This window comes from Dechloromonas aromatica RCB, assembly GCF_000012425.1.
Genome location: NC_007298.1, coordinates 2,384,455 through 2,442,125, shown reverse-complemented (window position 1 = coordinate 2,442,125; position 57,671 = coordinate 2,384,455). Strand labels below are relative to the sequence as shown.

At 61.9% G+C, this 57,671-nt stretch carries 49 protein-coding genes and 1 riboswitch (1 of these 50 running past the window's edge); of the genes, 32 read left to right on the top strand and 17 right to left on the bottom strand.

Translation table 11 applies throughout. The annotated features are described in order from the left end of the window. Positions 1-58 precede the first annotated feature (58 nt). From DARO_RS11625 to ltrA, 6 genes are all read left to right on the top strand, one after another. Positions 59-409, top strand: a complete 351-nt coding sequence (locus DARO_RS11625; RefSeq protein ID WP_011287993.1) for a hypothetical protein — start codon at positions 59-61, stop codon at positions 407-409. A 67-nt stretch (positions 410-476) separates the two neighbouring features. Then, positions 477-1,787, top strand: coding sequence for a TolC family protein (locus DARO_RS11620; protein WP_011287992.1), 1,311 nt, complete (start codon positions 477-479; stop codon positions 1,785-1,787). Next, positions 1,784-2,980 (top strand): efflux RND transporter periplasmic adaptor subunit, encoded by a 1,197-nt coding sequence (locus tag DARO_RS11615; RefSeq protein ID WP_011287991.1) that lies wholly within the window; start codon positions 1,784-1,786, stop codon positions 2,978-2,980. Before DARO_RS11620 ends, DARO_RS11615 begins: the two co-directional genes overlap by 4 nt. A 9-nt stretch (positions 2,981-2,989) precedes the next feature. Continuing rightward, positions 2,990-6,088, top strand: a complete 3,099-nt coding sequence (locus DARO_RS11610; RefSeq protein WP_011287990.1) for a CusA/CzcA family heavy metal efflux RND transporter — start codon at positions 2,990-2,992, stop codon at positions 6,086-6,088. Continuing rightward, entirely contained in the window at positions 6,085-6,420 is a 336-nt protein-coding gene (locus DARO_RS22310; RefSeq protein WP_011287989.1) for a P-II family nitrogen regulator, read from the top strand. Before DARO_RS11610 ends, DARO_RS22310 begins: the two co-directional genes overlap by 4 nt. Positions 6,421-7,166: 746 nt before the next feature. Next, positions 7,167-8,498, top strand: a complete 1,332-nt coding sequence (ltrA, locus tag DARO_RS11600; protein WP_497462968.1) for a group II intron reverse transcriptase/maturase — start codon at positions 7,167-7,169, stop codon at positions 8,496-8,498. Positions 8,499-8,831: 333 nt separating this feature from the next. On the opposite strand, the gene DARO_RS11595 is transcribed toward ltrA, so the two are convergent. The 3 genes from DARO_RS11595 to DARO_RS22845 all read right to left on the bottom strand — a co-directional run bounded on the left by DARO_RS11595 (position 8,832) and on the right by DARO_RS22845 (position 11,549). Beyond that, entirely contained in the window at positions 8,832-9,884 is a 1,053-nt protein-coding gene (locus DARO_RS11595) for a DMT family transporter (RefSeq protein WP_011287988.1), read from the bottom strand. 20 nt (positions 9,885-9,904) lie between these two features. After that, positions 9,905-10,480 carry a TMEM165/GDT1 family protein gene (locus DARO_RS11590; protein ID WP_041224958.1) on the bottom strand — a complete coding sequence of 192 codons (576 nt, stop codon included), beginning with the start codon at positions 10,478-10,480 and terminating at the stop codon, positions 9,905-9,907. Positions 10,481-10,483: 3 nt separating this feature from the next. Further along, positions 10,484-10,656, bottom strand: a riboswitch (yybP-ykoY riboswitch). A gap of 722 nt (positions 10,657-11,378) precedes the next feature. Further along, complete coding sequence (locus tag DARO_RS22845) at positions 11,379-11,549, bottom strand: hypothetical protein (RefSeq protein WP_157037200.1); 171 nt, start codon at positions 11,547-11,549, stop codon at positions 11,379-11,381. 177 nt (positions 11,550-11,726) lie between these two features. On the opposite strand from DARO_RS22845, the gene DARO_RS21750 reads away from it, so the two are divergent. The 4 genes from DARO_RS21750 to DARO_RS11565 all read left to right on the top strand — a co-directional run bounded on the left by DARO_RS21750 (position 11,727) and on the right by DARO_RS11565 (position 15,451). Next, on the top strand, positions 11,727-12,086 hold the full coding sequence (locus tag DARO_RS21750) for a helix-turn-helix domain-containing protein (protein WP_011287986.1): 360 nt from the start codon (positions 11,727-11,729) through the stop codon (positions 12,084-12,086). 659 nt (positions 12,087-12,745) lie between these two features. Next, the gene (locus tag DARO_RS11575; protein WP_011287985.1) at positions 12,746-13,021 is read left to right on the top strand and encodes an AlpA family phage regulatory protein; all 276 of its coding nucleotides are present in this window, start codon (positions 12,746-12,748) and stop codon (positions 13,019-13,021) included. 257 nt (positions 13,022-13,278) lie between these two features. Next, positions 13,279-14,223, top strand: a complete 945-nt coding sequence (locus DARO_RS11570; protein WP_011287984.1) for a site-specific integrase — start codon at positions 13,279-13,281, stop codon at positions 14,221-14,223. Between the two features lie 7 nt (positions 14,224-14,230). Next, on the top strand, positions 14,231-15,451 hold the full coding sequence (locus DARO_RS11565) for a DUF1173 domain-containing protein (protein ID WP_011287983.1): 1,221 nt from the start codon (positions 14,231-14,233) through the stop codon (positions 15,449-15,451). A 204-nt stretch (positions 15,452-15,655) separates the two neighbouring features. Here the strand turns inward: DARO_RS11565 and DARO_RS11560 are convergent, their stop codons facing one another. Beyond that, positions 15,656-17,632 (bottom strand): helicase HerA-like domain-containing protein, encoded by a 1,977-nt coding sequence (locus DARO_RS11560; protein WP_011287982.1) that lies wholly within the window; start codon positions 17,630-17,632, stop codon positions 15,656-15,658. After that, on the bottom strand, positions 17,629-17,967 hold the full coding sequence (locus DARO_RS23100; protein ID WP_198134027.1) for an N-6 DNA methylase family protein: 339 nt from the start codon (positions 17,965-17,967) through the stop codon (positions 17,629-17,631). The genes DARO_RS11560 and DARO_RS23100 overlap by 4 nt, the downstream gene beginning before the upstream one ends. Before the next feature lie 398 nt (positions 17,968-18,365). Between DARO_RS23100 and DARO_RS11545 the strand changes: the two genes are divergently transcribed. From DARO_RS11545 to DARO_RS11505, 8 genes are all read left to right on the top strand, one after another. Next, positions 18,366-18,809, top strand: coding sequence for an ATP-binding domain-containing protein (locus DARO_RS11545; RefSeq protein ID WP_041224353.1), 444 nt, complete (start codon positions 18,366-18,368; stop codon positions 18,807-18,809). Positions 18,810-19,001: 192 nt separating this feature from the next. Next, on the top strand, positions 19,002-20,330 hold the full coding sequence (locus DARO_RS11540) for a recombination directionality factor (RefSeq protein ID WP_011287980.1): 1,329 nt from the start codon (positions 19,002-19,004) through the stop codon (positions 20,328-20,330). Further along, positions 20,327-21,637, top strand: a complete 1,311-nt coding sequence (locus DARO_RS11535) for a metallophosphoesterase (RefSeq protein ID WP_011287979.1) — start codon at positions 20,327-20,329, stop codon at positions 21,635-21,637. The genes DARO_RS11540 and DARO_RS11535 overlap by 4 nt, the downstream gene beginning before the upstream one ends. A gap of 86 nt (positions 21,638-21,723) precedes the next feature. Next, positions 21,724-24,186, top strand: coding sequence for a DNA repair ATPase (locus DARO_RS11530; RefSeq protein ID WP_011287978.1), 2,463 nt, complete (start codon positions 21,724-21,726; stop codon positions 24,184-24,186). 43 nt (positions 24,187-24,229) lie between these two features. Continuing rightward, complete coding sequence (locus DARO_RS11525; protein ID WP_041224352.1) at positions 24,230-24,466, top strand: hypothetical protein; 237 nt, start codon at positions 24,230-24,232, stop codon at positions 24,464-24,466. Positions 24,467-24,755: 289 nt separating this feature from the next. Next, positions 24,756-26,420: a glyoxalase superfamily protein gene (locus tag DARO_RS11520; protein ID WP_011287977.1), complete on the top strand. Its 1,665-nt coding sequence runs from the start codon at positions 24,756-24,758 to the stop codon at positions 26,418-26,420. Further along, positions 26,417-27,400 (top strand): DUF2726 domain-containing protein, encoded by a 984-nt coding sequence (locus DARO_RS21745; RefSeq protein WP_011287976.1) that lies wholly within the window; start codon positions 26,417-26,419, stop codon positions 27,398-27,400. The genes DARO_RS11520 and DARO_RS21745 overlap by 4 nt, the downstream gene beginning before the upstream one ends. A gap of 11 nt (positions 27,401-27,411) precedes the next feature. Next, the gene (locus DARO_RS11505) at positions 27,412-28,755 is read left to right on the top strand and encodes a DUF6035 family protein (protein ID WP_011287975.1); all 1,344 of its coding nucleotides are present in this window, start codon (positions 27,412-27,414) and stop codon (positions 28,753-28,755) included. Positions 28,756-28,831: 76 nt separating this feature from the next. Here DARO_RS11505 and DARO_RS11500 read toward each other — a convergent pair whose 3' ends face one another. The 3 genes from DARO_RS11500 to radC all read right to left on the bottom strand — a co-directional run bounded on the left by DARO_RS11500 (position 28,832) and on the right by radC (position 30,330). Further along, positions 28,832-29,170 carry a hypothetical protein gene (locus DARO_RS11500; protein ID WP_011287974.1) on the bottom strand — a complete coding sequence of 113 codons (339 nt, stop codon included), beginning with the start codon at positions 29,168-29,170 and terminating at the stop codon, positions 28,832-28,834. Continuing rightward, positions 29,167-29,475, bottom strand: a complete 309-nt coding sequence (locus DARO_RS11495) for a DUF5983 family protein (protein ID WP_011287973.1) — start codon at positions 29,473-29,475, stop codon at positions 29,167-29,169. The genes DARO_RS11500 and DARO_RS11495 overlap by 4 nt, the downstream gene beginning before the upstream one ends. 273 nt (positions 29,476-29,748) lie before the next feature. Continuing rightward, the gene (gene radC, locus DARO_RS11490; protein ID WP_011287972.1) at positions 29,749-30,330 is read right to left on the bottom strand and encodes a RadC family protein; all 582 of its coding nucleotides are present in this window, start codon (positions 30,328-30,330) and stop codon (positions 29,749-29,751) included. 463 nt (positions 30,331-30,793) lie between these two features. Here radC and DARO_RS11485 point away from each other — a divergent pair, with 463 nt between their 5' ends. Then, positions 30,794-31,009 carry a hypothetical protein gene (locus tag DARO_RS11485; RefSeq protein WP_011287971.1) on the top strand — a complete coding sequence of 72 codons (216 nt, stop codon included), beginning with the start codon at positions 30,794-30,796 and terminating at the stop codon, positions 31,007-31,009. 81 nt (positions 31,010-31,090) lie between these two features. On the opposite strand, the gene DARO_RS11480 is transcribed toward DARO_RS11485, so the two are convergent. The 3 genes from DARO_RS11480 to DARO_RS11470 form a co-directional block, all read right to left on the bottom strand. Further along, positions 31,091-31,762, bottom strand: a complete 672-nt coding sequence (locus tag DARO_RS11480) for a hypothetical protein (protein ID WP_011287970.1) — start codon at positions 31,760-31,762, stop codon at positions 31,091-31,093. A gap of 111 nt (positions 31,763-31,873) precedes the next feature. Continuing rightward, the gene (locus DARO_RS11475; RefSeq protein WP_011287969.1) at positions 31,874-32,116 is read right to left on the bottom strand and encodes a hypothetical protein; all 243 of its coding nucleotides are present in this window, start codon (positions 32,114-32,116) and stop codon (positions 31,874-31,876) included. A 283-nt stretch (positions 32,117-32,399) separates the two neighbouring features. Further along, positions 32,400-32,915: a hypothetical protein gene (locus tag DARO_RS11470; protein WP_011287968.1), complete on the bottom strand. Its 516-nt coding sequence runs from the start codon at positions 32,913-32,915 to the stop codon at positions 32,400-32,402. Positions 32,916-33,043: 128 nt separating this feature from the next. On the opposite strand from DARO_RS11470, the gene DARO_RS11465 reads away from it, so the two are divergent. After that, on the top strand, positions 33,044-33,274 hold the full coding sequence (locus DARO_RS11465) for a hypothetical protein (RefSeq protein ID WP_011287967.1): 231 nt from the start codon (positions 33,044-33,046) through the stop codon (positions 33,272-33,274). Here DARO_RS11465 and DARO_RS23345 read toward each other — a convergent pair. Both DARO_RS23345 and DARO_RS11450 read right to left on the bottom strand, forming a co-directional pair. After that, positions 33,245-33,469, bottom strand: a complete 225-nt coding sequence (locus tag DARO_RS23345; protein ID WP_041224349.1) for a hypothetical protein — start codon at positions 33,467-33,469, stop codon at positions 33,245-33,247. The genes DARO_RS11465 and DARO_RS23345 overlap by 30 nt on opposite strands. A gap of 650 nt (positions 33,470-34,119) precedes the next feature. Beyond that, on the bottom strand, positions 34,120-34,935 hold the full coding sequence (locus DARO_RS11450) for an SOS response-associated peptidase (RefSeq protein WP_497462967.1): 816 nt from the start codon (positions 34,933-34,935) through the stop codon (positions 34,120-34,122). On the opposite strand from DARO_RS11450, the gene DARO_RS11445 reads away from it, so the two are divergent. Further along, on the top strand, positions 34,934-36,103 hold the full coding sequence (locus DARO_RS11445) for an IS4-like element ISDar2 family transposase (protein ID WP_011287964.1): 1,170 nt from the start codon (positions 34,934-34,936) through the stop codon (positions 36,101-36,103). The two genes, DARO_RS11450 and DARO_RS11445, sit on opposite strands and share 2 nt — an antisense overlap. A 234-nt stretch (positions 36,104-36,337) precedes the next feature. Here DARO_RS11445 and DARO_RS22290 read toward each other — a convergent pair whose 3' ends face one another. The 3 genes from DARO_RS22290 to DARO_RS11430 form a co-directional block, all read right to left on the bottom strand. Then, positions 36,338-37,228: a hypothetical protein gene (locus tag DARO_RS22290; protein WP_083761524.1), complete on the bottom strand. Its 891-nt coding sequence runs from the start codon at positions 37,226-37,228 to the stop codon at positions 36,338-36,340. Between the two features lie 15 nt (positions 37,229-37,243). Continuing rightward, the gene (locus tag DARO_RS11435) at positions 37,244-42,253 is read right to left on the bottom strand and encodes a helicase-like domain-containing protein (RefSeq protein WP_011287962.1); all 5,010 of its coding nucleotides are present in this window, start codon (positions 42,251-42,253) and stop codon (positions 37,244-37,246) included. Positions 42,254-42,803: 550 nt separating this feature from the next. After that, entirely contained in the window at positions 42,804-43,442 is a 639-nt protein-coding gene (locus tag DARO_RS11430; RefSeq protein WP_049758645.1) for a GGDEF domain-containing protein, read from the bottom strand. A gap of 329 nt (positions 43,443-43,771) precedes the next feature. Between DARO_RS11430 and DARO_RS11425 the strand changes: the two genes are divergently transcribed. Further along, the gene (locus tag DARO_RS11425) at positions 43,772-45,775 is read left to right on the top strand and encodes a ParB/RepB/Spo0J family partition protein (protein ID WP_011287960.1); all 2,004 of its coding nucleotides are present in this window, start codon (positions 43,772-43,774) and stop codon (positions 45,773-45,775) included. Between the two features lie 68 nt (positions 45,776-45,843). Here the strand turns inward: DARO_RS11425 and DARO_RS11420 are convergent, their stop codons facing one another. Then, complete coding sequence (locus DARO_RS11420) at positions 45,844-47,055, bottom strand: phage integrase N-terminal domain-containing protein (protein WP_011287959.1); 1,212 nt, start codon at positions 47,053-47,055, stop codon at positions 45,844-45,846. Positions 47,056-48,257: 1,202 nt separating this feature from the next. Between DARO_RS11420 and DARO_RS11415 the strand changes: the two genes are divergently transcribed. The 10 genes from DARO_RS11415 to qatD all read left to right on the top strand — a co-directional run. Beyond that, positions 48,258-49,301, top strand: a complete 1,044-nt coding sequence (locus tag DARO_RS11415; protein ID WP_011287958.1) for a PRTRC system protein D — start codon at positions 48,258-48,260, stop codon at positions 49,299-49,301. Next, positions 49,298-49,576 (top strand): hypothetical protein, encoded by a 279-nt coding sequence (locus DARO_RS11410; protein ID WP_011287957.1) that lies wholly within the window; start codon positions 49,298-49,300, stop codon positions 49,574-49,576. Before DARO_RS11415 ends, DARO_RS11410 begins: the two co-directional genes overlap by 4 nt. Further along, positions 49,530-50,057 (top strand): CFI-box-CTERM domain-containing protein, encoded by a 528-nt coding sequence (locus DARO_RS11405; protein WP_198134025.1) that lies wholly within the window; start codon positions 49,530-49,532, stop codon positions 50,055-50,057. The genes DARO_RS11410 and DARO_RS11405 overlap by 47 nt, the downstream gene beginning before the upstream one ends. Next, on the top strand, positions 49,955-50,599 hold the full coding sequence (locus tag DARO_RS11400; RefSeq protein WP_157037197.1) for a PD-(D/E)XK nuclease family protein: 645 nt from the start codon (positions 49,955-49,957) through the stop codon (positions 50,597-50,599). Before DARO_RS11405 ends, DARO_RS11400 begins: the two co-directional genes overlap by 103 nt. A 219-nt stretch (positions 50,600-50,818) precedes the next feature. Next, positions 50,819-51,898: a hypothetical protein gene (locus tag DARO_RS11395; RefSeq protein ID WP_041224346.1), complete on the top strand. Its 1,080-nt coding sequence runs from the start codon at positions 50,819-50,821 to the stop codon at positions 51,896-51,898. Beyond that, positions 51,898-52,794, top strand: coding sequence for a hypothetical protein (locus DARO_RS11390; RefSeq protein WP_011287953.1), 897 nt, complete (start codon positions 51,898-51,900; stop codon positions 52,792-52,794). Before DARO_RS11395 ends, DARO_RS11390 begins: the two co-directional genes overlap by 1 nt. A 126-nt stretch (positions 52,795-52,920) precedes the next feature. Further along, entirely contained in the window at positions 52,921-54,873 is a 1,953-nt protein-coding gene (gene qatA / locus DARO_RS11385) for a Qat anti-phage system ATPase QatA (protein WP_011287952.1), read from the top strand. Then, positions 54,873-55,760: a Qat anti-phage system associated protein QatB gene (gene qatB, locus DARO_RS11380; protein ID WP_011287951.1), complete on the top strand. Its 888-nt coding sequence runs from the start codon at positions 54,873-54,875 to the stop codon at positions 55,758-55,760. The genes qatA and qatB overlap by 1 nt, the downstream gene beginning before the upstream one ends. Beyond that, entirely contained in the window at positions 55,757-57,130 is a 1,374-nt protein-coding gene (qatC, locus tag DARO_RS11375) for a Qat anti-phage system QueC-like protein QatC (protein ID WP_011287950.1), read from the top strand. Before qatB ends, qatC begins: the two co-directional genes overlap by 4 nt. A 7-nt stretch (positions 57,131-57,137) precedes the next feature. Beyond that, positions 57,138-57,671, top strand: partial view of a Qat anti-phage system TatD family nuclease QatD gene (gene qatD, locus DARO_RS11370; protein WP_011287949.1) — the 5' portion only. Its footprint extends 270 nt past the window's final position; only the first 534 of its 804 coding nucleotides appear in the window; its start codon is at positions 57,138-57,140; its stop codon lies off the right edge, out of view.

Genomic DNA, 57,671 nt, shown 5'->3' with positions numbered 1-57,671 from the left:
AATGGTCAGACAGGAAAAAATTGACGCAATAAGCTCCATCTCAGGATAATCTCCAGCCATGTTCCGCCGATTCTGTTTCCGTTCGCGTTCGCTCCTGGCGATGCTGCTGGCCTTCTGTCTGGTCAGTGCGTCGCTATGGGGGTATGGCGCGGAGGCAATGGCGGATGCCTTGTCCGACGAAATCAGCTTTTCTGTCGCCGCTGGCGATGCCGGCGATCACGCTGCGACCGAGAAGCTCTGCAATCATGGTTGTCATGCCCAGACTCATTTAACGGGCCTCGATTCCAGCATACCCACGATCAATTTTCCCGCTACCGAAACCGTTTTCAGTAGCGAGGGATCAATCGACGTTGCCTCCCAACCCTGCGGCAGTCTTTTTCGTCCACCCCGAAACACCTTTCAAGCCTAAACCGACATCGTTCGTCAGCGGATGCCTCATGGCAGTCCGTTTCTTCATCGCTTGAAAGGTTTCTCCCATGTTGTTCGACACCCCTGCCGGGGAGCGCGGCTTGCTGCGTCGTCTCGGCATGCTGGCGGGGCTATTCCTCGCTGGCAGCAGTGCTTTCGCAGCCGGCCCGCTAACCCTGGACGAAGCCTGGCGCTTGGCGGAAACCGCCAACCCGACCCTGCGCGCCGCCCGTGCCAACCTCGATGCTGCTGAAGGCCAGTTGCGGGATGCTTCCGGGCTCCTTTACAACAACCCGCAGCTTTCGACTGACCAGACCCGTCGTCGCGTGCCCCAGGCTGGTTTGCCGGACAACCGATTTCATGAGCAGACGCTAGGTGTTTCGCAGACCTTCGAGATCGCGGGACAGGCCGGTTACCGGCGCGAGGCCGCCGGCCGAGACCTGGCCGCCGTCACCGCGAATATCGATGAAGTCCGCCGTTTGGTGCGCGCCGAAGTCGAGCAGCGCTTCTATCGGGTGCTGGTCCTGCAACGCCGTATCGAGACCGAACGGGAGGCTCTGGCCGCCGTCACTGATGCCGCTGCGGCGGTTAGAAAGCGTGTAGCAGCCGGTGAAGACAGCCGGCTCGATGGCAATCTGGCGATGGTCGAAGCCGAGCGCGGCCACAACCAACTCGCCGTCCTGGACGAACAACTCCTCCAGGCACGTGCGGAACTCAGTGCTGCGCTGCAACTGCCCATCACTGCCTTGCCGGAGACGACCGGCGAATTGCGGGCAGCACCAACCGTCGCCACCTTGGAAACGTTGCAGGCTTCGGCCCGTGAACGGCCATTGCTGCGTTCGTTGGAACACCGGGAACAAGCGGCCCGCAACCGGCTGGGCCTTGAACGCTCCGCCGCCTACCCAGATGTCACCGTTGGCCTGAGTGCCGGCCGGGAAGCCCCTTACGATGCCCGTGAGCAATTTATCCGTCTGACCATCTCGGTGCCGTTGCCCCTGTTTCGCCGAAATGGCGCAGGAATCGGCAAGGCGACAACGGAACTGACCCAGGCTGAGATCGAACGGCAAAGCAGCGAGCGCGATGTGATGGCCCAGGTGAATGCCCTCTGGCAACGCATGGAGAGTCTGCAAAGTCGCGTCAAACGCCTTACCGAGTCGGTCCTGCCGGCTCTCGACGAGAACCGCCGCCTGTCATCCACCGCCTACCGGGCTGGCGAGATTGGCCTGCTGCAACTGCTGCTGGTCAATCGCCAGTTGCTGGATGCCCGACGCGACTACCTCGATGCCCTCGGCGACTTTATCCAGACCCGCATTGCCCTAGAGCAAACGGCCGGCTGGCCCGTCGCTCAAGCCAACCCATCCCCCGAGAAAAACAAATGACCCGCATCCTCCCGACAACCCTCTTGGCCCTCTCGCTGGTGCTGGTCGCCTGCGGTCGTAACGCGCCTGAGAGCAGCACCGTGACGGAAAAGCCCGCCGCTGCCCCAGAAAAAACTGCTACCGGCGAAAAAGCAGCACCGACCGAAGCGCCGGAAGCCGGCCAGTTACATCTGACGGAGGCGGAAATCAAGGCCGCCGGCATTCGCACCGAAGACGCCACTGAAGCGGAGGTTCACGAGCGGATCGCCGTAACGGCAACCATCCAGGCCAATCAGGATCGGCTGGCCCATGTTGCCCCACGGGTGCCAGGCCGCATCGTCAGCATTGCCGCCAAATTGGGGGATCGGGTTAAGGCGGGGCAGGCCCTGGCCAGCCTGGACAGCATCGAACTGGGTGAAGCCCACTCCACCTACCTCCAGGCCGACAGCCAGTACCGACTGGCCCAAGCCGATTTCGAGCGGGCCGAAAAGCTTTACGCCGACCAGATCGTGCCGCAAAAGGACTACCTGCGCAGCCGTGCAGAGCACGAGAAAGCCCGCGCCAACTTGCGGGCGTCAACCGACAAGCTGCGTCTGATGGGCGTGACGCCGGCCCGCTCGGAAACCGCCATGTCGGTGTTCCCGGTCAATGCGCCATTTGCCGGAACAGTGATCGAAAAGACAGCGGTGTTAGGCGAACTCGCCCAGCCGGACAAGGCACTGTTCACCGTGGCCGACCTATCCGTGGTCTGGATCGAGGCCAGCCTGTTCGAGAAAGACCTCGGAAAGGTAAAAACCGGTGCCACGGTTGGCGTGACAGTCGCTGCTTATCCGGACGAAGTGTTCAAAGGGCGTCTGACCTACATCAGCAGCGTCATGGACAAGGAAAGCCGCACGATCAAGGCACGGGTGGAAGTCGCTAATGCCGACGGTCGCCTGAAGCCCGACATGTTCGCCAACGCAGCCATCGACACGACGACGGCGGGCAAGGCGCTGACGGTGCCCTCGGGGGCCGTGCTTTTGCTGGAAGGCAAGAAAGCGGTCTTTGTTCGCGAGAAGGAAGGCTTCGAGAAGCGAGAAGTCGAACTCGGGGACAACCTCGGTGGCCGTTTCGTGATCAAGAGCGGCATCGAAGCCGGCGAAGCCGTGGTGGTCGACGGTGCCTATGCGCTCAAGGCGCGGCTCCTGAAATCCAAAATCGGCGATCACGACTAAGGAACGGCCATGCTCAACAAGATCGTCGATATCTCCCTGCGCTACAAGCTGCTGGTTCTGGTGGCTCTGGCGCTGATCGTACTGCTCGGGGCACGAGGCTGGCAGCGCCTGCCGCTGGATGCCTTCCCGGACGTGACGCCGGTACAGGTCAATATCTATACCGAGTCGCCTGGTCTAGCGGCCGAGGATGTGGAAAAACTGGTCACTTTCCCGGTCGAATCGGTTCTCGCCGGCCTACCCAAGGTCGAGGAAATCCGCTCCACCTCTTTGTTTGGCCTGTCCTTTGTCAGCGTCTATTTCAAGGACGACATGGACATCTACTTCGCCCGCCGCCTGGTGGGCGAGAAGCTGGTTGAATCCAAAACCCGCATTCCCGATGGGTATGGCGAACCTGTCCTCGGGCCGAATGCCGCAGGGCTTGGGCAGGTGTTCTGGTACACCCTGGAAACAATGGACGACAAGCTCACCGGGATGGATCTGCGAACTGCCCAGGACTGGGGCGTGCGCATGATCCTGCGGACGGCCCCCGGCGTAGATGATGTGACCTCCTGGGGCGGCGACGAAAAGCAGTTTCAGGTGCTGATCGATCCGCGCCGCCTGATTAAGTACGGTCTCGGCTACAAGGAGGTGATGACCGCCATCGCCGCCAACAACCGACAGGTCGGCGGGCAGTACATCAATCTTCAGCGCGAGCAATACCTGGTACGTGGCCTGGGACTGGTCGCCAATGCGGAAGACATCGGCGGCATCCTCGTTACCCAGCGCGACGGCACACCGATTTATGTGCGGGACGTGGCCGACATTCGTCCCGCCCCGGCGCTGCGTACCGGCGCAGTGACCAAGGATGGCAAGGAAGTCGTACTCGGCATGGCCCTGGCCCGTACCGGCGAGAACGCCCAGCAGGTAGTCGAAGCGGTCCGCGCCAAGGTCGCTACTGCGCTCAAGACCTTGCCTGACAACGTGAAGCTGGAAGTCGCCTACGACCGCACCGAATTGATTGGCAAGGCGATCTCGATGGCCAGCAGCGCCATGCTGGAAGGTGCTGCACTGGTGGTGCTGGTGTTGTTCCTGTTTCTCGGCGAAGTGCGCTCGGCGCTGATTGTCGTCGTCGCCATTCCGGCCGCCTGGCTGGTCGCTTTCCTGTTGATGGATCAGACCGGGGCCAGCGCCAACCTGATGTCCCTGGGTGGGTTGATCATTGCGCTGGGCATGACCATCGACGGGCCAGTGGTGCTCGTGGAAAACGCCTTCCGGCTACTGTCCCACCATGCCGGCAAACCGGTCAACCGGACGGCCGTGGTGCTGGAGGCGGCTCGCGAGGTGATGAATCCGGTCGCCTTTGGCGTCATCATCATCATTGTGGTCTTCCTGCCGCTCTTTGCGCTGACCGGTATCGAAGGCAAGCTGTTCAAACCGCTGGCAATCAACATGACCTTCGCCATGGTGGGTTCGTTGATCCTGACCGTTACCCTGATGCCGGTGCTCTGTGCCTTGGCGCTGCGCCCAAAGAAGGAAGAAGACCCACGACTGGTGCGCTGGCTCAAGCCGCGTTTTGAACCACTGCTGCTGTGGACGCTGGCGCATAAGAAGCGGGTGATGATGACCACTGGCGCGTTGTTCATCGCGTCGCTGGCGCTCTTCCCCTTCCTTGGCAAGGAGTTCATGCCCACTCTGGAAGAGCAAGGCATCATGTTCCGGGTAACCAGCATTCCCTCCACCTCGCTGGAAGAGTCCATTGCCGTTTCCGAGCGCATTGAGGAGGCGTTAAAGACGTTTCCCCAGGTCAAGCACTCGCTGGCCATGATCGGGCGCGCTGAAAAAGGCGAGACGGCGGACGTGAACTACATGGAAATCCTGGTCGATCTCCAGCCGCACGATACCTGGCCGGAGCGGATGACCTACCGCGAACTTTCGGCCAAGATGCAAGAGCGCCTGGAAAAGGAAATCCCCACGGCGGTACTGGCAGCAACCCAGCCCATCCAGATGCGGGTCGAAGAGCTTATTTCCGGAGTGCGAGCCACGCTGGCTTTGAAGCTGTACGGTGAAGACCTGGCAACGCTCGACCGCCTGGCAGCCGAAGCCAAGGAGATTGTCGAAAAAGTGTCCGGTGCCACCGACGTGGCGCTGGAAGCCAATCTCGGCAAGCCTCAGATGGTCATCAAGGTGAACCGCCCTGAAGCGGCACGTTACGGCATTAACGCCGACGACGTACTCGACGTGGTGCAGGCCGGCATCGGCGGCAAGGCGGTCAGCACTTTGATTGACGGCGTACGCCGTTACGATATCCAGGTCTGGTTGCCGCCGGAGTTCCGCAACAGCATCGAGGCGGTGAGCGCCATCCCAATACGCACTGCCGGTGGTGCCCTGGTGCCCTTGTCACGGGTCGCTACGGTGGAATTGACTGAAGGCTATTCCTTCGTGCGCCGCGAACAATTGCAGCGTTATGCGGTACTGCAACTGGATGTGAAGGGACGTGACGTGGATGGTTTCGTGCGCGAGGCCGAGGCACGGCTCAAGACGCAATTGAAGCTGCCCGCCGGCTACTGGCAGGAATGGGGTGGGGCTTTCGAGAACCAGCAACGAGCCATGGCCAAGCTGGCGCTCATCGTGCCATTGACCATTGGCCTCATCTTCATCCTGCTCTACACCGCGTTCAACTCAGTGCGCTATGCTACGTTGATCATCGCCAACGTGCCTTTTGCCGCCATCGGCGGCATCCTCTCTCTCTTCGTTAGCGGCCAGTATCTGTCGGTGCCGGCGGCGGTCGGGTTCATCGCGGTCTTTGGTGTCGCCATGCTGAACGGCATCGTGCTGATCTCTTTCCTCAATGGTTTGCGCGAGCAGGGACTGAACATCCGGGAAACCGTGGTGCAGGGCGCGGTACTGCGCTTGCGGCCGGTGCTGATGACGGCGCTGGTCGAAATTCTGGGGCTACTCCCGTTCCTGCTGGCGACAGGTGTCGGCTCGGAGGTACTACGCCCGCTGGCAACAGTCGTGGTAGGGGGACTCATCTCTTCCACCGCACTGACGCTGTTTATCTTGCCGCTGGTCTATGAGTGGATGGAGCAACGCAGACAATCACAAAATCTGGAAGGAGCAAGCCAATGAAAGAGATCAAGGCATTCATTCATCCGCACCGGACGGCAGCGGTCATCCAGGCACTAAGGGAGTCTGGGGCATGCGATACAAATGCTGGAGCATCGTGCTTCCATATCGCCATTTCCCAAGTGCAATGCGTGCATGCGACCAGCGATGGCTCCCAGCACTATTCCGTCGAACTGGCGGAGCCGGTCGTACTTCAAACTAAGCTCGAACTGGTTTGTGAAGATGATACGGCAGATCTCCTGGTGGATCTTATCGTTCGCCATGGGCACGCGGGGCAAGTCTGTTCGGGATGGGTACATGTTCATGTGCTTGAGCGACGAATACCGATTGGCTGATTTTTTTGCGTGCACAAACTGAAAGGCGGTATGCAGAACCCCGGAACCGTGCCCATAAACTTCGCTACTCTTGAAAATGGATATTGGGCCTTAACATCGTCCACTATCGGGTAGCAGTGCGAACGTTCCTGGTCATCAGAGCGGGCGACCGCTTTGGCCGCCGACTTATCAGTGAGTATCCTACTGGAACGGCTGCTGTCCTCAGTTACCTGTCGCTGAGAACTAAGAGGGGCAACAGACCGTTTTGGGCGTGCGCCGTGCAAAGGCGGCGCTTTTCCAGTGGGTGAAAGCCCCACCCGGCGAAATGCTCCAGCCGGAAGCAACCGGAGCAGTCATGGAGGTAACGAAATGGCTGAAGCCTTCGGATAGCGGGCCACAAATTCTGGTGGCAGCGCGAGTGTGCAGGCCGTAACGCGAGTGAACGCTGAATAAGCCTCGAAAAGGACGATGCACAGGCCGACCCAGCAGCCCTTCTGGGGAAGGCTGATACGACTGAAGGGATGAGCAAGGATGTACCGTCAGTCGCTGTGCCGGGGTATTGGCGACAGCATGTACACAAGGAAAGCGCACGCAACACGGGAAGCCCTATGGCGTGGTCAGGGATGGCCAACCGAACACCCGTGAGGGATGGTTCGGGCGTCATAGGGTGGCGGAGAGGTCCGTAGTACCGGGGAAGCCGGGTAATGCCGGTGGAGGGAAGGGGCCTTGGTTCATGACAGACGCACTACGTAGTGAGGACGTGGAGATTGGGCAACCTATCAACTCCGTTGCATGTTCAGAAACTGCAGATGGCGTTACACGCGAAAGCGAAGTCGGAATCTGGATATCGTTTCTACGCGCTGTACGACAAGATTTATCGCACGGATATTTTGGCGCATGCCTATGCCCAGTGCCGCTCCAATAAGGGCGCGCCGGGTGTGGATCGTCAGGATTTCGAGGATGTCGAGGCGTATGGTGTGCGGCGATGGCTGGAGGAACTGGCGCTTGCGCTCAAAGAGGAGAGCTACCGACCGGATCCAATTCGGAGAGTGTTTATCCCGAAAGCCAATGGCAAGTTAAGGCCTCTGGGCATTTCAACGCTGCATGATCGAGTGTGTATGACAGCAGCCATGCTGGTACTCGAACCTATCTTTGAAGCTGATCTTCCTGATGAACAGTATGCCTACCGGCCGGGCCGCAATGCCCAGCAGGCGGCAGAAGAAGTGAAGAACCGGCTCTACCTTGGACAAACGGACGTTGTCGATGCCGACCTGTCGGACTACTTCGGCAGCATTCCACATTCTGAACTGATGAAGTCGCTGGCGCGACGCATCGTGGATCGGCGTGTGCTACATCTTATCAAGATGTGGCTGGAGTGCGCGGTTGAGGAAACCGATCAGCGAGGACGGAAGAAACGGACGACCGAGGCCAAAGATCAGGGGCGAGGTATCCCGCAAGGCTCACCGATCTCGCCGCTGCTATCGAATTTGTATATGCGGCGGTTTGTGCTGGCGTGGAAGAAACTGGGGTTGGAGCGAAGCCTTGGCAGTCGCATCGTCACCTATGCCGACGACCTCGTGATCCTGTGCAAGTGTGGCAAGGCGGAAGAAGCCTTGCAATGGATGCGCACGATCATGGGGAAACTGAAGCTCACGGTGAACGAGGAAAAGACACGAATCTGTCAGGTACCGGCAGGGACGTTCGACTTTCTGGGTTACTCGTTTGGACGGCGATATGTGCCGCGCACAGGGAAGCCGCAGATCGCTCTGTGGCCGTCGAAGAAAAGCATTCGACGCATGGTGGAGAAAATCCATGACATGACTGAGCGGCAAACGGGTTGGCAAGAGACCACGGAGCTGGTGGGCAAGTTGAATCGGACGCTACGCGGCTGGGCGAACTACTTCAGTGTAGGGAACGTCAGTCGCGCCTATCGTGCGCTCGACAGTTACACGGCAACGCGGTTGCGTCGGTGGTTGCGCTACAAGTACAAGCTCAGACATTGCAAGGGCGGGAGCTATCCACTCTCGCACCTCTACGGGTACTTTGGTCTCGTACGTCTGGGCGCACGTGGGCGCAGCGAGGCGTGGGTGAAGGCGTGATGTCGTGTCCGAGAGCCGGATGCGGGAAATCTGCATGTCCGGTTCGATGAGGGGGATGTGAAAACGGGGTTACGGCAGAGTTACTTGGGCACCGCCAGACGAAAGGGGCGGACAACAGACATACCAAGCCTAATGCTACCGCGTCACATCTCTACTCTACACCGAAGGGACCGTCCTCTATTCGGATTCATCGCCTGAAAGCAGCCGCTGAGGTTCCGCTACCTGAAAGCGGCCGGTCGTCACTGAGTGCTGCGCAGCCCATTGCTGTCAGTCAGCAGCGCGCAAAACCATGACTGCTTTCTGCACCAAAGCAGCCCTATCCAATCTACAAAATTAGTGAGGATGACTTACGTGGTGCACATCAGGAAAGTGCGCATGGGTATGGGAAATGGGCTGGTGCCGATGGATGTGTGAATGCTTCCCCCCTGGCGCCACCGGGTAATCATGGCCGTGCTGATGATGCTCATCATGGAGGTGTTCATGGCTGTGCTCCATGGCTTCATGGGTATGCTCATGCTCATGTTGCTCAGTCAGGTGCAGCCAAATTCCAATGGCCATTAACGAACCGGCCACGATAAGTCTGGTCGTCAAGGGTTCGCCCATGGCCAGCGCGATAAACGCGCCACAGAAGGGGGCGACAGAAAAATAGGCACCGGCACGGGCGGTCCCCAGATGGCGCAGCCCAACGACGAACAAGACCAGGCTGATGCCGTACGCCAGCAGACCAACCAACAAGGCGGCAGCCAGCATCGGTAAACTCGGTAACTGATCACCCAGCGCGAACGCAATTGCCAGGTTCACAGTTCCTGCGACCAATCCCTTGACGGCAGCAATCCAGGTTGCATCAGCCAGCGAGACTTTCCGGGTCAGGTTGTTATCGACGGCCCATGCCAGACATGCCCCCAGCACTGCAAGCGCCGGCAATGCGCCGGCAAATTGCATCTCTCCTGGCCAACTGAGGACTACTGCGCCAGCAGCAATGGCAAACATGCCCAAGGCGATGCGATAGTCGAAATTCTCCTTGAAGACGAGCCAGGCGAGCAGCGCGGTCAACACACCTTCGGCGTTCAAGAGTAATGCAGTTCCCGAAGCCGGCATTCCCGAGAGGCCATACATCAACAGGACCGGGCCAACCACCCCACCGGCCAGGATGGCTCCGGCAAACCATCCCGTTTCAGCGCCAGGCAGCCTGACAGGTTCTGCCCTGCTGACAAGCCTATAAAGCGAAAGTCCAGCCCCGGAGCCCAGATAAAAAAGTCCAGCCAATAGCCATGGGCTCACGTCTTGCAGCAACAGTTTTGCCAACGGCGTTCCCGCCCCAAAGAGCAGTGCAGCACCCAGTGCCGATGCGATGCCGGGTGAAATGAATGGATGCTGGGCGTTCATGACTGTGCTCTCAATTCAACTTAGAATCCAAAGGACTCACCGGCCCCCAGAAGGGTGGCGACTCCAAGGATGGCGAAGATGGCAGCGGCAATGCGATGCACCAGCTTGACCGGCATTTTGTCGGCAATTTTGTCGCCCATGATGACTGCCGGCACATTCGCCACCATCATGCCGAGGGTTGTACCAGCGACCACCGCGACCAGGCTCTGATATTGGGCTGCTAGGGCAATAGTGGCAACCTGCGTCTTGTCGCCCATTTCGGCGAGGAAGAAGGCAATCAGCGTGGTCGTGAAGACGCCAAAGCGAGCCAGCTTGGCATCCTCTTCGTCGAACTTGTCAGGGATCAGGGTCCAGCCGGCCATCGCAATAAATGAAACGCCAAGCACCCAGCGCAGTATCTCCGGTCCCATCAGCGTAGTTATCCAGGAGCCCACTGCACCCGCGAAACCATGGTTGGCCAGTGTAGCGACCAAAATGCCGAGAACGATAGGCACAGGCTTGCGGAATTTCGCCGCAAGAATGAACGCTAGGAGTTGGGTTTTGTCACCGATTTCGGCAAGGGCCACGATGCCGGTGGAGATGAGAAAGGCTTCCATGTTGGTTTCCTTGGCCGGAATTCGACGAATGACCACACCACCTCCCCGGCCATTCGGAAGGCAGTATGGTCAAAGGTCTTGCCAAGCAGAAACCGCTTACGCCATGGTCGAATGACCAAGTATGTTGACGCAAGCCTCTTCAGATTGAAGAGCGGCTACTCCCCAATGACTCAGGAACATTCTATCGATTGCGTCGTTATCCGTCTATCGGGAAAGCTACGCGGTCGTGCTGGGGCTCCAGAAAGCTGGGTATCTGGCCGAGCACTCCACGAACATTGGATTGGCTGTTGCTAACGTCGCATCGTCCTAGACGCGACATGATCAATTTTCTGGTAAGCCTCTTGCCGACAAAGTGCTCCCAAGGACAAATCACGAAAGAATCGGGCAAGGCCGTTGCGTGGATTGCCTAGATACGTCGCTTGACGGTCAAAAGCAGTCGTTACTGACCAGTTGCTGCAGTGTCCGGTTGTGGCCGGATTGCGGCAGTGAGGTCGTCAATTTGCTTGCCGAAAACCGGTCACTCACCTCGATCACCGGGAGCCCTACCTGCAGAAATTGAAACGTAACACCGACCGACTGGTAGTGGCCGGGTGCCGACCGCCACCTGAATCAAATTCTACCTGCTGGACGGCAGGTGGACTCAGTAAGCCGCCGCTCAGAACCTCTCCGGTTAAGCCCCGCCAGTGACCGCTCCCGCTGCATCGCGAGCATTCAGCGCGCGTCCGCCGTGACAAACCTTTGCGAGTCACTGCGGACTGTCAGCAATCGCCGAAAGCTCTATTCGATGGTGGCGGAACGCCATTGGCAACACTGGCAAGGTTCGAATCGTTGCTTGGGGCGGGTTTCAGTTGTTTTGGCTGGCTGGTTTGGGGTGGAATCCGCACGGTCAGCGATTCTGTTATCGGGGCCGCTGAACCTGCATGGCGGCGTTCGCGCTCATGGCAATCGCATTGGCATTTCCGAAGCCGTTTGACGTTTTCCAGTCGACGCACCCATACATCTGATCGGCGAAGGCGTGACCGATTTGCGTTGCCACCATCCAGAGCGTGATAACACCAATCTGATCCATCTGCCCGGGCTCACTGTAAGCCAGCCGACCGCCATTGGCTGCGGACGCCAGAATATGACCCTTTCGTCATGTTGATTCGCCAGAACTCAACAAGTCTGTAGATAGCAATAACTACATAAGTCACCCTGTTTCGATAGTCCAGTGACCGTCATTCTTGTTGATTGAAAGGACAACACGATGGCGGTAAAGAAGAAAGACTCCGCCCGTCTGGCGAAGCGACTTGGGGGCAACCTATCGGAGCGGCGTAAACAGCTGGGATGGACACAGGAAATGGTTGCGGAGCGGGTCGGCGTTGACGCCGAAACCATTTCGCGCATCGAGCGCGGGGCGCATTTGCCGTCCCTGCCGACGCTGGACAGGCTTGCGGTGGCGCTGCGCTGTTCCGCCGGCGACCTGTTATCGAATGAAGGGCCCGAAGAGGCCAGCGAAGCTGCAACCTTCGGCGCATGGATTTCCGAACTGGGGACTGACGATCGGGCATTCGTTATGACCGTCGTGCGGAACTGTTGTGAGTACTTGGGCAACCGCTCGAAATAGCCAATATTTCCACCCACAGGGGGGAGCATGGGCCGCACGGCCGCGAAATGTTGTGCGTGAAAACCTCTTCCCGGGCGATGACTGGCAGGCGGACAGCAAGGCGCCTGATGGGACGCGGGCACAAATCATGGCCCTAGCTGCCATCGCGGGTTCGAGCCGGATCGGCTTCGTCAGCGATCCGACTTCTGGACCGCGACCTTGATCACGGCGTGCTGGAATGTTTTCGGCATCCGTGCCATCTCCAATCGCTGGCGGACGCGGTCTATTGAGGCAGGCACGTCCTGGAATGTCTTGCATCGGCCCACGTGCCTCAATATCGTATCGACAGGTTCCACGTCAGGCTGACCTGACGCCGTGGGCACCCTCACCGCTCTCGTGGCGGCGTCGCAGTCGATACCTGCCTGTTGCCCGACGATCCGCTGTCGCGCGTGCTGCGCGGTGCAGGTGCGGATCGGCTGATCTTTCCCGACCCGGACGCCATTGGCCGTCATGCGGTGGGAATCACTTTCTTGCTCATCCTTCCATGCCGCGCGACCGGGGCGCCGGCGGCATGTCGTCGAGTTCTGCGTTCCCTATCGGCCCGCGCCATCCTGACCTAGCGCGGCCGCAACAGAGCAGGTCATGTCCTTTATCGGCACCCGCCGTGACGAGGCCCGATCATGCCCAACATCCGTACCAGTACCGCCGCGAAGGTGGCGGCTTCCAGTACTTTTTTGACTACGCCTGCCACCCCGGTTTCGACCCTGACGCTGCCCGAGACCGGCTTCCTGCGCCAGCCCCAGGTGCTGGCCTTCGTGCCCATCTCCAAATCGACGCTCTGGCGGCGCATCCAGGCGCGCACCTTTCCCGAGCCGGTCAAGCTTTCGGAGCGGGTGACCGTCTGGCGCGCGGAAGACATCCGCCGCTGGATCGCGCAGCAAGGCCAGCCCGGGTGACGGGCAAGGGAATGAGCGGGGATCGGTTCGGCTCGGAACTGCGTCGTCGTTCGCGTATCGACCGAGTCGGCGCCGACCCGCCACGTGCGTCGCGCGTGCGCTCATCGGTCCGGCCGTCAAGTTCTTTCGCGACGGCGGCGCGCTCGGCCTGATGACGAAATCCCGCGCCTTTCCCGGCGTTTTCGCATGGCGAAGGGGGCGTCGGCGCACGAAGATTCGGGCTGATGACGATCGACAGATGATGGGAGAAGCAAGCCATGCAAGACAACCAGGAGGTCGACAAGCACCACGAGAACGCATTGCAATCGGTCGAGATGCTACGTGCTGTAATTGGCGGTGAGACCTACGAGGCGGTGGCCGTGCGCTTCGGCGTCTCGCGCACGGCGGTCGAGCGGCGCATCAAGTCCGTCGCCGTCCAACTCACCCAGGTGGTGGGCGTGGATGGTCTCAAGGAGGAAGGCGCGGCTTTCGTGCGGCGGCTGCGCCTGCATCGGGACGCCATCCTGGTCGCGCTGGAGGGCTTCGAGCCCCAGCCGCCGGCCGGCGTCCGTCCGGCGCGGGTGCTATCGGCGCCGGAGGTGGCTCAAGGCGCGGTGCGCATCAAGGGGCGCACCAGTCGCACCTGGCACGACCTGGCCCTGTACTACATGCTGTTCGCCACGGGCCTGCGGCCGCTGGAGATCGCCCGGATCGAGGTGCGCGACTATCTGTATGCCGACGGCAGCGTGTGCAGGGAATCGGAGTTGCGCGCCGACGCAGCGATCAACGGCAAGCCCCGGCCACTCTACTTCAGCAGCAACCGGCTCGACGATGCACTGGCCGCCTATTTCCGCGAGCGTCTCGCCGGCGGGCATGGCCTGGGTGGGCCGGACGTCTACCGTGGCTTGGACCCAGGTAGTCGACTGTTTCTTTCCCCGAGCGGTGAGCCCTACAAGATCACACCCAACAATGGCGAGCCGGGGCAGAACCGCTACGTTTGCCGGGCGTTGCTGGAGATCTACCGGAAACTGTTCCGCTACGCCGAACTCAAGGGGCTGAGCGCCCAGTCGGCGCGCCTCACCGTGATATCGCGGATGTATGAGCGCGGGGCCGACGAGGATCAGGTGGGCGCGATCTTGGGTATCGGCGAGCGGAGCGCGGTGCGGGAGTTGCTGCCGCGGCCCAAGCCGACCCTGGCAGAACTGCTCGACGAATTGATTTGAGCTCGCCATGGACTCCCAACGCTTCGCCATCAAGGGCCGCGTGATCGGCGCGGATGATTCGCAACTGCAGGATGCGCTCGCCCACGTCTACGAGACACCCGAGCGGCCGCGCTGCCTGTGCGTGCCTGGCGGCGTGGAGATGTACGTGGCGCGGCATCGCCAGTTCGTGGTCAAGCGCATGCCGGACAGCGGCAGCACCCACCATCCGAGCTGCCCTTCCTACGAGCCGGAGGTCCAGCAGTCCGGACTGGGCGAACTGGTCGGCGAAGCGGTGCTGGAGTCGGAACCGGGGCGGTTCGAATTGCGTGTGGATTTCCCCTGGATGCGGGTAATCGGGCGCGCCGTGCCGCGCGGCGAACCCCAGGAGGTGGCAGAAATCGGCGTGCCGAGGAGGCAGATGACGTTGCGCGCCTTGATGCACTTCCTGTTCGAGCGCGCGGGCTTCAACCGCTGGAGCCCGGCGATGGCGGGCAAACGCAACCAGGGCGTGCTGCGCAAGTACCTGCTGGAGGCGGCCGAGGAGATCATGGTCAAGGGCATCCCGCTGGCCGAGCGCCTGTATGTGCCCGAACCGTTCAGCGAGAGCGCCAAGGCCGAGGCGGCACAGCGCCGGCGCGAGAAGCTGGCCGTGCTACGTCCCAAGGACGGGCAGACGCCGCTGGCCGTCGTGATCGGCGAATTCAAGACGAGCGAGGCCACAAGCCAGGGCCGCCGGGTCTGGATCCGGCACATGCCGGACGCGCCGCTGCTGATCGCCAGCCGGAGTTGGGAGCGGATCGAGCGGGTGTTCGCGCCACTGTTTGAGGCGCGCGATGCCGATACCGGCCACCCGGTCCGGGTCATCCTGGCCGCGTTGATCCGCGCCCGCCGTGAATACACCTACGAGATCGATGCGGCGAGTTTGATGTTGACCAGCGAGCACTGGATTCCCATTGAGGGCGTGCATGAATTGCCCCTGATCGACGCCCTAGTCGCCCAGCACCGCCGCTTCGTCAAACCGCTGCGCTATGACGCTCGGAGCGCGGCGGCCTTTCCGAATGTCCTGCTGCTGGATGCCGGGACGGCGCCGGTGCCGCTACACGTGGTGAGCGCTTTCATGGATACGAAGGAGCGGCTTTCCAAAGAAAGGGCAATTGCGGAAATCGGTGCGCAGGGCGCTTGGGTCTGGAGGACAGAGGAACCGATGCCGCCCTTCAGACGAGATGTAGAGCTGGCGCTGCCGTCTTGATTCGCGCTATTGAAGCGTAGGCCCGCACAAGCGCAGCAACTGCGATCGGATCTCGGCCGGAGATGCTGCCAGATCCACGGTGGCAAACCGTATGCTGTGCCCCTGGATGAAGACCGTCTCATCTACCGTGTGTCCAAGGCAAGGATAAAGAAGCAACCCGCTGCCGCACTTCCACAAGTGCAACGTCATTAATCAGCCCCCGCTTTATGCCAAACCGAAGGTCTTTGACAAAACCTTTCCTTCAATCACAAATTTCAACTCTCCGCTCTCTTCAAGGAAGGTCACCGATTTTCCTGCATACCTTCGATAAAGTGGGAATTTGCGTCCCTTGTAGATGACGCTACCGTCATCCTCCACAAACACGCTATCGCCAGATGGCGGTATTGAAGCATGACTCGGCATTGTTCGAGTGTCGTTGATCGATGGGCCTTGGCTCACAATCTTCTTTTCAGAGAGCAGTGTCATCAAGCCGCTGGGCTCTTGACCTTTGTTGCCCCTGGGGAGGGAAGCCGCTTCGGCATACTCCGTAAGTTGCCTTTGGGCTTCCTGAAGGCGGCGGTTGAATCCGTCCGGGTCACGAAGGATGGATATCCAAAGTCGTGCTTTTTCGGAACCGATGTCGTGATCGAGAATTATTTCGAGCAGGTTGCAGGCTTGACCGATAGCGTCTTTGGCATCATTCCAAAGCGATTGAATCTCTTCCTGCTCGTCGGACTTGGTGGTCTCCTCAAAATCCTTGAACGCGATGTCCGTATTCAGTGAGCCTTCATAGGGAGCCAACCCCTTGGCCTTATAGCGGCGAAGTTGCTCTGGGCTCAGCGTGCAATGATAGGTCAGGAGCCAGCGTTCCTTGATGAAATAGACATTCCCTTCCTTATTCAGGAGCATGAACTCGCCCGTCTTGGGGCGCGCAAGCTTCTTGGCTAGGTCGGACGGTGAAAACTCCGCATCGGTCAATCCTTCGCGAATCTTTTCGCGATCTCTGTTTGTTTGCAGCTTACCGACAATCCAGGTCGCGCAATTTGAGAGGCCCTTATAGTCAATATCACCTGGATTTTGAGTAGCCAGGATGCAGCCGACACCAAAGGCGCGTCCTTGCTTGACCAGAATATTCAGCGCGGGTTTGCAGGAGGATGTATAAGGGTAAGTGGGATAGAAAGCGGTCTTTCCGCCACCACCGCCGATCTCATCCAGGAAGAACAACAGGCGTGGTCTGTTTCCACCGGGGGCGCTACCCTGTTTGCGCATCCAGGCGTTGATCGCGAAGGCGATTTGCGCAACAACAAAGCTCTGATCCTCAAAGTCGGTGATGTGAGCGAGGCTAATAACGCTGATCTGGGTCTTGCCGTCGACACGGTTGGCTCCCACCAGCTTGTCGATGCTCATCTCTTCGCCACGAACCCAGTTGGCTGCCGCGCCGACGAGTTGGCCGTTCACCGCCTGTGCAAGCTTTTGACGCCGGTTCTCGGGAATATGGTCATCGATCCCCAGCACACCAATGGTGGCAAAGGGCGGTTCCAGAATCATGGAGACCAATTGCCCGAGACCCGCCTCGCCAGTCAGATCAACACCCGTACGCCAAGCGTGCTCAATGAGCGCTGTGACAAAGTCTGTTTCCCTGTCCCGCTGTCCCGAGGGAATCACCCGACGCACCAGTGCTTCCGCCATGCTGGTCACCATGACCGAAGCCGTATCCGGGTCCTCGTCAAACAGCTTATTGATGTCCGGCGGCGGGGAAGAAATGAGCGGAATGGATACCCTGCGGCCGAGCTCACTGCGAGGAGTGAAAATCTCAACGGCTACCTGATTGAAAAACTCCCGCACGTTGGTTTCGGCAAGTCCCCAATCCCATAGCCGTTTCCGGAAGGTGTTGGCTTCAGCCAATGCGGCTCTGCCAAGCGTAGACTTGTCTTCTACCTCGATCCATGGCGCAACGGCCGGGGCTGCCAGTTCACCGAAAGCAAGGGCCAAGGAAGACAAATCGCCCTTGAGATCCACGATAATCGAGGGAACCCCCTTGAGTGCAGCTTCCTCAATGATGGCTTTGCCCATTACCGTTTTACCGGAGCCTGAGCCGCCACAAATAAAGGTGTGAGTGATCAGGTCACTCAGCTTGTGGCGGTACAGCTCTCCAGGCATCCCATTGGGATCGAGATGTTTCCCTATATAAAGCTCGCTCACTCGCTATCCTCCTCCGGGAGTTCAAGCGTTCCTGTTTGCCATTCACGGAATTTTTCTAAAATGAACGGGAGGTCGTTTTCCTTGAGCGGGTCGCCATTGGCACGGCGGCCGACGTAGTCAGCTCGCGCCATGAAGATATCGCCCTGAACATCTCCCGGGCGCTTCTTCTGCAGATACACGACATTTGTCGGAATGGAGGTTCCGGTAGATGCAAAGGTTTCGCTTGGCAGGGACCGGTTCGGGCCGAAGACGTATCCGATGGTGAGCGAAGCTAAGTTGGCGCTATTTGACGACTTCTGGGCCGCGACGCAGGACAACGACCAGCTTTGGGCCATGGACTAAAACAAGAATCAGGGGATCAGCATGACAGTTCAGATTGCCGAAACGCTGCGCTACGACGCCACCGGTCCGCACGGCACGACGATTTAGGAAACCATCCAAGGTGAGAAGGCGGCGGATTTGCGCCTTGGACAAAGCGCTTGATTTGAAACGGCTCGGTCAGGGATAAGGCTCGGAACAAGAATGGATCAACAAACCCAACCCCGCAGAAGCGGCTCGTACACAGCGAACCTTCTCGGAAACATCAGGAGTCACTTGGCTGGACTCCAGGGCTACGATGTCATGGCCCTCGAGCTCATCCAGAACGCGGATGACGCAAAAGCGGAGGCGGTTGTTTTCGACATCAGCGACCGGGGCCTTCTTGTCGTCAACAGTGGCAAGTTCACCTACTGCGGTGAGCCCTCCCGACATTCAGGGCGATGACGTTCAGTTTGACGAATCGCCAAGTCGAGATAGTCAGGCGGCCAAAGTCAACGCCCGGATCGTTGATCTTGTTGCGAGACAGGGGGTTGCTCCTGGAGACATTACCGTATTGATTGCCGATGCTTTGCACAAGGCGGAGTACTACGCGGCACTTCGACGGTTACCCCTTCCTCGACCCGCGACTTGGCTTGAGGAGGGTGTCCGGCGCAACAATACCGTACTGATTGACACGATCCAGCGCTTCAAGGGCCTCGAATCGCCGATCGTGATCTTGTGGGGCCTGGATACCATTGATCTTTCCCGGAATCTGGAGCTGCGTTATGTCGGCATGAGCCGAGCAAAGTCTTTGCTTGTCGTCGTCGGAAAGGCTGGTACCTGTGCGGCCTTCAGATTGGACGCTGTTCCGAAGGATTGAAGGGAGAAATTGCAGGAAGGTGTGCGCTGCCCCAACGTGTAGCCAACTTGCAGATATGGGTTCGGTTGCTTAATGCCATCAAACTGGCATGGGGTACGTAAACGCCAGCCGTCCGGCGCGGGGTTGAAGTGCGGAAAATTCGCGAGAGCATGAATTGTCGGAATATCCCGACGTTCATGGAGGAGCGCCCTCATGGCCCATCCCAATGCCCAACCCGTTATTGCCGTGCAGGGCAGCGGCGCTATTGCCGCGCCGACCCTGCTGGGGCAAGGCCCCGCCCGCATTCCCACCGGCGGCAAGATCCGCGCCGGCATCAAAGTGCTCACGAAGAAGGCCGCCGGCGAGCCCAAAGCCAAGGCCATCTACGACCAAGGCGTGGCCGCGGGCCAGTCGTTCGAGCAGATCGAGCGTGCCATCGCCGAAGCCCTGCCCAACCTCAAGGCGCCGCTGGTGCCGCGCAACGTGCAGTGGTTCACCGTGCGGGCCCAGGACTTTCCCAATCCCGAGATCGCCCGGGAGATTCTGGACGCCTATGGCGAGGATCGAGGCGAAGGACGGCGTTTGTACCGCTTCCCGGTGGTGTTCCCCTCCGACTACTGGCAGACCGTGATGCCCCACGAGTTGGCGGCCTGGGGCACGCACGAGAAGCATTACTGGTCGCAATATTCGGCCGATGGTCGGGTGCGGCACTGCATGTGCCATGCCCGGGTGCCAGTCGACGAGACGGGCCGGCGCACGATCCGCCTCTTCGGCGGTCGCAAGACCATGATCCGCGAGGACAACGGAGGTCTCTGTGAACCGGAGGCCTGTCGCGAGTACCAGCAGCGCCAGTGCAACCTGACCGGGCGCTTCCTGTTCTTCATCCCCGGCATACGTTCGATCAGCGCATTCGAACTGCATACCAACAGCTTCTATGCGATGAACGCCGCGATCCAGAAGTTCGAGACCGTGGGCTTCCTGCGTGGCGGGCGCATCTCGGGTTTCCTCGACCGGCAACGCACGCCTTTCTACCTCACGAAAAGACTGATGGAGGTGGCCCACATCGACGAGCAGGGCAGGGCAGTGCGCGTGCCGCAGTGGATCATCGACCTGGAGGCGCCGGTGGATGTGACGGCCTTGCTGCGAGACAACGAAGACACCGAGACGACCCTGGTGCAGGCGCAACTGGCGACGCAGGTGCTTCAGGGCAGTCTGGCAGCAGCCAGTGCCGAATCGCTGCCGCCGGAAGCCGTCGACGCGCACTCGACGGCGGTGGCCGATGCAACGTCCGCCGAGGAGCCGCCGTTGCGCGACGGCCGTCCCAGCTTCGAGCAATTGATGGCCCGCGTGCAGGCCTACGGGATCGTGCCGGAACAGTATCAGGCCTACGCCGACCGGCGCTGGGGACGGGGCTGGAAGATCAACCCGAGCGGCCGCGCCCAGGCCTGGAATGAGCTTGAGCGCTACGGCAACGATCCGCAAGGCTACCTCGACAAGATAGCGAGCGAGATACAACTGGCCTCGCGCGGGAGGACGGCATGATCCGCATCGCGCATTTCTCCGATCTGCACTACGGTACCAAGAAACTGGCGGAAGCCGACCGTTGCTTCGGCGCTGCCATCGACCGGGCCATCGCGTTGGGTGCGGAGGCGGCGGTTCTCTCGGGCGATGCCACCGACCATGGCCTGGACTTGCATGCACCGGCCGCCGAACGGCTTGTCGCGCAGGTGCGGCGACTGGCTGACCACTGCCCGGTGTTGATGCTGCAAGGGACATTCTCGCATGAGCCACCGGGCACCCTGGCGATCTTCCGGCTGCTGGGCGGACGGCATCCGGTGCATGTGGCCAGCAGTATCGCGCAGGTCGCGCTCACGGCCCAGGACGAATGGCTCGCTTCGACCAGTTGGTGTTTCGATAGTTTGCCGGCCGGTGCTCGTGCCCTGATTACCTGCATCCCCACGGTGAACAAGGCGGTGGTGGCCGCAACAGTCGGTGCGGCGGAAGCCGCGCAAGCCGTGGGCGAGCACCTGGCCCTGCTGCTGCGCGGCTACGCGCCGATCCACCGCGCGGCACGTCGGCAGGGCGTGCCGACCATCGGCGTGTCGCACGGCACGGTGTTCGGCTGCGTGAGCGAGCACGGCGTGCCGATGGCCGGTTTCGATCACGAGTTCACGACCGGTGCCCTGTTCGGTGCCGAGGCCCAGGCCTTCATGCTCGGGCACATCCACCGGCATCAGGCATGGGAGCAGGAAAGCATCGCAGGGCGGCAGTGTATCGCCTATCCCGGCTCGATCGGTCGCTTTCATTACGGCGAGGAAGGGGGCAAGGGGTTTCTGTTCTGGGAAATCGACGCCGACCAGGCGCGCTTCACGCTGGAGCCCACGCCCGCGTGCCGAACTGTCGATATCGTTTTCGAGGGCAAACCCGACCTCGACGCCCTGCGCGCGGCTGTCACGCAGCAGGACATCGCTGGCGCGTTCGTGCGCGTGCGCTGGACCGTCGCCGAAGAAGACCGCCACCAGGTCGACCGCGCGGCGATTGAGCGGCTGCTGGAGGGGGCGGCGGAAACCAAGCTGGAAGGGCGCATCCTGCCCGTGGTGCGCACGCGGGCGGCAGGGATCTCGCAATTGGGGAATCTGGCGGACAAGGTTCGTGTCTGGGCGCAGGTGACCGAGGCGCGGGCGGAACCCTTGCTCGCGTGCCTCCAGGCGCTGGCAAGCCAGGAACCGGAAGCCATCGCCGAACTTGTGCTGCTTGGGCTGGAAGTCCGCGATGGCGAGGGAGGCGTCGACACCGCTGTCTCCCGGTCGCCACCCATGGCCGATCTTGAACCCACACTGTCGTTTTGACCTTCCCGGGCCTGTCCCTCGGGGACGGTCTTGCAGAGCCTCTTTCGTGCGGGAGACTGAACTGGTCATCCGGCTGGAGTATCGCCATGCAACCTCTTTCACTCACTCTCAAGGGCTTTCGTGGCATTCGCGATGGCCTGGGACGCGATGTCCTGAAACTCGATTTCGAACGACTGGCCGATGGCGCCGAACTGGTCGCCATCGCTGGCGCCAACGGGCGCGGCAAGACCACCGTGATGGACAACATGCACCCGTACCTGACGATGCCATCGCGTGCTGCGATGGCCGGTCCGGGCGGTTTCTCCTACTACGACCATGTTTGCCTGCCAGAGAACGAGAAAGATCTGATCTGGGCCCACGAGGGCCGTAGCTATCGCTCGCAGGTCGTGATCCGCGTGAACGGCAGGCGCAAGACCGAAGCCTTTCTGCTCATGCTTGCCGACGATGGCGCATGGAAGCCCGTGGTGCTGGACGACGGCACCGTGTCAGACGGCAAGGTGGACACCTATACCCGTTGCGTCGAAGCACTCTGCGGCAGTGCCGACACCTTTTTCACGTCGGTGTTCTCGGCGCAGGGCAAGCGGCAGTTGAGCGCCTACCGCAATGCCGAGATCAAGACGTTGCTGGCTGACTTGCTGGGACAGGAAGAAATCCGGGCGCTGGGCCAGCAGGCGGGCGAGACGGCGCGCCTGCTCAAGGCCGGCCTGGCGGCCATCCGGCAGGAACAGGCTGGACTGGATGCGGAAGCGCAGCGTATCGAGGGTGAACGGCGCCGGCTCGACGGCGCCCAGGCCCGCGTCGCGCAGCGCCTTGCGGGTCGCCAAGCGACCCAGGCAGCGCAGGAGTCGGTCCGAACCCGGCACGCGCAATTGATGGCGGAGCGCGAGCAGTCGCGCGGGGTGGAAGCGCGCCGGGAGCAACTTCAGGGCGAATGCCACGCCGTGATCCAGGCCGGAACGCAGGCCATCGACGCCTTGAAGGCCCAGGACCAGGGCGAGTCGCAGCGGCTGGAACGGCTGACGCAACGCATCGCCCAGCGCGTCACCCAGGAGCGCAACCGCGGGCAGGGTTTGCAGAACCAGCGCCGGGAATGCCTCACGGTGCTGGCTGGTGCCCAGGCCGTGCAGCGTGCTGAGCTCCATCTGCCCTTGGCCGAGCGGGTCTTGTCGCTGCGCTCGGCACAGATCGGATCTTGGCGCCAACAAGTCCAACGTCTGACGCAGTGCCAAGCCTCGGAGCGGATGGTCCAGCAGAAACTCTCCGGGGTCGAGCGCGAGGCCGGCCAGGCGGCGCTCAAGGCCGAGGAATTGGCGCGACGCTTCGGCCTGACCGGGGAGGTGCCGTGTGCCGGCACTGATCTGCAGGGGCAATGCCAACTCCTGGGCGACGCGCGGGACGCCAAGGCCCTGATTCCCAGCGCGCAGGGGACGATCCAGCGGCTGGGGCGCGAGAAGGCGGCGGCACAGCAGGAACTGGACGCTTTGCGCGGCCGGCAGGCGGAACTCGCGGGTGCGCCGCAGGCCTTGGCCTGGGCCGAGCATCGGGCCGAGTTTGCCCGGGAACGGGCGTCGCGGTTTGCGCGGCTAGCGGCCCAGGCCGGTGAAATGGCGCGGGCGCGGACCACACTGGCCGGGATCGAGCAGGAATTGACGGAACTGCAGGCCGCGCTGGGACCAGACGCCGTTGCCGGTCAGCCGCCGGTGGAGACGCCCGAGGAGGCGGCCGAGCGTCAACAGATCAATGTGGCACGGCAGGCCATCGGCGCCCAGCACGGCCAGCAGGCCAAGCACTACCGAGCCACCCTGGATCGGCTCAATCAGGCGCTGGCGGCCTTGCCGGAACCTTGCGACGAGCAGCGCCTGATCGATGCTCAGACCGCGATGGAACAGGCGGCGCAGTCGGTCGCTGCCGCCGAGCAGGCCCACCTGGCTGCGGTGCGGGACGCCGAAACCCTGGGGGCCGTGGTGCAGCAGGCAACGGCCCTGGCCGGTCGTCAAGCGCAGGTGGCCAACCGCATCGCCAAGGTCGAAACCGAGTTGGGCAACTGGAATCTGTTCGCCAAGTGCATGGGCAACGACGGCCTGATCGCGCTGACCATCGATGACGCGGGTCCGACCTTATCGGGACTGGCCAACGACCTCTTGCTGGCCTGCTACGGTCCGCGCTTTACGGTATCCATCCAAACCCTGGTGGAGACCGGCAAGGGCGAGCAGAAGGAAGGCTTCGACATCCTGGTGCACGATGGCGAGTCGGGCGAGAGCAAGAGTGTCGGTCTGATGAGCGGCGGCGAACGGGTGTGGATCAACGAGTGCCTGATCCGGGCGGTTGCGCTGTACCTCGCCCAGCACACGGGGCGACGCTACGGTGCACTGTTCTCGGACGAGGCCGATGGACCGTTGGACCCCGAGCGCAAGCGCATGTTCATGGCGATGAAGCGCGAGGTGCTGCGGCTGGGGGGGTATCAGCGGGAGTTCTTCGTGTCCCAGACGCCGGAACTGACCGCCATGGCGGATGCGGTGATTGATATGGATCTTCAGGGCCGCTTGTAGGATTGCCATGGCTTCTCTGGCGCCCCGCCGCTAAAATGTCTGCATGTCGAAAATCCCCGAATCCACGCCTGCGTTGAACAGGCTGCGTGCGGCGGCCGGCTTAATCCCTCTTATTGAGGATGGCCTCCGCCACTCGAAAATCACCGCCGAGAAGGCTTCTTTAATGTCGGAGTTTTGCAGCTGGGCGGCCCAGCAAGGAACCGAAGGCGGCCCGGAGGCCTTACGCCTTGGCGATGACATCAAAGCGGGCTTGGAACGGCTTAAAACGCTACTGGCATAGCGGTGGCCGGGCATGTCCGGCCACCGTCACTATCGTTTGGCCCCGTTGTGAGAGCTGGATTGCCGACTCACGGCTCGGGCGTTGACGGAATTTGTTTCATTGTCCTATCATGTACTCACGGTTCAAGCCGAATCGTGGGCAAGTTGGCGCCCGTCAGTGCACGCACCGGAGTCTTTCCGGCACGGCAAAGCCAGTTGAATACCCGCAAGTAACCTCCCGGCTAGGTGAACTCCTGGAAAGCCGGACAACGCGTGCCGTCCTGAAGTGCTTTCCGATATGGAGCTCATCAATGACAGCGACCGTTGTGGCATCTGTGGATGCCAATCCCCCCTCTGAACAGTTTCAGGCCGTCTCACTCTGGACTTTCGTCCACCTGAAAACACCTCGCTTTACTTCGGAAGCAGCACTCGATGTGGTTCGGCACCTGATGCCAACCGCTGACGAGGATCCCAAGCATCTCGCGAAACGCCTGCGTAAATCCCTGCTAGAGCACGGCATCGCCCTCAAGCACGTCAATTCGCTCGATGCGGCGGCGCGCCTGCTTGGGCACGCCGATTGGCACGCGGCAAATCGCGCGCAGCCGAAGACGACCCTCAAGCTGACGCCGATGGCCGATGCCGCGGAAGAGTTGTTCGAAGACTGGCGCCAACTTGCACCACGTCTGTGTGCATGGTGCGATGCATGGCTTCGGGGAAAAGGTGGCAAGGTCTTTGAGGTGCGTTTCGGCCCCGGCTATGTCATGGTCAGCATTCCTACACCCAAGGAGGGTGGGCCGGCAGGAAGCATGGACGAGCTGCCGCTGCTTATGGTCAATCCCGTCGGGGATGCCGAACATTGGTTGCAGGAAGCCCCAGCGGCATTCGAAACTCTGCGCCGTCACTTGGAAGAGTCCGGACAGGCAGTTCTGGACGGTGTTGCCGTGCTGCAGTTATGCAATCGCAACAGTCGGGAAGCATTGGACCGTTTGCCGTCGATACCGCAGCCGGTGCGACCAACGGATGCCGGCAATTCGGAATTGGTCTTGCTGCGCGAGGACGATGAGCTCATGCCGGGGTCGGGCTACGAGATTGCCCGTGGCGACGAGCTGACATGCTGGGCACAGCTCCATCTGGCGATGAAGGACCACAAGTCCGAGGGAATTACTTTGGATGACGGGGCCTGGCGGATCGGTGGGGGCCGCTATGTATGGCAGTTATCGACAATCCATCCCAAGGACTTTGTCCCCGGGCTGGTGATCACGATGCTGAGCGAGACCGATTCGGAGAAGCTGCTGCGTCGCTACAAGCTTGTACAGCGGGTACTTTCGCAAAACTTCAAGCATCATGAGGTGACCAAGCGCTTACAGTACTTGAGTGGCCCGTCGGATATCTACCGTGTTGATTTGCACAAACTGCTATTGGCATTGAACGACGCGGGTCTGACCTGGGAGGGCTTTTGCCAGGAGGTCGAGGTGCAGCAGGCAATGGTCCCCGAGCTGCCCGTTGGTTTCGCGATGACCATCATCGAACGGCTCAAGCCGAAGGACCCGAATCTCTTCTTCGCACTGCCGAGCCGTGCAGAGCTGGCCCGAGCCGATGACGATTCCCTGCTGCGGACCTTGTTGCCCCGCATTGACATCGTGCGGTACCGGATCGTGCGTGGCGTGTCCGATGAAGTTAAGCAGACCGTCCGCGACGCGATTGACGAGTTCGGTACGTCGATCCGTATGCAGGCGCTGACGGCTGCAGGGCAGCTGACCGATCCGAACGATCCGCTGCCGTATCTGGTCTATGCCGGCGATGGCGAAGAACTCCGACTAAAGCTCGAATCTGAAGGGCTCGTAATGTACGCGGGAGTCATGCCGCATTTGTTTCCAACCGAAGGCGTGGTCGAGAAACTGCCCAACATGTGGTCTTACGCCTTCGGACATAGCCTGTTTCTGGATGTCGACTTCGCGGAAGGTGGTGCGCAATGAATGGCACCATCGAGAACCTGCGGATATTCCTGGAAGAGCGCGACATCGGCGGCTTCCTCGCTGCCTACGAAACGATGGTGCCGGGTGCCGACGTCCTTAGCAGCCAGCTGACCAAGATTACGCAGCAGATCTTTCCGACGGTGCTCCACGAGAAACTCACAAGGGGGGCTTTGGTTGCAGGCGACACGGTCCGCCTTTGGCGTCTTGTTCGTTGCGGTAGGCTGCTGGTAGTCGACAACGACCTGCTTGAAGGCATCAATGCACTGCTTGATGCCGCATGGCGCGAGGTCGAGGGACCGGATGCCCCGCTCCCCACGAAGTTGTTGACCTATCGCGAGGCGCCGGAGGGATCAGTACAGGGCCGACGTTCTGCAAGGCCAGCAGCAGCTGCCGCGACCAGCCAGGGTGATGTGGTGCCCATGCGCCGCATCGTGATGGCCAGCGCATTTACTCTCGGGCCAGTGCATTTGAGCGATCTTATGACCTTCCGTAAGAGCGTTTGCGCCAGCTCCCAGGAACGCGAATTTTTACAGGCGGTGCGGCAATTCTTCCCCAGCCTGCGCGCCTACCCCAACGTGCCGCTACGTAATTTCATGGATGTCGATGGCTTCGTCCTTCGTCTTTCAGATCGACACCGGCGCTATTCGTGGGCGGCACAAGTCGATGTTCTGTTATGCACCGAGGACGAAGATCCCGTGGCTTGTTTCGAGCTGGACTCAGCTCTGCATGATGACGATGATGTCCGCGAACGCGACCAATTGAAGGACGAATTGTTCGCATTGGCTGCGATTCCGTTGCTCCGCGTTCGGGCTGACGATACGGCGAACGTGCGCGCTGAGGACTTCTACGACCTGCTGGTTGCCGATAGCGAGACCCTGGACAGGTTGCGTCCCCGTCGCCTGCGACCGCGAAGAAACCATGACATGCTGGTTCCTGCCGAGGTACAGGTGCGCCGATCTGCAGCCAAGGCCTATTGTTGAGAGGGCTAGTCGTGGGACCTACCGTACTGGACGAACGTGGTGCTTTTGCTGTCGAGAATCCCGAGGTTGCCGAGGTAATGGAGATCGCCTCGGGGGATCATCTCGATCATGGCGAAGTCATCGGCACCGATTACGAAAAGGCGATCCAATTGCGGATGGCGCTCCGCACCGACATCAAGCGAGGCACGCCCCACTATGCCTGCTCATTGTGTGGGGTGCCTGTCTACCTAGTGTCGCGCGCCGAAGAGCGGCGTTTCTTCTTCCGGCATACGCTGGAAGATGGGCGTTGCTTGGCGCGCACGCGGGGTGAGCTATCGCAGGAGGAGATTGATGCAAGGCGTTACAACGGCGTCAAGGAAAGCGCCCGGCACCTGCAGATGAAAGAGTGGGTCGCACAGTGTTTGGCGGCTGACCCCCGGTTCACGGACGTGGCCACCGAAAAACGATGGTCTGGCACACTGACGGCAGAGTGGCGAAAGCCTGATGTGCGTGCAATCTATCGGGGCATTCCAGTGGTTTTCGAGATTCAGTTGTCCACCACGTATGTGAATGTGATTGCCGAGCGCCGCGAGTTCTACTTGCAGGAAGGTGGTTTGTTGATCTGGATCTTTGCCCACTTCGACGGCGGGGCGCGGCGGTTGACTCAGGACGACGTGTTTTTTAATAACAACCGTAATGCCTTTGTAGTGACGCAGGCAACTCGCGATGCTTCCGTGCAGCAGGGACGGTTCATGCTGGATTGCATCTGGGCCGAGCCGACATTGATGGGAAATGCAGACCTGCAACGCCGGGTGGTTGGGTTTGACGACTTGACCTTGGAGCGGGAGAGCCAGCGTGCCTACTACTTCGATTTCGACGGAGCACGGGACGCTCTGCAAGAGCAGGTCCGTGAACGAGAACGACAACGTCTTGCCGAGGTACGGGAGAAGTTCGAGACTTGGTGGCTCGACTACGAAACGAGCGACACGCCGGACTATCGTGGCTGGGCTGAGCTACGGCGGGCATTGGCGGCTGAAAGGGTTGAACTTCCTCAATACCCCAACCATGTACCCCGCACATTGTTGAATGCGCTGTACTCCGCAAAACATGGGCGCGTGATCGGTTGGCGCTTCAAGACCTTTATCGAGGTCGCACACCGTGTCGAACCGGCGCACAGGCGCTACCTGCATTATTTCCGCCGGGCACTGGCTGCCTACGACCGCGCCGACCAGTTGCGAGCCGAGGATAAATCGGGGAAGTGGGCGCTCAAGGTGAAGCATTACAAGGCGCAGATGCAGATCAACGATCCTGCCTACACGCCGGATACCTCAGATATGAAACTGGTTGTTCTTTTATTCCCAGAGATCTTTGTATAGCGCTGATACCTCCGGAAGCCCCAGAGAAAGGGCAAGGAGCGTTGGCCGCGTGGCGCAACGCCCTGCCGTAGATAAGTTATGCTCGGTTGGTGGGCAGTACTTCAAGTGCTTGGTCGGCATGGTGCCAAACCACGACGTTGCCTGTAGTGAAGCGCTGGTCCAGATACACCGCCTCGATCAACTTCTCGGGCACGCAGATGCCGAGCGCAGTGAGTTTATCGGTCAGCGTACCAATGACGGTCCAGTCCAGGGCCGGTTCATGAAGGCTGTCGTAGACGATGTCATCATCGCCGGCCGGCCCGCTCTCCTGGCAGAGAAACACCTGCAGGAAAAGTTCGCGCAGGGGCCGGTCGTAGCCGGCCACTACCAAGACCGGCTGGCCTTGGTGCATGAGCCGGATGTGGTGCCGGCTCATGATGCGGGGTCCGGCATCTCGAAGATCGGCAGGCCGTCGATCACGGCTGCCTCGCTGTCGAAGTTCAGCCAGACGACGCCGGCTAACTGAGCGACCTCGAAAATCGCGGCCAGGTCGGCTTCGGTCGGGATCCGGTGGCACGGCATGCCGACGTAGAGGATGCCGCCGCAGTCGGTCGGATAGGCATTAACCGACAACTCGTCATCGGCCAGTTTCAGGCGGGTGCTTGGACTCAGATGCGAGATCGACAGCGCGGCCAGGGGTTCGGCATGCGCTTGCAAGCTTGCCACAGCGGGTGTTTCCATGCGGTTCTCCTTCATCTTGATGAAACGTCGACTTGGTCTTGGGGCGCGTGCCAGTCTGACGACTGAAGTTCATGCCGCAGTCGCGACAACGGAACCAGCGCAGGCGGCCCAGCGTACCCAACGGCACGCCGTCGCCTGCGCAAACAGGACAATGAGGCGGGACTATCGTCGACATGATGATCTCCTCATGCGACAGAAAAGGCAGCCCGACCCGATGAGGTGGGCATGCTTTTGAGCATCGGACGCGATGCGATTGGCCGGCGGCGCATGGCGTCACACCAGCCCGCGTTCAGCAAACGACACCACCGTGTCGCCGGCGACGACGAAATGGTCGATCACCCGCACATCCACCAGGCTCAGCGCCTGCTTCAGGCTCTGTGTCAGCAGCTCATCGGCCCGCGAGGGCTCGGCTTCCCCCGAGGGATGGTTGTGCGCAACGGCCAGCGCGGCGGCGTTACGGGCGAGCGCCCCCTTGACCAGTTCCCGAGGATAGACGGAGGTCTGGGTCAATGTCCCCCGGAACAACTCCTCGACTTCGATCAGGCGATGCTGGGCGTCCAGGTAGAGCGCCAGGAACACCTCATGCTCGAGCCCAGCGCAATACAGCCGCAGCCAATCGCGCAGAACTTGCGGCGAAATCATCAGCGGGCTGCTGCGCATCTGCGCACGCAGGTCGCGTAGCAGCAGTTCGCGGGCAATGCCCAGGCGATGGGCGAGAACGGTATCGGTGGTGCCGAGCATGCCCATTTGCGCCACGGCATCGCTGACGTGCAAAGGGTTGATACTCGACGCGCAAACCAGGGGCGAGAGTAATTCGCGGACCAGATCGGCGCGGGACAAGGCAGATAGATTCATGGCGTTCTCCTCTAGAAAACCAGAAAAGCGGAAACGCCGATCCCCAAGGGGACGAGGTCCCCGCTTGGGATGAATGTGCGGACCTGGGTCGGCACGATGAGTGAGGCAGGTATCGACTGCGACGCCGGCTCGGGGCCGGACTACATTCCACGATGGAATGCAGGTATGCCCAGTCAGTTTCCGGCATCAGTAGGGTGGATTCAAGGGGATGCAGAGGACGCAACGTTCAAGCGGCCGGAATCCGACGGGCTTGCGAATGGCGTTGGTGATGAGGGCGTGCCGATCGGTTCCTGCGGCGCAAAGGTGCCGCCAGCTTGGTCCAAAGGGCCTACTTGCACTCCAGTGTGACCGGGATGTCAGCCTATTGGCACTGCATAAATTTTTTGCGGGACCGCCGTAAAACCCGCGACAAGCCTGAAAAATTTGATCAAGATGAAGGCTCAACCCTTCACGTAGAACGACGATGATCCGCCTCGGCTCGCAAATTCGACTCACTCGCCGGGAGGTCGAGCGCTTTCGGAAGATCACCGACATCGAGCCGGTGGACATCCGCACGCTCGACGACCTGGACGCCTACATCGCCCGATGCAAGGCGCACTACTGGGGCGTCTCCAAGGACACCCAGTTCCTGCACTGGCTCATCGACCGCGAATACGCCCAGTGCCGCCTGGCGGCGTAGCGCTGTTGGTTTTCTGCGGGCGACCGCCTCCCCAGCGTTTCTGCCGGGGAGGCGTTGCTCCATCGGGTACTGCCCTCGAAGTCACCGGAAGACACGCGGCTCGATCGTCGCGCCGCGCATGAAGGCGAGGTAGGCGCCGGCCTTGCCGATGTCCCGGAAACTGGCGACGACTTCTTCGCGCCGCAGAACATTCCAGGACCGGTCTGCGTCGCCCGAAGGTTTGATGCTCAAGTCGGCTTCGCGGTAGGCGGCATGGCGATACAGGAAGTCGCCGGATTCCCAATCCACGATGGCAAGGAGGCAAGCGCACAGGATGGCGCAGCCGCCATGCTCGCCGGGCTCGATCAGCAAGGGGACCTTCAAACTCCCCGTCGAGCGGCCGATCCGGCCGATGACATCGTGTTCCTCCAGCCAGGGTTCCCCGGTGCTGGTATCACCGAGGATCAGGCGGACCTTCCGTTCGTGCGTGCGGCAGGATTCCAGGACTCTGGCGGCCTTGGCATCCGTGCCGGGATCGAAGTAGGTCGTGCGCGTCAGGGGCGACTGGCTCCAGGCCTGGATGGCTTTCAGGTACTTATCGTAGCCGGCGAGGGTCGCGTAGTCCTCGTCCGTGAATGCCAGGTTGGCACGGCTCAGCTTGCTGGCGATCTGGTTGGCGTGGTCCCGGGCATTGGCGAAGCCGAGGCAGGTATAGCCCTCGCCGCATTCGATCACGTAGCGCTGTTGCGCCGCATTGATACTCACCTTGTTCATATCGGGTTCCTCTCGAAATATCGTGGAACCCCACCCCGTCGGGCTGAGCCCCACGGGGTTGTTGGATGTCTGGCGAGCCGGCGGGCGAATCGCCGGTGGTGTCGCCGCGATTCAGGCTGCCTGCGCCACTGCCGGAAATCCTTGCGCCAAGACGCCGGCTTCGGTGGCGACGACGACCTGGTCGGACAGCAGGCGGTCCAGCTTCAGCAGCAGGGCGTCGGCGTGCTCCTGGTCATCCGGGTAGAGGGACGGGCGCAGTTTCTCAACCTCCTTCTTGATGAGGCGAAGCTCTGGGACGATGGCGCGCTCAGCGTGCGCTTCGATGGCGTTCAGGATGGCGGTGATGGTGATCATCGATGGATTCCTTTCATTGCTGAAAAAAATGGGCCGGCATGCCACGGGCAGAACGGCGGGCGGGGTTTGGCCCGACGCGCGCAGATGGCGAGGCGGGCAGGTGTGGGTGCCCCGTGAAGTCGCCTTGCCGGCGTTCACGGGCACTCGATGGGTTGTGCGGGGATCGGTGCGAGCACCGCACGCGCCGCTGGGTGAGCAGCGGGTGGGCGTTCGGCGAACCGGATGCGACGGCCGGTGCCGCCGCATCACGGGCCGGGCCGGTGATGGCCCGGCGCTTCTCGGGTCAGGCGGCCGAGCGCGTTGTTTTTGCGCTGGGCGAGGCCTGGGCTTCAGTGGATGCTGGTAACGGCTCGCCCGTAGGCTGGGCCGCCTGTTGCTCGAAGGCCGTGTGTGCCGTATTGAACTCGGTTTCCCGAGACAGGCGGCGCACCTGGGCCACGGCCGGTTCCTTGACTACTTCGGGCAAGCATTCGACGGCGATGTCGCTGCCGTGACGCAGCCCCTTCTGCAAACTGTGCAGCGGCCTGACGAACAGGCCGTGGCAGAGCCAGCGGACGAACTGACCGATCCGCTTGTTGCGTGTCTGGCGGGCCTTGTGCTGACGCAGCGATTCCTTGCAGCACAGGTACAGCGCCAGATGGGTACGCTTCATTTCGGGATCGGACTCGAGCTGGGCCATGACTTCCGTTGCGATGGCCGGATCACGGCCGACGCGCCGATAGAAGCCGACCCAGGCACGCTCTTCCTCGGACTCGATACCGGAGCGCCGGGGGCGAGGGCGGGGTTTCTCAAGGGACATGATGTTTTCTCCAAAGACAGATAGAGGGAACACCTGTCCCTGGTCGGGGATGCGGTGGACTCCCCGGGGTTGCACGGATCTGCGGCGCTGCTAAGCTGAACGCTCACAGGTCAAGAGGTGTCCACACCATGCTGCGTGCAGGCAATGCACTACGGTTCACGCCCGACGAAATCGAGGACTTCCGAAAACTCGGTCTCGACTTCGACGGGGCGCGAACACAGGACGACATCGACCAGGCATTGGCCCGATGGGCCGATACGCTGAACGATGAACGTCCCGATCTGCTGGAAAAGATCGCTGCGGCAATGGCGAAGGCCAGGGGCATCCCGCTACCCGCGCGCTTGACGCGGATACGTTGATGCGGCGTGCCTGCCGTTGTCCTCGGCAATCTTCATCCAGCGGTCGGCGATCCGGTCCAGGTAGACCAGATCGTCGGCTTCGATCTCGCCCGACTCTCGCAAGCGGGCGATCACCTCCTTGACCAGGGACGGATCGTCCTTGGCCAGTTGGATCACAGTGGCGGCAATGCGCCGGCGGTAGAGGCTGATCGGCATGATCAGGCTCCTGCGGCACGGTACTCGGAAGCGCAGCCAGACCGTCCGGGGACGGTAGGCCTCGGTTTCAACAACGCCGGCACAGTCGCCATGCGCAGGGACGGTCGGGCATACCCGGAACCACCCAGCAGCACTGCGACCGGGCGCGACTCTCTCGTTGCAGGAATTGCGAACATGGTGTTCTCCTTCAGGAATGAAAGGGAACACCCATCCCTGGCGGGGAACTTGGGGTTCCCCGTTCGGGATGCTCCGCCGTGGACGGCAGAGCGGCTCGGCGACGTGCCAGGCGACACGTGCAGGATGAAGGCCCACGGTTCTTGCGAACGGGGCCCTCGCTCGATGCCGATCGACCCGAAGGTCGCGCGGCAGGACACAGCGTTCAGCCAGGCGGCTGAACCGGACACTCGGCCAAAGGCATGGCCGGACCCGACCGAAGCCGGGGACCCAAAAGGCAGGTAACGACTGCGACGCCAGCAGGGCTGGACTTCAGGGCAACCGGGGTCGCCGATGAAGGCTGTGCAGACACGATGTCCACAGAAAGCGCTTGTAGTATCGCGCTGAGCTTATCCGGGGCTCAAGCGAGGGACCTGGATTGCCACCCGCAAGCGCCGGGAGTTCTGGGCGTTCTTCATCGGGATATGCTGGAAATGTCAGAGAGGGTTGGTATTCTCCGGCGCGGCATCGAACACATCAACGGGCGGTACGCGCGCCAACCTTGAAGCTTCGTCGGTTGATCCGTACAGCCAAGTGTCAACATCGGCCAGTTCGATCGGCATGACGCTACGCTTGTCCTGCTGATCTTGTGGCAGCTTCGGGTCCGGCTTGTGCATGCGCGACATCAGCGGGTGATGATCGGCGTTCACCGTGAACATCGTATAAGTCTCGAAGACTTCACCGGTACCCTTGTCGCCCCACGCGTTCCATAGGCCAGCCAATCCCCAAGGCACCCCGTCGGCTCGACTGAAACGCCACCAAACGTTGCGCCCGGTCTCCCAACAGGGCTCATCGAAGGACCAGGCTGGGATGATGCAGCGCTTGCCGTGCAGCCACGGGTGCTTGAAGGATGCTTTGCTTGCGATCTCCTCGAACCGGGCATTGTTGGTCGAATAACTCAGCTTCGCGGTCTTGGCGAACCATGGAATCAAACCCCATTGCCCGACGACGAGTTCACGTTCGTGTTCGGCAGATCCTGGGACGGCGCGAATGAATGGGCCGGACACGCGCGGGAAAATCTCTGTTTGCCCTCGCCATGGGTTGTTGTTCCGGCCAATGTGCCAATAACGCTCGATGGCCGCTTCGTCCGGAGAGACATACCGATTGCACATCACTGCTGTCCGGTTAAATGAAGGGTCGAAACCCTGAAGCCCAAGACTGATGCGGGTTTCCGAGCGATGAAGGGTGGTGTCGATTTGAACGGCGATTACCGATTCTGGCAATCTTCCGGGGTTTTGCCCGGAGGCCGCCATGAATATCGGCAAGACGCTGTTCGCACAACTCATGGACTTTCTGCCATGGACGACCTTCGCGCGGTACGTTGCGCGTTACGAAGGCGACAAGGGAGTTCGCACGCTGACGTGCGCGGAACAGTTCCGAATCATGGCCTTCGCGCAACTGACCTACCGCGAGAGCTTGCGCGACATCGAAGTCTGCCTGTCGGCGCAGGCTGGCAAGCTCTACCCCATGGGATTCCGGCAGGAGATCAAGCGATCTACGCTGGCCGATGCCAACGAGACACGGGATTGGCGTATCTACGCCGAGTTTGCCCAGCGCCTGATCGAGCAAGCGCGCAAGCTCTATGCGGGCGACAGCTTTGGCATCGAGTTGGAGAACACGACGTACGCGCTGGACTCGACGACCATCGATCTGTGCCTGTCGCTGTTTCCTTGGGCGTTGTTTCGCACCACCAAGTCGGCGGTGAAGATGCACACGCTGCTCGATCTTCGCGGCAACATTCCCAGCTTCATCCACATCTCCGACGGCAAGCTGGGCGATGTCAATGTGCTCGACATTCTGGTGCTGGAGGTTGGGGCAATCTACGTCATGGATCGGGGCTACTTGGACTTCGCCCGGCTTTATCTGATGCATCAGGCGCAAGCCTTCTTCGTTACCCGTACCAAGTCGAACACCCGATTGCGGCGAGTCCATTCGGCGGCGGTAGATCGCAGCACCGGCATCATCTGCGATCAGACCATTGCACTTACCGGCACGACCAGTCGCCAGGACTACCCAGAACATCTCCGGCGCATCCGATTCAAAGATCCCGAGACTGACAAGACGCTGGTGTTCCTCACCAACAACTTCACCATTCCAGCAGCCAACATCTGCGCGCTCTACAAGCGCCGCTGGCAAGTGGAACTGTTCTTCAAGTGGATCAAGCAGCATCTGCGGATCAAAAAGTTCTACGGCAATTCAGACAATGCCGTCAGGTCGCAAATCTGGATCGCCATTTCGGTCTATGTTCTCGTCGCCATCGTCAAAAAACGCCTCAAGCTCGACGCCTCGCTCTACACTTTGCTACAGATTTTGTCGCTCACCCTTTTCGAGAAAATGCCCTTGCAGCAAGCCTTTTCACCCAGCGAGTACATTCTTCCAGAGGGCGCGCACAACAACCAATTGAATCTATTCACGATTTAACCGGACAGCAGTGATTGCACATACCGTAAGTTTAGCTCTGCTATTCCCTGCTATATCGACGCCTAGTGCACCGTGCAACTGAGAGGTGGCCCATGCGCCCCGTGATTGGTCAAACTGGAAAATCGGCAGTGATTGCGTAGGCGTGTGATGGTTAATTTGCGCAAAGGCGCCACTCGATCTGAGACATCAACTTCAAGGAACGTTCGATCCCAGGTTAATGGAACTGTCGCAGGCTTATTGGTCATTGGCCTCAAGCCTGAAAATCAATCCGTCAATCAGCGTGGGAAGAACACCGCACAGGCCAACGCGCTCGGAGATTTCTGTGCGGTAGGCTGGGAGCTTCGCTTCATCAAAATTTCCTCCGATATAGATTGGGCCTGGCTCGCCCATGCTCATGCGCGACGCCATTCCCAACAGGCTGGGGTGGCTGAACAGATGATATTTGCGGCGGGCTGCTCGTAACCTATCGACGGCGGTTCGGCTCACGCCAAGTAGATCGCAATTGAGCGCAAGCTGGCAGATTGATTGGTGGGCATAGGCTATCGGGTCCTGGGCTTTCACCTTACGCCAATAGTCGACCTTCATAGTTGCTTTGCCTTTCCCTTTCCCCTTACTAACAAACACGGGTCGGCGGGACGAGCAAAGAATCGCGACTGCGATGCCCTCGATGGCTTGCCGCATCAAGTTGCCAGATGCGACCATCTTCCCGCTCACAAGGAGCTTAGACGACACGACAAGATCGTCGAAGACGCCGAAAATGAAGCCTGCGACGAACGCGGCCTGCTCATCGCCGTCGGCAGACATCTTGTCGAGCTTCGGGAAGCGTTTGAATGAGTCCGCCAGCGTCTCGCTGAATTTCAATAGTTCAGCAGACAAGTGCTTGGCGAATTCATCCTTAATCCACTTGTCGTCGTCAAAAATTTCGGCGATGACATGCGATGGGTTGGTGAGATCGATCATCGGCGGAGGCATATGACGTAGTATGCCATTGCCGTCGATCTTCCCGGGAGGATTCCCACGCAGATTGGAGCAATGGGACTGCATACAGTTTGAGTGGCGGCCTTGGCCGGAATATCCCATGAGCGTCAGCTCCGTCAAAGAAAACCCCCACAGCCTTTCGGCCATGGGGGTGAAATCAACTCAAGCGGCTTGCCGTGCCTCGTCGGCGTCGACCTTCGCGCTACCGGCTTCGTCCTTGTCCAGGTCGAGCTGCTTGAGCAACTCGCGTTGCCGGACCAGCAGGTTGGTCAGCCGGCCTTCGTGCTCGAATGAGCGGGCCAACTCCAGCCGGAGGTCTTCCAGCCGCTTGCGGCGAGTTTCCAACTGGATCCCGGCATCGGCGTGATGCTTGCCCACCGAATCCAGCGCTGCCAGCAAGGCGGCCACCAGGGCCGGACCCGTTTGATAGGGCTCGGCGTTGTACAGGCAATGTCCCGCCAGGTACAGGCTGGGGGTCTCGTCGCCGCGGGCCGCGAGGATACCGAGGTCGAAGCCGCCGAAGCGGCCGACGATCCGTTCGATCATCCGGCTGGCCGTGCGTACCTCTTCCTTGGCCGTCCTCACCAACCCGCGCAGAGCCTCGCCGACCCCATCGGGGCCGACGATCCGGCGCCCCGCCAGTTCCACGGCGATGCCCTGCATAGTCTGCGGCTCGATCCGGGCCGCGTCCTGTGCGTACAGCGCGACCTTCTTCTCCAGCGCCTCGATCATCATCGGCAGCCGGCCCACTTCGCTTTCGTTGGCATAGCGCTGGTTGCGCCACACCGAGAACAGCGTCGAGAGCTTGGCCACCTCCGCGTCCACGCCGGCCTTCTCGATCACCAGCGGATTGCCCGACGCCAAGGCTTTCACCTCGGCATAGGACAGCGCCGCCAATTCCACATCCTCCAGCGACCGGATGCCCTGGTCGCCCTTCATCACCTGGGCGATGAAGCGCGCCTTGGTCTCCAGCGTCTGCCACATGTAACTGTCAAAACTGCCTTCCGTGACATATCGGAAGATTTCCACTTCCTCGCACTCATTGCCCTGGCGCAGGATGCGCCCCTCGCGCTGCTCGACGTCGCAGGGACGCCAGGGCGCATCGAGGTGATGCAGGGCCGTGAGACGTGTCTGCACATTGGTGCCCACCCCCATCTTGGCGGTGGAGCCCAGCAGCACCCGGACCCGGCCCTCGCGCACCGCCTTGAACAGCGTCGCCTTCTGGACATCGGTCTCGGCAGCATGGACGAAGGCAATCTCCTTCTCGGGGATGCCCGCACCGATCAGCCGCTCCCGCAGATCGTCATAGACGCTGAAGCTCTTGCCGCCCTTGGGGGACGACAAGTCACAGAACACCAACTGGGCGCCGCGGAAGTCCGCCGTGCGTTGCCAGATGGTATGGACCTCCCGCACACAGGCGGCCACCTTGCCGTGCTCGTCGAAGCGCGCTAGCGGCGCCACCAGCCGGAAATCCAACGCGGCCTTGCGGCCGTCGGTGGTGATCGCCAGCATGTTGTCTTCGTTCGGCTTGACGTCGCCGTTGCGGACGGCTTCCGCCCGCTGGACCAGCGTCTGCACGAAGGCTTTCAGCGACGGACTGGCCGGGCAGGCGACGATGCGCGGCTTGCCGCCGCGCAGCTTCGGCACCGGCAGGTCCAGCATCTCCGCCGTGCGGATATCGGCTACTTCGCCGAACACCGCCATCAGCTCTGGCACGTTGATGAACCGCGCGAAGCGCGTGTGCATCCGATAGCCGCTGCCGTCCGGCGCGATCTCCAGCGCCGTGACGCTTTCGCCGAAGGTGGCGGCCCAGGCATCGAACTGCTGCAGCCCGAGCTCCGCCAGCCGGTTGGGCTGCAGGTAGCGCATCATGGTGTGGATCTCGGCCATGGTGTTGGCCACCGGCGTCGCCGTGGCGAATACCACCCCACGCTGCGCATGCCCGTGGAGCTGCATCGTGTAGCGCGTCTTCAGGAACAGATCGAAGGCGCGCTCCGAACTGGTCAGCGGCAGACCGGCCACCCGCGTCATCTTGGTGAACCGGTAGAGGTTCTTGTGCAGGTGGGCCTCGTCCACGAACAGGGCGTCGATACCCAGCAACTCCCAACTGAGCAGGTCGTCCTTCTTCTGGTCGGCCGATAGTTTTTCCAGCCGCACCGTCCAGTTCTTCTTCATCGCCTCGAGTTGCTTGACGATCCGGTTGGACCGGTCGTTGCTCTTCTCGGCGCGTACCGCCATCTCTATTTCATGGATGATCTCCTTGATGAATCGCTCGCTGAATCGCGGCGACATCCTGATGCGCTCGAAGCTCGAGTGCGTGATGACTACCGCGTCCCAATCGCCCGTGGCGATGCGCGACACCAGCTCGCGCCGGCGGTCGCCTGCCAGGTCCTCCTTGCCCGCCATCAGCACCGATGCGTTCGGATAGAGTCGGACGAATTCTGCCGTGTACTGGGCCAGCATGTGGTTGGGGACCACATGGCAGGGCTTATTGACGAAACCCAGCCGGCGCAACTCCATGCTGGCGATGACGCATACCGCCGTCTTGCCCGCGCCGACCACATGGAACAGCCCAGTGTTGCCGGACTGCACGATGCGCCACACCGAATCCAGCTGGTGCGGATGCAGCACGAAGCAGCGGGAGAATCCCGGCAGCTTCAGGTGCGAGCCATCGAAGCGCCTGGGCCTCGTGGCGTTGAACAGGTCGTTGTAGATCCTGCACAGCTTCTCGCGGCGTTCGGTATCTTCGAAGGCCCAGCCGGCGAACCGCTCCTTGATCAGGCCCAGCTTCTCCCGCGCCGCCAGCGTCTCGTCGGGATTGACGAAGTACTTGTCGGTCAGCGGATCGCGGTCGCGCACGGTCGGCACCTGCACATTGAGCGCGCACTGCACGAGTTCGATCGCGTTCATGCGCGAGGTGCCGAATTCCTGGGTCACCTTCACGTTCTGCCGCGCTTCCCACTCGCCGTACTTCACCGACCAGGCGCCGGCTTCGGCCGAGTAGCCCACCTGGCAGTCCTTGAGTTCCAGGACCTGCTGGATGAACGCCTCGACATCAAGGGCCGGAATCCACACCGCCCCCAGGCGCGGCTCGATGGCCGCCGGGGGCAGGTCTTCTGGTTGCACCTGTTCCAGCGCGTCGATGTTGCGCTGGTAGGTACTCCCGGACAGCACCGCCTGCTTGATCTTCGCTTTCACGTTGCCCGACAGGTAGTCGTCGGTGGTCTTCCATTCCCCGTCGGCCGGGTCGAGGAACACCTGCCCCGCTCCGGCCAAGGCCTCCAGCACCGCAGCTTCGGGTGCCCCAAGAATTTCGGCCATGTAAGCCGGATCGACCCGGCCACGCCATTGGATGGACGCAGCCAGGGCTTCGGCCGGCTCGGCCGCCGTGCTCGGTTCGACGACACGGATCAGCGTGCGCCGGGAGAACAGCGCAGCCTTGCGGGCCGTGTCGGCCTCTTCGTCGTAATGTTCCAGCGACAGCAACAGCGGATAGTCCGGGTCGCGCCGGAACGCCAGCGCATTGGCGCGCGTGGACAGGCAGCCATAGCGCGATACAAAGCGCTCGTAGGTCCCATTGAGCATGGCTCGCAGGTGACCCAGCCGACCGTCGCCCGCATCCGCCAACTGCGCATCGAGCAGGGCCCGGGCGTGGTCGCGGATGGCACACAGGCCGGTGACGCGGGCCCGCTGCGTGGCATTGAGCTGGTCATGGACGTCGACCATCTCGCTGCCCTCGACCCGATGCACCCGCCCCTGGTGGAGATGGTAGCTGCCAGGACGGGCACCGGCATCGGCCGGGACCACCACTCGCAGCGGGGCTGCCTTGTGCGCCACCGGCCGGTAAGCACCGGCAGGCAGCAAAGCGATGCGCTCGGCCAGGGCCGCCTCCAGGTCGCCCTCGAACACGGCGACCGGTACTTCCTCGTAGCCATTGCTCTCGCGGCGGATGCGGCCAATGCAGAACTGCGGGTGCTCGGCGTACCAGGCGTTGATCGGCAGGTAGCGCTCGTAGCACTGAGGGTGCCGGAGACTATCGGGCACCGTGCCCAGTTTCAACCATTTGGCCTCAACCGTCTCGGCCCGCTGCCGCTTGCGCAGAAACAGGATGTCGGTCTGCACTTCGGTCGAGGCGATGCCAGCGAAGGTGCCCTTGGGGAGCCGGATGGCACCCAGCAGGTGAGCCTGACTTGCGATGTACTCGCGCACCGCGTCGTATTGGCCATCCATCGTGTGGCTGCTGGTAATGAAGCACACCAGCCCACCGGGGCGCACCAGGTCGAGGGCGCGGCCGAAGAAGTAATTGTGGATGCTGAAGCGGGAATAGGCCCGGTTGCTCACGTCGGCGACCTTGTACTTGCCAAAGGGGACGTTGCCGATCACGAGGTCGAACCAGTGGTCGGGCAGCGGGGTTTTCTCGAACGGCGAAATCCGCACATCCACGCCGCCGGGCGCGTAGAGCGCGTTGAGGATGCGGCCGGAAACCCGGTCGATCTCGATGGCAGTGACGCTGCTGCGCTCGGCCAGATTCCGCGGCATGGCGCCGATGAAATGGCCGATGCCGGCGGCAGGTTCCAGGATGCGTCCGCCGGTGAAACCGAAGCGCTCCACCGCCTGCCATATCGCCTCGATCACGGGGACCTCGGTGTAGTGGCTGTTGTTGACGGAGGCGCGCGCCGATTCGAAGTCCTCGGCACTGAGCATCGCCTGCAAGCGACGGGCACGTTCGCCCCAGGCACTGTCGGTGGCTTCGAGATTGAAGCTGGCGGGCAGGCCGCCCCAGCCGGTGTAGCGCCGAAGAACCTGGCGATCATCCGTACTGGCCGGCCGGACTTCGGCTTCGATCTCCCGAAGGAGCGTGATCGCTGCCAAGTTGGCCTCGAACTTCGCGGTCGGGCCGGTCAGGTGCTCCTGGTCGGCGCGGGTCAGTTGCGGCCAGAGGATGCGCGGGGCGGCCTCGGGCGCGGTGGCCACCACCCGCCAGTTGGCGCGGACAGAGACTACAGACTGCTCTTGCTCGACGTCGCTGAGGTTCTCGACGTGGATGACTTCGACAGGCTCGCCGGGCCCGCAAGAAACGGAAAGGCAAACCTGCTCTGCAGGGCGGGGCAGGGTCGGGGCCGCCGGGTCGAAACCGGGCAGCCACAGGGAAGGCGCGGTAGGACGGGCCATCGGTGTGTTCTCCAAGGAAAACGGGGAACACAACGCCCCATCGGGGAGGCGGGCTCCCCGGGTGGGATGGGCAAGAAAACGGTCGTGGACGACCGGTTGGCAAAGGCCAGACGTACGCGACTGCGCCGGACTTCATGGCGAAGCCGGCATATCGGGTACGAGGCGGCGAGCGCCAAGGGCTTGGAAACCCGCCGACGAGCGTCGGCCGGCGCAGGGCTCAGTTCAGCGTGGTGCGCGGAACCAGGGGCAGCCATTGAAGGCTGCCACGACAAATATGCGGGTAACGACCGCAACGCCCGAGGCGACTCGGGAGCGCTCGAACGAGCGCGCGTTGGCCGAAGCCAGATGCCCTAACAGTGTGCCGTCCGGCGAACGGCCGCGCGCACCGGTCGGCCATTCGCCTGCGAAATCCCTGGTGGAGCAGGCGGGTTGCGGGTGGCAATGGGTTGAGCGGCCATGGGCCCACCAGCAGTGAGGGGTTTGATGCGCGTCCAATCGGGTGGTGTCCAACGATGCCGGCATCTGGTGTGAGACGCGGCCGAGGATCCGACTACCCGTCGCTTTCCCGTTCATCGATGGCGATGGGAACGGACGCTGAAGCAGTCTGACGGTCGCACGCAGTCGCCGTGGCCGCCTGCGCAGAGCGCGCCGGTGGAATGCTCAGGCGGACCATCGCCTTGCCCAGCTGCTTCGCATCGAGCAAGGCGGCATCGGCACGCTCCAACACCTGCCCCAGCGATTCAGCAGCATGAAGCTCGGCGACACCGGCAGAGAACCGCAGCGGCACGGCGCCACCCGGCACTGACAGGGGTGATCCGGCGAGTGCCTGCTGCAGGCGTTCCAGCAGCAGGCACGCATCGTCGCCGCTGCATTCCATGAGGATCAAGGCGAACTCGTCGCCACCCAGCCGCGCGATGGTGTCGGCGGGACGCAGATGCCGGCGCAGCGTCGTCGCGAAGTGAGCCAGCGCGGCGTCGCCGACTGGGTGGCCGTGGCGGTCGTTGATGGCCTTGAAGCCATCCAGGTCGATCATCGCGCAGCAGGCCGACATTGCCATCGGGCCGTTGCCGGCCCACCGGTCGCAGGCGCGCCGGAATCCGCGGCGGTTCAGGAGCGGAGTGAGATCGTCCTGGTGGAGGAGGTGCTGCGCCTGTTCCAGCGCCCGCTCCAGACCCGCGATGCGCTGCATGACGACCGAGCGCCGATGTCGCCGCTGGGAATTGGAATGCATGAAGGCCTGTGTGGGGAGAGGAAGAGGGCCCCAGCGTAGTGGTTGGCGACAGGGGCGCCCAGCAGCAACGGCCGGTTTGGCGGTACCGTTTCGAGATCAGGCGCGACACCGGCGAGCCGATGGATCGAGTCGAATGCCATTCGACTTGCATTGGCTCTGCCGTCAGTGTTCGCGCATCACTTCTGACAGCGACGCCCGGAGGCTTGAATGACGGGGTTGGGGTGAGATTCTGGACTCATGGACATGCCCCTCGGCATGCCTCCTTCAACCGTTCAGGAGCCCTCCGCATGAAATTCACCAAAGCCGAAATCGACGCCATCGTCGAAGCGTCGCCCCGTACCTTCGTCCCCTTCAACAAGCTGGTCCTCTCGCAGGACTATCAGGCGCGCGCCGGTGGCACTCCGAAGTTGAGCATCGCCGAACTCGCGGCCTCGATCAAGGAATGCGGCGTATTGCAGAACCTCATCGTCGTGCAGGGCGCACGTGGCCGCTACGAGGTCTGCGCGGGTGGTCGCCGGCTCGAAGCGCTGACCCTGCTGGTGGGCAAGGGCGACCTCGCCGACAACTACCCCGTGCCCGTGTTGGTCGTGCCGGCCGACCGGGCGCTGATCGCCAGCCTGTCGGAGAACTGCTTCCACATCCCCATGCATCCCGCCGACGAGTTCGCGGCCTTCGCCAAGCTGATCGGGCAAGGCAAGTCGGTCGAGGACGTGGCCGCTGCCTTCGGCATCACCCCGTTGGTGGTCAAGCGCCGCATGAAGCTCGCCACCGTCTCGCCCAAGCTGATGGCCCTTTTTCGCGAAGCCCAGATCGGGCTGGACTGCCTGATGGTGCTGGCCTCGGTGGACGATCACCAGAAGCAGGAGCAGACCTGGGCCGCGCTGCCGTCATGGAACCGCCGTTCTGACTACCTTCGCCAACTGCTGACCCAGGGCGAGATCGAGTCCGACCGCGATGCCGTCGCCAAGTATGTCACCCTCAAGGCCTATGAGAAGGCCGGCGGTGCGCTACGGCGCGACCTCTTCAGCGACGACGACAAGATGGCCTACCTGCTCGATGCGGCCCTCCTGGAAAAACTGGCGACCGACAAGCTGCAAAAGCGCGCCAAGCAGATCGCGGCCGAAGGCTGGAAATGGGTTGATGTCCGAGTCCGCTATGCCTTCGACGAGTACGTCAAGTACGGCGAACTGCGCAAGACGAAGCGCCAACCGGATGCCGAGGAAGCAGCCGCCCTGGAGGACCTGGATGGTCGCATCGCGGCGCTGCACGCGCAGATGGAAACGCTGGCCGACGAAGACGGCGACGAGGAGACCTTCTATCAGCTCGAAGGCGAAGCCGAAGGCCTGAAGGAACAACGCAAGGCGCTCGACGAGGCCCTCAGCGTGTGGCCGGCCGACCTGATTGCCCAGGCCGGCTGCGTCGTCCATGTCGGCAATAACGGCACCGCTGCGGTGAAGTATGGCCTGATCCGCCCCGAAGATCGCAATGACATGGTCCAGGCCGCCCGCCAAGCCGCCGAAAACGGCACCGACGAACCGCTGGTGTCGCTGCCGTCGCCCAAGACCCGCCCGGTGCATTCCGAGAAGCTGGTGCGTTGTCTCTCCGCCCACCGGGTCGCCGCCGTCCAGGCCGAATTGCTCGACCGCCCCGATGTGGCGCTGGCCGCGATCACCGCGCATCTGGCGCAAAAGATTTTCCGGGGGAACGATCTCTACTATTGCCGTTCGGAGAACGTCTTCGCCATCAGCGCGACCGACAGCCAAGCCGAACTGCGATCCGCCGCCGAGGACATGGTGGCCAGTGCCGCCTGGGCGAAGCTTCAGGCCGAGCGCACCGCCTGGGCCGAGCGGCTGCCGGAGAACCTGGAGGACATCTTCCCGTGGGTGCTCGCCCAGGAGCAGGCGACGGTGCTGCACCTGCTGACCTTCGTCGTTGCGGTCACCGTCACCGGTATCTATGGCACCGAACCCGAGCGGCAAAGCAACGAGGCGTTAGCCCGGGCCTTGGGGTTGGACATGAGCCAGTGGTGGACGGCCACGGGGGTTTCCTACTTCAACCACGTCTCCAAGGCACGTGTCCTCGAGGTCGTCACCGAGGCCGTTGATGCCAATGCCGCCAGCCCGCTGGCCGCGCTCAAAAAGGATGCCGTGGTGACGGGGGCGGAACAGACGGTGGCCGGCACGGGCTGGTTGCCATCCTGCCTGCGCATCAACACCGCCCAGACCAGGCAGACCGAAGCGGCAACGGACGACACGCGCAAGGTGCCCGCCGAGCCCGCCCTGACGGCGTGAGGAACGCCGCAAGGCGATGCCGGGCGGCGCAATCGTTCCCGCCCGGCACCGCCTTGTCCGGACGCCGCTCACACCGGCACGGCCGCCCCGTCGTCATCGTCGCCATTCGGCTCGGGCGAGCCAACCGGCCGGCCACCTGGCTTGATGATCGTGCCGATGTAGGCACCTGCGGCCCTTGCGCGCGCATGCCCCGCCAGTTGCGACACTGCCAGCCGCGCCGCCCGATCCAGTTCCGGTGATACCGGCCCGCCACCCCGGACCGGCGATGGCACCCCGGTGATGACTTCATAGGCATCATTCAACACCTCGTGGCGCAGGCCATGACCTGTCGCGCCCCGCTTGCGCAGAGTGATGCCAAATTTCTCCACGACGTAGTCCAGCCGCCGTAGGTTACGCTTCAAGTCCCGACGTGGGTCGCCCATGTGGGCGTCGCGTCCGTCGACCACGCCTTGGGCAAACTCCAGCGCGGCCAGTTGCAGCGGATCGTCCAGAGGAATCCAGCGCACCCGGCCGCCCTTGCCCTTGATCCATGCATACCGATCCGCCTGCTGCTGGTTCTCTGGCAGCCCGGTCTCGCAGAACGGCATGACGTGCAGGAACGGCCGGAACTGCACCGACTCCTTGCGCCGCAGCCCCAGGGCCGACATCAGCCGCAGCGACGCGCCGACACGGAGGTCGAACTTGCACACGTCGGCGATCACCGCCTCGGCATCGATCCCCTGGGCGGTCCAGCTCTTGTCCCGCTGGGCGGTCTCGTGGCGCTGGTACTCCTCCAGGCTCAAACCGTAGTGACCCGGCTTGCGCACGAAGCCGTGCTTGCCCATCCACATCGCCAGCCCCCGCAGGAAGCTCAAGTAGGTCTGGATCGTCGCCGGCGCCAGATGCGCCTGCTGCCAGACCTGCACCATGGCGTGGATGTGCTTCTGCCCGAGGTTGCGCGGGTCCGGCACGGTCTTGAAGCCCGCCTTCTGCTTCAGGTCGCGGAAGAAACGCCGCAGAAACTGCGCGCGTTCCTGCCGCGTCTTGTGCGAGACGGTTTTCTCCAGCGCCGTGTGCAGGGTGTTGAAGAGTTTGATCAGGACCTCCAGCACCTTGAGCGGCGGTGCTTTGCCCGGCTGATAGCGGGCGAGGATTTCCCGGGGGGTCTTTCCCGCCCAGCCCTGGGGGCGAGCGGGCTGCTGCTGGCTCGAGCGACCCGGGCTGGCAGGTTCCTGCTGCCGGCGGCGTGCAGTGTTGTGTGAGCTACGGCTAACAGTCTTGCTGGGGACTACGTCCGACATGTCGATGGCTCCTTGGCCGGAGGCCCGCCGCCCGAACGGCAAGCCGATGTTGGCGATGAAAATGGAATCCAGGGCAGCTCCCGGCGGGACGGATTCCGTTGCCCGCGCCGGTCAGTGGTCAAGAACTTCGGCACCGCGCGCGACCACGGCGTCGCGGCACCTACCCAGGGGATTCGTCGGCCAGCGTGTCCGCGCTCGCCAACTCGGTCGGTCTTAAAAACGAAACGGGTTGATCCGGCCCATCCGTGCATTTCTGCAGCCATGGGGGTGGTGATGCCGGCCGGCCTCTGGGGCATGGCTTGGGCATCGGCGGCGAGGTCTGGCCTCGCGCCATCTGGTGGATCGGTTCTGGAGTCGTAGCGCCATCCACTCGCATGGGTCCGCCCCTGACCGAAAGTCCAGGGCAGTGTCGAGCTTGTGAGCGAAGGCGCGCGGGGAGCCCAATCGGGCAAACACAACCGCGCGCTGCGTGGAACGCGTGCTCAAGGGAAGGCGGGAACAGGGGCACGGCATCGGGTGCCGGCCGGGTGCTCTGTTGGCCGTGGTGCGCTTCAGGGAGCGCCCAGCGATGAACGCTGGCCAAGCCACGGCGACTTGCACTACGAGAAAGACCTCGGGACCGCCGCCTCAAGGGCGACGGCATTGCCGGTTCAAGACTGGCGCTTCAAGGGCAGGTAACGACTGCGACGCCTTTTGCTCCGCGATGGAGCGGGGCCAGGATGGCCCTCGGGAAACCGTAGTTGACACCAAGCGGGTAGGGCGGTCAAGCGGGCGGCTCGAAAGCGCGGCGATTTGCGGAGGATTGCGGGTGGCACTTGCACGCCCGGGAGAATGCGGTAAGGCGCATTTATTGTCGCAAAGCGGCGGGCAACGAGGCGGCGGGCGGGCTTGACGGGGGAAATATCTGCCTCTGGTCCTGAGCGGGGGAACTCAGGGCGATGCTCGCGCGCGGACCGCTCCGGTGGCAACCGCCGCGCATGGGGTTGATGTCCGCCATTTGAATGAGAGCGTAGTGACACACACGCAGCCCCGCCGGGGGATGGCGCTTTCAAGTGTCAGCGAGATGTCCGTGTATCGCCGGTTCGCTGACAGCGGGCCGGGCCCGATGCCGAAATCGGCCTTTTTGAGTGGGGATTCCGTGTGGCGGGATCAGATCGCCCTGTCGATGCTGATCGACCTGAAACCTATCTCGGAGCCTTGCTATGGAATTGATAGTCAGAGCGGTGGATGTCGGATCCGGCAACACCAAATTCGTCACGGCCGCAGCCGGTACCGATATCCGCTGCGCCAGTTTCCCGTCCGTCGCCTATCCGTCGAGCGACGACTCGCCGTCGTGGCCGGCGAGCGAGCGCAAGAAAACCGTGTGTATCCCCATCGGCCCGCTGTTCTATGAGGTCGGGCCGGACGTGAGCCTTGCCGCCGATACCTTTCGCGCCAAACAACTGCATGATGAATACACCGAGACGCCGGAGTACATGGCGTTGCTGCGCGGAGCCCTTTCGATGATGAAGGTGAGCCACATCGACCTCCTTGTGGTGGGGCTGCCGGTGGCACTCTTCACGGTCAAGAAATCGGCGCTGGAGAAAGCCATGACCGGCCGGCACGACATCGGGAACAATAAGGTCGTGACCGTGGGCAAGGCGATGGCCGTGCCTCAGCCGCAGGGGGCGCTGGTGCACTACGCTTCTGAGCACCAGAAGATGGTGGAGATCGGCAACGAGCAGAGCCTGATCATCGACCCGGGGTCCCGCACCTTCGACTGGCTGGTGGCCCGGGGCATGCGTTTCGTCCAGAAGCAGAGCTACTCCTTCAACCGCGGCATGTCGGACGTGCTGCGCTTGCTGGCGGCCGAGATCACCAAGGACATCGGCTCGCCCTACCGCGATTACGACGCCATCGACCTGGCGCTGCGCACGGGCAAGCAGCCGCTGATCTTCCAGAAGCCGTACGACATGAAGCGCCTGCTGCCCCTGGCCGAGACCGTCGCCGAGCAGGCCGTGTCGACGATGAAGGAGTGGATCGAGGCACCACACAGCCTGCAGAACATCATCCTGGTCGGCGGCGGGGCGTTCCTGTTCAGGAAGGCGGTGAAGGCGGCGTTCCCAAAGCACCGCATCCACGAGGTGAAGGAACCGATGTTCGCCAATGTGCGGGGTTTTCAGCTGGCCGGACAGAACTACGCCCGCAGCAAGATGACCGCCACCGATAGGGGGCAAGTTCAGGGTGCATCGGGAGAACTCGAATGAGCACCAATACCGTGAAGGACACCGTGCCCATTCGCCTGGTCTTCGTATTGGCGCGTGCCGACCATCCCCGTCTGTACGACGATCTGATCCAGTTTCAGAAAGGCGTTAAACGCATCAATCGCCTGCGGCTGCTAGCCTACGATGGGTTGCTGGCGCAGAGCGGTGTATTCGCCGGCATGGGACGTGGCTCGCCTCATCTGCCTTCCGCAAGTAGCGCGCAGGAGGGCAATGGCGACATCACCAACGACCTCTTCGCGCCAGCGATCGACGCGTGAGCCGGCCATGGGCAAGCGATCGCGCCGGCCGGTGAGCGGCCGGATGGTCAGTGCTTCGGACTTGGCGCAGATGGGCCGCTGCGAACGGCTGGTGGTGTTTGAGCATCTCCATGGCATCCGTCGTACGGCCGGGCAGCAGCGAGCCCGGGCACGTGGGCTGGTCGAGCATGAGCATTTCTATAGGGAAGGCTTGGCGGCGACCGCGCAGGTCGCCCGGAAGGGGCGGTGCTTCATCGCCACCTGCGTGTTCGGCGAGGCCTGGCAGACGGAGGTGCTGCGCCGGTTCAGGGACGAGGCGCTGCGACCGAGCGCTTGGGGACGCCGGGTGATCCGCCTCTACTATCGGGGGGCACCCAGCATCTGCGTCATCCTGCGCCGATGGCCCCATTTGCAAGTTCCTATGCGCATGGTCTTGGGGGCGATAGCGAGCGGACTTTGCTGGTGGTCAGGCTTGCGTGGAGGCGGCAAGTGTCGGCGCTAGCGTGGGGCGTCGGTTGCGCCGTTGCCGTCGTAGGCGTCGCGCTGGTCATGGCGTGGAGGCGATCACTTAAGACCCGCGCCGCACGGGCTGAGCGGGCCTCACGACCGGCAGCGCTGTGGGATGCCGAGTTGGTTTACATGGAAAGATTGTTCCGGATTTCCAGGCCCGTCGGACTGGTGGCGAAACTTGACCGGGCATACCGGATGCCCTCCGGTCTGCTCGTGTTGGTGGAGTTCAAGACTCGCTGGAGCAACCAGCCCTTCCTGTCGGACGTGATCCAGTTGTCCGCGCAGAAGATGGCGGTGGTGGGGCAGACGGGGCAGACGGTGGCGTCGTACGGGTATGTGATGGTGAAGGCCCCTACCACGCGAGCCTTACCGACCGCATATCGCGTCGAACTGTTTTCCGACGATCAAGTAGTTGCCTTGGTCAGGAGGCGGGAAGCGATTCTCGCCAATTGCATCTCGCCGCGGAGAGCCTGGTCACAGAAAGCTTGCCGTACATGCGCGCTCCGACAGCAATGCGACTCCCTACTACCGTAGGCGCGGAGCATGATCTCGAGCCATCTTAGTGGCGGGAAGCGGCGCAGGAACGCCGAGCCCACTGGTCGGTCCGGTGCGAACCCGAGTACGGTGCGGTCTACGGGCCCGACTATGGCACGCTAGGTTGCCCGAAGGGAATTCGCTGCGCAGCGAATATGGCGTTTATGCCGAATATTCGGTATGGTGCGGTTATTCGCTGAACAGGAAATAACGGCAGCCATGACTGAGTCACTCTTCACGGAACGCGCCCTGATTGAACAGCTCCTGGATTCACTCCGGGCGTTACCGGACGTGCATGCCGAGTTGGATCTGTCGGAACCAGCCATGCAGGCTGCCGGTCGCCTCGATGCGAAGATTGATCTGCACGTCGCCGGCAAATCGATTGTCTTGCTGGTCGAGGCAAAGAAGTCCGTCTACCCCCGAGATGTGCGTCAGGCGTTGTGGCAGTTGAAGTCGACGCCGCACAGTCGCCAAGCTGAGGTACAGCATCTGCTCATGGCCGAGTCGCTCTCGCCGGGAGCGAAAGAACTGCTCAGAGCCGAGCGTATCGGCTATTTCGACAGCGGCGGAAGCTTGTTCCTGCCGACCTCAGGTGTCTATGTCTACATCGACAAACCGGTTCCGAAGACTTTGGAAAAGTCGGTGCGGTCGCTCTTCTCCGGGCGGCGTGCCCAGGTCCTGTACGCGCTTCTGGTCAATCGCGAGGAATGGTTTGGTGTTACCGAAGTGGCCGAACGGGCGCAGGTGGCTCCATCCACAGCCTCAGACGTGCTCGGCGAATTGGAGCGGTTCGACTGGTTGGTGTCGCGGGGGCAGGGACCGAGCAAGGAGCGGCATCTGCGCGAACCAGGTGCGTTGCTCGATGCTTGGGCGAAACAGATCACCATGCAGCCCGCGCCAGTGCTGCGCCGGTATTTTGTGCCTGGGTTGAAATCTGATGCGCTGATTGAACGGCTCAGCAAGATATTCGATGCGCATCAGGTCCCTTATGCGGTGAGCTACGAAGCCGCCGCACAGCGCTACGCTCCCTTCTTGTCCGCCATCTCACAGGTACGCGTTCGACTGCTACCCAGCACCAGTGCCGAGGCGGCGATGGCTGAGCTGGATGCACGAGTCGTAAATGAAGGGGCGAATCTCGCGGTCATCGAGACGAAATCGGCGGAGGAACTGCTGTTTCGTCAAAACGTCGGTGGTGTTTGGCTGGCCAGTCCGGTCCAGGTCTATCTCGACCTCTTGCGCGGTGAAGGCCGCTCCAAGGAAATGGCCGAGCACTTGCGCAAAGAAAGGATTAGCTTCTGATGGTCAAACCCGCAACGCTCGATGGTTACAGCGACCAGTACACACTCGATTGCGAACGCGTCCTGGTGACGCTGCTGCGCGGGTTGGGGCCGTGGAAGGACTCGGTCTACCTGGTCGGCGGCTTGACCCCGAGGTATCTGGTCGCCGCCCGGCCACCCGCGGTCCCAGCGCATGCGGGCACCCTCGATGTCGACATCGTGATCGACCTGCAGATCCTCGCCGACACCGAGGCTTATCACACATTGGAGGACAACCTCAAGAAGATGGGCTTCGAGGGTGCCGAAAACGAGGCGGGGAAAAAACTCTCCTGGCGTTGGCAAGCCCGCACCGAACACGGTGCACTTATGGTGTTGGAGTTGCTCGCAGATGCGCCTGACATCGCCGGCGGCAAGGTGCAGCCGCTGCCGACCGAGGGCACGATCTCAGCGTTGAACATTCCGCATTCGTCCATCGTCTTTGACCTCCATCAGGTCACCGAGATCCAAGCCGAACTGCTGGGGGGCAACGGCGTGGCGACCGAGAAGGTAAAGCATGCCAATCTCGTCAGCTTCACCTGCCTGAAATCGTTCGCATTCGACCAGCGCTTCGAGCGCAAGGATGCGCACGACCTGATCTATTGCATCGAGCACGCACCCGAGGGATCGGCTGCCGTCGCCGACGCCTTTTGCAAAGAGCTGGCTGGCAAGCACGGCGCAGTGATCCAGACGTCTCTGGCAATCCTGCGCAACAGATTCGCCCAGGACGAAAAGACAGAGGGGTATCGCAAGGATGGCCCGGTGTCGGTCGCCAAGTTCGAACTTGGCGAGAGCGACGAGCCCGAGCAGCGCGAGGCGAGGGCGTTGCGCCAACGCCAGGCCAGCGACGTGATCGAACAACTCTTAGCGCGAATCGGATAGGGGGCGGCGTGGCGAACGGCCTAGATGATGACTGGTTGCGCAAGAGCGTCGGGGCGGAGACAGCCGCGCGGTTGAGGCCGAAGACAAAGGGGACGGTGTGATGTTCCAGAAGAATGAGGGAGACCAATGATCCTGACTGACAACGAAACCAAGATCGATCTGCTGAACAATGAGGCGATCGCGACGACGATTATCGGGTTGTTGCGTGAGAAGCCAGACCGCCCCGTGACGATCGGCGTCCATGGCGACTGGGGCGCTGGGAAGTCCAGCGTGCTGGAGATGATCGAGGCCGGGTTCGCGGGCAACAAGGACGTCCTGTGCCTCAAGTTCAACGGTTGGCGGTTCCAGGGCTTCGAGGATGCAAAGATCGCCCTGATCGAAGGCATCGTTACAGGGCTTGTCGAAAAGAGACCCGCGCTGAGCAAGGCCGCGGGTGCAGTCAAAGACGTTTTCAAGCGGATCGACTGGCTGAAGGTCGCAAAGAACGCGGGTGGCTTGGCATTGACAGCCTTTACGGGCATCCCGACGCTTGATCAGGTCGGCGCGATTGTGGGCAGCCTCGAAGGGATGCTGTCGAACCCTGGCCAGCTCGCGACCAAGGAGAACCTCAGTTCCGCGATCGAGGGCGTGAAGGCTGTATTGAAGCCGTCAGAATCCAAAAACGTCCCCGAGGAGGTCGAGGCATTTCGCAAGGCTTTCGACAACCTGTTGAAGGAAGCGGGCGTTGATCAGCTTGTCGTGCTTATCGATGACCTCGATCGGTGCTTGCCAGATACGGCGATCGAGACGCTCGAAGCGATACGGCTGTTCGTCTTCACGGCCCGTACCGCATTTGTGGTGGCCGCTGACGAGGCCATGATCGAGTATGCGGTGCGCAAGCACTTTCCGGACTTGCCGGACACCACGGGTCCGCGTGACTATGCCCGCAACTATCTTGAGAAGCTAATCCAGATTCCTTTTCGCATTCCGGCGTTGGGCGAGACGGAGACTCGCATCTACGTCACCCTTCTTCTGGCAGGGGCAGAGTTGGGTGAAGAAGATCCCGGATACGGTGAACTGATCAAGGCGGCGCGAACACGACTGAAGCGACCGTGGGAGAGCGCACCGCTGGACGCCGCCGCCGTAAGTGCGGCGCTTGGTCAGAATGCCAACAAGGCACACAACGCGCTGATCCTGAGTGATCAGATCGGTCCGATTCTGGCCAGCGGCGCCAAAGGCAACCCGCGGCAGATCAAGCGATTCCTCAACACGCTGTTGTTGCGGCAGAAGATGGCTGAGGCTCGTGGTTTTGGCGAGGAAATCAAGCTGCCGGTGCTGGCGAAGTTGATGCTCGCTGAGCGGTTTCTACCCAGTCTGTTCGATCAGATTGCTACTGTTGCGGTGACAGATTCGAAGGGGCACTGCGCGGATCTGGTGATGTTGGAAAAGGTCGACACGCCCGAGAGCTCCAGATCACCCACGAAGACCAAGCCGGCGGATGCGACTGAGGCCAAAAGTGGCGCGGTGCAGGCCAAATCAGAAAGCGCGTTACTCGCGGAATGGAAGTCGTCAGAGGCCATCCTTGCTTGGGCTCGGGTGCTGCCTCCCGTGGCGGACATCGATCTACGGCCGTACCTGTTCGCGACCAAGGACAAGAAGGACTACTTCGGGCCAGCTTCGGTGCTTGGCCATTTGGCGGCGGTCGCGGAGAAATTGCTTGGTCCCAAGATCTCCGTCCAGGCATTGGAGTCCGAGCTGAAGCAACTTGCTCAACCGGAAGCGGCGAAGCTGTTTGAAGCTGTTCGGGCCAAGATCGTGAGCGGGGACAGCTTTGACACGCAACCTGCCGGTGTAGACGGCATGATTGTGCTGGTGAGGGCGCAACCGAGTCTGCAGGGAAGCCTGGTTAATTTTCTGCAAGCGCTGCCAACCGGTCGATGTGGTCCTTGGGTGGTCAGTGGCTGGCAAGGGGCACTCAAGGACACTGATGCGCAGGCACGAATGGCTCAGTTGGTCGTCGGGTGGGCAACGCAGTCCGACAACAAGATGCTAAGGGCCGCTGCCGAGGCTGCGAATAAGACACAAAAGGGAGGCAGATAATGGGAACCTCAACAGCATACGGCGGACCAGGAGGGGGCACGCCGCTCGTGCCGTCATGGCTCGGTTCGGACGATGATGCGGGCGGGCCGGCCCCACCAGCTACTCCACCCGCAGGGGCACCGGCAGATGATCCGGCCAGTCCCGCGCCACTGCCACCGGCGCCGCCAGTCCGACCGGCTATTCCGACACCGGCGGACAGTAGTCGGTTCACCGCGCCGCGTAGCAATTTCACCCGCTTCGCGCACTCTGGTGGCGGCGATCGCGCGAGCTTGGGGCGCGCGGTCTCAGGGTATGTATCCAAGTCCTCGGGTGGGGCGCGGCAGGCGGCTCAGCGTATGGGCGCCTCGCGTGGTTCCGGCGCCCGGCTGCTCGGCTTCTTGGCGGACGTACAGGCTCGCGGCGCAACCGAGGCGCTGCGCTCTTTGGATCTCGAAGGGCTGGCGGGCCGCCCGATCGACGAAGTATTCATGGGGTTGGCCGACTACATCTGCCCGAACGCTGGTACGGTCGACGAAGGTATTGCAAGGGAGGCGTTCATCGAGACGATCGTGGACCTGAGCACGTTGGGCGTGACCGACCTGGATGCACTCAGCCCTGACCAGATGCAAACGGTTTTCGAGTTGTACGCAACCCGCGCAATCGAGGCCCGACTGTGCAATGACATAGGTACCAAGCTGGTCACCGCGCCGGCCGACCCGCAGGTAGCGCTGCGTGTTCAGAGCCAGTTGCGCGACTTCATCCGCAATGGCGTCAGCGATGCTTTGACGGCCGCGCGTGCTGAAACACCAACTCTCACGCAGGACCGCGTGCACGCATTTGTCGACACGGTTTATGAACGTGCCTTTGGCATCTTGCAGGCACTCGGAGACGCGGAGGCAGACCAATGAATCGACACCTTCTTGTGGGCCGGTATGGTCCCGACGATCAGATTTCGATTCCCGGTGCGTCCGATGAACAGGTGACTGACCTGCAACTCGTGTCCGGCGAAAAATCGCTGGACCACGGCATTGGCGGGGCTCTAACCAGTTTGAAGGCCCTGGGCGTGCACCCCACGGAGATCGGGTTGGACTTGCTGGTGCTTGCCGCGCACGTGCATGCTGCTGACACGCGCATCTCCAGGGCTGAACAGTCACAAGATTCTTGGACGCGCGAAATCCGTCTTGTCGTGCCCGTGAGTGACCCCAATCGGTGGAATGCTGCCGCGCAGACCGTGAAGCGAACGTTGGATTTTCTGACCGGGGATCGCTGGACGATTGGCTTTCGTCAACGTCCCGAACGTTTCGCTGAAATCATCACGCCACCAGAAACGCTGTTGCCCCCGGGCTTCGATGCGGTCAGCCTCTTCTCTGGCGGCTTGGATAGCCTGATTGGAGCCATCGACCTCTTGGAAGCGGGGCGCACACCATTGCTGGTAAGCCATGCGGGAGAAGGCGCGACCAGCGATGCCCAGAATGTGCTCTTCGCTGCACTGAAGAAGCACTTCAGCGCAGTCGCCTTTGATCGCCTCAGAGTTTGGATGCTCTTTCCGGCCGACCTGGTTCAGGGCGTGAGTTCCGAGAACTCAACTCGCGGGCGTTCGTTCCTGTTTTTCGCACTCGGCGTATTCGCCGGAACCGGGCTTGGGACGGACTTCGTGCTCCGCGTGCCGGAGAACGGACTGATCGCATTGAATGTCCCCTTGGACCCGCTGCGCCTCGGCTCGAACAGCACTCGGACCACACATCCGTACTACATCGCGCGGTGGAATGACCTCTTGGGCCACCTCGGCATATCCGGCCGTGTCGAGAACCCGTACTGGGCCAAGACCAAGGGCGAGATGGCTTCGGCCTGCGCGAATCCTGTGCTGCTGAAGGCGCTCGCTCCATATGCGCTGTCGTGCGCTCACGCTGCGAATGCTCGGCACCTGGGCATCAAGGGCCGCGGCATCGAACAGTGCGGGTACTGTCTGCCGTGCCTGATTCGTCGCGCCGCGTTGGATGCTGCCTGGGGGCGTGGCAATGACACGACCCCATACACCTTGCCGGACCTGCGAGCCCACCCGCTGGGCACGCGCGAATCCAACGGACAACAGGTGCGGTCATTTCAGTTTGCGATAGAGCGCCTCCGCACCGCACCGCACTTGGCGAAATTGCTGATCCATAAGCCCGGGTCGCTCGCCGATGAGGCCTTGCGACTCGATCAACTCGCCGCCGTTTACCAGCGTGGTCTTGCCGAAGTCGCCCAGCTGATAGAGGGCGTGGAAACGACGCCAGGATAGGTTACGTATGAGTACAAGCAACGGTCTCGTGGACTTTCATTGCCACCTTGATCTCTACCCGGATCATCAGGCTGCGGTGATGGATGCAGAAGAAGCGGGCGTGTTCACCCTAGCGGTGACCACGACGCCGCGAGCTTGGCCGCGCAACCACGAACTGGCTCAACGCACCAAGCACGTTCGGGCGGCGCTTGGACTGCATCCGCAGCTAGTTGCGGAGCGGGCTTCCGAGATTGAACTGTGGGATAGGTACCTGCCGGAGACGCGCTATGTTGGAGAGGTCGGCCTCGATGCTGGCCCGCGCTTCTATAAGTCCTTGGATCTGCAGAAGCAGGTTTTTCAGCACGTCCTTCGGCGTTGCGCCGAAGCGGGGGACAAAGTCATCACTATTCACAGCGTTCGGGCTGTGAACACGGTACTTGACCATGTCGAATCGTTCTTGCCGCAATCCAGAGGTAAGGTCGTATTGCATTGGTTCACCGGCAGCAAGGCAGAGGCGCTGCGGGCCCTCGAACTCGGGTGCTACTTCTCAATCAACGCGGCC

Coding starts and splice junctions, on each gene's coding strand:
- DARO_RS11625 (WP_011287993.1), top strand. CDS start 59: ATGTTCCGCCGATTCTGTTTCCGTTCGCGTTCGCTCCTGGCGATGCTG.
- DARO_RS11620 (WP_011287992.1), top strand. CDS start 477: ATGTTGTTCGACACCCCTGCCGGGGAGCGCGGCTTGCTGCGTCGTCTC.
- DARO_RS11615 (WP_011287991.1), top strand. CDS start 1,784: ATGACCCGCATCCTCCCGACAACCCTCTTGGCCCTCTCGCTGGTGCTG.
- DARO_RS11610 (WP_011287990.1), top strand. CDS start 2,990: ATGCTCAACAAGATCGTCGATATCTCCCTGCGCTACAAGCTGCTGGTT.
- DARO_RS22310 (WP_011287989.1), top strand. CDS start 6,085: ATGAAAGAGATCAAGGCATTCATTCATCCGCACCGGACGGCAGCGGTC.
- DARO_RS11595 (WP_011287988.1), bottom strand. CDS start 9,884: ATGAACGCCCAGCATCCATTCATTTCACCCGGCATCGCATCGGCACTG.
- DARO_RS11590 (WP_041224958.1), bottom strand. CDS start 10,480: ATGGAAGCCTTTCTCATCTCCACCGGCATCGTGGCCCTTGCCGAAATC.
- DARO_RS22845 (WP_157037200.1), bottom strand. CDS start 11,549: ATGGATCAGATTGGTGTTATCACGCTCTGGATGGTGGCAACGCAAATC.
- DARO_RS21750 (WP_011287986.1), top strand. CDS start 11,727: ATGGCGGTAAAGAAGAAAGACTCCGCCCGTCTGGCGAAGCGACTTGGG.
- DARO_RS11575 (WP_011287985.1), top strand. CDS start 12,746: ATGCCCAACATCCGTACCAGTACCGCCGCGAAGGTGGCGGCTTCCAGT.
- DARO_RS11570 (WP_011287984.1), top strand. CDS start 13,279: ATGCAAGACAACCAGGAGGTCGACAAGCACCACGAGAACGCATTGCAA.
- DARO_RS11565 (WP_011287983.1), top strand. CDS start 14,231: ATGGACTCCCAACGCTTCGCCATCAAGGGCCGCGTGATCGGCGCGGAT.
- DARO_RS23100 (WP_198134027.1), bottom strand. CDS start 17,967: ATGGCCCAAAGCTGGTCGTTGTCCTGCGTCGCGGCCCAGAAGTCGTCA.
- DARO_RS11540 (WP_011287980.1), top strand. CDS start 19,002: ATGGCCCATCCCAATGCCCAACCCGTTATTGCCGTGCAGGGCAGCGGC.
- DARO_RS11535 (WP_011287979.1), top strand. CDS start 20,327: ATGATCCGCATCGCGCATTTCTCCGATCTGCACTACGGTACCAAGAAA.
- DARO_RS11530 (WP_011287978.1), top strand. CDS start 21,724: ATGCAACCTCTTTCACTCACTCTCAAGGGCTTTCGTGGCATTCGCGAT.
- DARO_RS11525 (WP_041224352.1), top strand. CDS start 24,230: ATGTCGAAAATCCCCGAATCCACGCCTGCGTTGAACAGGCTGCGTGCG.
- DARO_RS11520 (WP_011287977.1), top strand. CDS start 24,756: ATGACAGCGACCGTTGTGGCATCTGTGGATGCCAATCCCCCCTCTGAA.
- DARO_RS21745 (WP_011287976.1), top strand. CDS start 26,417: ATGAATGGCACCATCGAGAACCTGCGGATATTCCTGGAAGAGCGCGAC.
- DARO_RS11500 (WP_011287974.1), bottom strand. CDS start 29,170: ATGAGCCGGCACCACATCCGGCTCATGCACCAAGGCCAGCCGGTCTTG.
- DARO_RS11495 (WP_011287973.1), bottom strand. CDS start 29,475: ATGGAAACACCCGCTGTGGCAAGCTTGCAAGCGCATGCCGAACCCCTG.
- radC (WP_011287972.1), bottom strand. CDS start 30,330: ATGAATCTATCTGCCTTGTCCCGCGCCGATCTGGTCCGCGAATTACTC.
- DARO_RS11485 (WP_011287971.1), top strand. CDS start 30,794: ATGATCCGCCTCGGCTCGCAAATTCGACTCACTCGCCGGGAGGTCGAG.
- DARO_RS11480 (WP_011287970.1), bottom strand. CDS start 31,762: ATGAACAAGGTGAGTATCAATGCGGCGCAACAGCGCTACGTGATCGAA.
- DARO_RS11475 (WP_011287969.1), bottom strand. CDS start 32,116: ATGATCACCATCACCGCCATCCTGAACGCCATCGAAGCGCACGCTGAG.
- DARO_RS11470 (WP_011287968.1), bottom strand. CDS start 32,915: ATGTCCCTTGAGAAACCCCGCCCTCGCCCCCGGCGCTCCGGTATCGAG.
- DARO_RS11465 (WP_011287967.1), top strand. CDS start 33,044: ATGCTGCGTGCAGGCAATGCACTACGGTTCACGCCCGACGAAATCGAG.
- DARO_RS23345 (WP_041224349.1), bottom strand. CDS start 33,469: ATGCCGATCAGCCTCTACCGCCGGCGCATTGCCGCCACTGTGATCCAA.
- DARO_RS11445 (WP_011287964.1), top strand. CDS start 34,934: ATGAATATCGGCAAGACGCTGTTCGCACAACTCATGGACTTTCTGCCA.
- DARO_RS11450 (WP_497462967.1), bottom strand. CDS start 34,935: ATGGCGGCCTCCGGGCAAAACCCCGGAAGATTGCCAGAATCGGTAATC.
- DARO_RS22290 (WP_083761524.1), bottom strand. CDS start 37,228: ATGGCCGAAAGGCTGTGGGGGTTTTCTTTGACGGAGCTGACGCTCATG.
- DARO_RS11435 (WP_011287962.1), bottom strand. CDS start 42,253: ATGGCCCGTCCTACCGCGCCTTCCCTGTGGCTGCCCGGTTTCGACCCG.
- DARO_RS11430 (WP_049758645.1), bottom strand. CDS start 43,442: ATGCAGCGCATCGCGGGTCTGGAGCGGGCGCTGGAACAGGCGCAGCAC.
- DARO_RS11425 (WP_011287960.1), top strand. CDS start 43,772: ATGAAATTCACCAAAGCCGAAATCGACGCCATCGTCGAAGCGTCGCCC.
- DARO_RS11420 (WP_011287959.1), bottom strand. CDS start 47,055: ATGTCGGACGTAGTCCCCAGCAAGACTGTTAGCCGTAGCTCACACAAC.
- DARO_RS11415 (WP_011287958.1), top strand. CDS start 48,258: ATGGAATTGATAGTCAGAGCGGTGGATGTCGGATCCGGCAACACCAAA.
- DARO_RS11410 (WP_011287957.1), top strand. CDS start 49,298: ATGAGCACCAATACCGTGAAGGACACCGTGCCCATTCGCCTGGTCTTC.
- DARO_RS11405 (WP_198134025.1), top strand. CDS start 49,530: ATGGCGACATCACCAACGACCTCTTCGCGCCAGCGATCGACGCGTGAG.
- DARO_RS11400 (WP_157037197.1), top strand. CDS start 49,955: ATGGCCCCATTTGCAAGTTCCTATGCGCATGGTCTTGGGGGCGATAGC.
- DARO_RS11395 (WP_041224346.1), top strand. CDS start 50,819: ATGACTGAGTCACTCTTCACGGAACGCGCCCTGATTGAACAGCTCCTG.
- DARO_RS11390 (WP_011287953.1), top strand. CDS start 51,898: ATGGTCAAACCCGCAACGCTCGATGGTTACAGCGACCAGTACACACTC.
- qatA (WP_011287952.1), top strand. CDS start 52,921: ATGATCCTGACTGACAACGAAACCAAGATCGATCTGCTGAACAATGAG.
- qatB (WP_011287951.1), top strand. CDS start 54,873: ATGGGAACCTCAACAGCATACGGCGGACCAGGAGGGGGCACGCCGCTC.
- qatC (WP_011287950.1), top strand. CDS start 55,757: ATGAATCGACACCTTCTTGTGGGCCGGTATGGTCCCGACGATCAGATT.